Annotated in this window: 52 protein-coding genes, 1 tRNA gene and 1 pseudogene (2 of these 54 running past the window's edge); 23 read left to right on the forward strand and 31 right to left on the reverse strand. The window is 58.2% G+C overall.

What is annotated here, in order from left to right; translation table 11 throughout:
• Positions 1-779: the 3' portion of a DUF262 domain-containing protein gene (locus FIV03_RS07575; protein WP_152509128.1), read on the forward strand. The gene continues 979 nt to the left of window position 1, outside the view; 779 of the gene's 1,758 nt are visible here — the last part of the coding sequence; its start codon lies off the left edge, out of view; the stop codon is at positions 777-779.
• A gap of 354 nt (positions 780-1,133) precedes the next feature.
• Here the strand turns inward: FIV03_RS07575 and FIV03_RS07580 are convergent, their stop codons facing one another.
• The 3 genes from FIV03_RS07580 to FIV03_RS07590 form a co-directional block, all read right to left on the reverse strand.
• On the reverse strand, positions 1,134-2,201 hold the full coding sequence (locus tag FIV03_RS07580; protein WP_152509129.1) for a linear amide C-N hydrolase: 1,068 nt from the start codon (positions 2,199-2,201) through the stop codon (positions 1,134-1,136).
• A gap of 200 nt (positions 2,202-2,401) precedes the next feature.
• Positions 2,402-2,782 (reverse strand): hypothetical protein, encoded by a 381-nt coding sequence (locus FIV03_RS07585; protein ID WP_209009892.1) that lies wholly within the window; start codon positions 2,780-2,782, stop codon positions 2,402-2,404.
• A 139-nt stretch (positions 2,783-2,921) separates the two neighbouring features.
• Positions 2,922-4,085 carry a pyridoxal phosphate-dependent aminotransferase gene (locus tag FIV03_RS07590; protein ID WP_152509130.1) on the reverse strand — a complete coding sequence of 388 codons (1,164 nt, stop codon included), beginning with the start codon at positions 4,083-4,085 and terminating at the stop codon, positions 2,922-2,924.
• 109 nt (positions 4,086-4,194) lie between these two features.
• On the opposite strand from FIV03_RS07590, the gene FIV03_RS07595 reads away from it, so the two are divergent.
• Both FIV03_RS07595 and FIV03_RS07600 read left to right on the forward strand, forming a co-directional pair.
• Positions 4,195-4,860, forward strand: coding sequence for a GntR family transcriptional regulator (locus FIV03_RS07595; protein ID WP_152509131.1), 666 nt, complete (start codon positions 4,195-4,197; stop codon positions 4,858-4,860).
• A 51-nt stretch (positions 4,861-4,911) separates the two neighbouring features.
• On the forward strand, positions 4,912-5,361 hold the full coding sequence (locus FIV03_RS07600) for a GNAT family N-acetyltransferase (RefSeq protein ID WP_152509132.1): 450 nt from the start codon (positions 4,912-4,914) through the stop codon (positions 5,359-5,361).
• A 98-nt stretch (positions 5,362-5,459) separates the two neighbouring features.
• Here FIV03_RS07600 and FIV03_RS07605 read toward each other — a convergent pair whose 3' ends face one another.
• The gene (locus FIV03_RS07605; protein ID WP_209009893.1) at positions 5,460-7,838 is read right to left on the reverse strand and encodes an arylsulfatase; all 2,379 of its coding nucleotides are present in this window, start codon (positions 7,836-7,838) and stop codon (positions 5,460-5,462) included.
• A gap of 242 nt (positions 7,839-8,080) precedes the next feature.
• A complete protein-coding gene (locus FIV03_RS07610; RefSeq protein ID WP_152509133.1) occupies positions 8,081-8,941 on the reverse strand; it encodes a LysR family transcriptional regulator in 861 nt (286 codons plus the stop codon).
• Between the two features lie 111 nt (positions 8,942-9,052).
• Between FIV03_RS07610 and FIV03_RS07615 the strand changes: the two genes are divergently transcribed.
• A complete protein-coding gene (locus FIV03_RS07615; RefSeq protein WP_152509134.1) occupies positions 9,053-10,372 on the forward strand; it encodes an aspartate aminotransferase family protein in 1,320 nt (439 codons plus the stop codon).
• Positions 10,373-10,464: 92 nt separating this feature from the next.
• On the opposite strand, the gene FIV03_RS07620 is transcribed toward FIV03_RS07615, so the two are convergent.
• Together FIV03_RS07620 and FIV03_RS07625 are read right to left on the reverse strand one after the other, a co-directional pair.
• Positions 10,465-11,112, reverse strand: a complete 648-nt coding sequence (locus FIV03_RS07620) for a pyridoxamine 5'-phosphate oxidase family protein (RefSeq protein ID WP_152509135.1) — start codon at positions 11,110-11,112, stop codon at positions 10,465-10,467.
• A gap of 245 nt (positions 11,113-11,357) precedes the next feature.
• Positions 11,358-12,203 (reverse strand): ATP/GTP-binding protein, encoded by an 846-nt coding sequence (locus FIV03_RS07625; protein WP_152509136.1) that lies wholly within the window; start codon positions 12,201-12,203, stop codon positions 11,358-11,360.
• 120 nt (positions 12,204-12,323) lie between these two features.
• Between FIV03_RS07625 and FIV03_RS07630 the strand changes: the two genes are divergently transcribed.
• Positions 12,324-13,064, forward strand: a complete 741-nt coding sequence (locus FIV03_RS07630; protein ID WP_152509137.1) for a helix-turn-helix transcriptional regulator — start codon at positions 12,324-12,326, stop codon at positions 13,062-13,064.
• Positions 13,065-13,070: 6 nt separating this feature from the next.
• On the opposite strand, the gene FIV03_RS07635 is transcribed toward FIV03_RS07630, so the two are convergent.
• Both FIV03_RS07635 and FIV03_RS07640 read right to left on the reverse strand, forming a co-directional pair.
• Positions 13,071-14,636: a CYTH and CHAD domain-containing protein gene (locus FIV03_RS07635; RefSeq protein WP_152509138.1), complete on the reverse strand. Its 1,566-nt coding sequence runs from the start codon at positions 14,634-14,636 to the stop codon at positions 13,071-13,073.
• Positions 14,637-14,780: 144 nt separating this feature from the next.
• Complete coding sequence (locus tag FIV03_RS07640) at positions 14,781-15,275, reverse strand: cupin domain-containing protein (RefSeq protein WP_152509139.1); 495 nt, start codon at positions 15,273-15,275, stop codon at positions 14,781-14,783.
• Positions 15,276-15,531: 256 nt separating this feature from the next.
• Between FIV03_RS07640 and FIV03_RS07645 the strand changes: the two genes are divergently transcribed.
• Together FIV03_RS07645 and FIV03_RS07650 are read left to right on the forward strand one after the other, a co-directional pair.
• A tRNA-Leu gene (locus tag FIV03_RS07645) sits at positions 15,532-15,616 on the forward strand.
• A gap of 61 nt (positions 15,617-15,677) precedes the next feature.
• Positions 15,678-16,859: a DUF6538 domain-containing protein gene (locus tag FIV03_RS07650; RefSeq protein WP_152509140.1), complete on the forward strand. Its 1,182-nt coding sequence runs from the start codon at positions 15,678-15,680 to the stop codon at positions 16,857-16,859.
• 537 nt (positions 16,860-17,396) lie between these two features.
• Here the strand turns inward: FIV03_RS07650 and FIV03_RS07655 are convergent.
• The gene (locus FIV03_RS07655) at positions 17,397-17,696 is read right to left on the reverse strand and encodes a hypothetical protein (protein WP_152509141.1); all 300 of its coding nucleotides are present in this window, start codon (positions 17,694-17,696) and stop codon (positions 17,397-17,399) included.
• A 287-nt stretch (positions 17,697-17,983) separates the two neighbouring features.
• Between FIV03_RS07655 and FIV03_RS07660 the strand changes: the two genes are divergently transcribed.
• Positions 17,984-20,551 (forward strand): toll/interleukin-1 receptor domain-containing protein, encoded by a 2,568-nt coding sequence (locus tag FIV03_RS07660; RefSeq protein WP_152509142.1) that lies wholly within the window; start codon positions 17,984-17,986, stop codon positions 20,549-20,551.
• A gap of 415 nt (positions 20,552-20,966) precedes the next feature.
• The gene (locus FIV03_RS07665; protein ID WP_152509143.1) at positions 20,967-22,304 is read left to right on the forward strand and encodes a hypothetical protein; all 1,338 of its coding nucleotides are present in this window, start codon (positions 20,967-20,969) and stop codon (positions 22,302-22,304) included.
• Positions 22,305-22,781: 477 nt separating this feature from the next.
• On the opposite strand, the pseudogene FIV03_RS07670 reads toward FIV03_RS07665, so the two are convergent.
• The 5 genes and pseudogenes from FIV03_RS07670 to FIV03_RS07690 form a co-directional block, all read right to left on the reverse strand.
• Positions 22,782-23,030: pseudogene (locus FIV03_RS07670) on the reverse strand (transposase); the annotation flags it as partial.
• A gap of 231 nt (positions 23,031-23,261) precedes the next feature.
• The gene (locus tag FIV03_RS07675; protein WP_152509144.1) at positions 23,262-24,335 is read right to left on the reverse strand and encodes a restriction endonuclease; all 1,074 of its coding nucleotides are present in this window, start codon (positions 24,333-24,335) and stop codon (positions 23,262-23,264) included.
• Positions 24,336-24,394: 59 nt separating this feature from the next.
• On the reverse strand, positions 24,395-25,435 hold the full coding sequence (locus FIV03_RS07680; protein WP_209009894.1) for a macro domain-containing protein: 1,041 nt from the start codon (positions 25,433-25,435) through the stop codon (positions 24,395-24,397).
• Positions 25,436-26,146 carry a DUF4433 domain-containing protein gene (locus FIV03_RS07685; RefSeq protein ID WP_152509145.1) on the reverse strand — a complete coding sequence of 237 codons (711 nt, stop codon included), beginning with the start codon at positions 26,144-26,146 and terminating at the stop codon, positions 25,436-25,438. It lies immediately after the preceding gene.
• Between the two features lie 456 nt (positions 26,147-26,602).
• Positions 26,603-27,280: a hypothetical protein gene (locus FIV03_RS07690; RefSeq protein ID WP_152509146.1), complete on the reverse strand. Its 678-nt coding sequence runs from the start codon at positions 27,278-27,280 to the stop codon at positions 26,603-26,605.
• 209 nt (positions 27,281-27,489) lie between these two features.
• On the opposite strand from FIV03_RS07690, the gene FIV03_RS07695 reads away from it, so the two are divergent.
• From FIV03_RS07695 to FIV03_RS07710, 4 genes are read left to right on the forward strand one after another with little or no spacing between them, the layout of a single operon-like run.
• Positions 27,490-28,068: a YqaA family protein gene (locus FIV03_RS07695; RefSeq protein WP_152509147.1), complete on the forward strand. Its 579-nt coding sequence runs from the start codon at positions 27,490-27,492 to the stop codon at positions 28,066-28,068.
• A 15-nt stretch (positions 28,069-28,083) separates the two neighbouring features.
• On the forward strand, positions 28,084-28,608 hold the full coding sequence (locus FIV03_RS07700; protein WP_023002684.1) for a disulfide bond formation protein B: 525 nt from the start codon (positions 28,084-28,086) through the stop codon (positions 28,606-28,608).
• Positions 28,605-28,871: a hypothetical protein gene (locus FIV03_RS07705; RefSeq protein WP_023002685.1), complete on the forward strand. Its 267-nt coding sequence runs from the start codon at positions 28,605-28,607 to the stop codon at positions 28,869-28,871. Before FIV03_RS07700 ends, FIV03_RS07705 begins: the two co-directional genes overlap by 4 nt.
• A 27-nt stretch (positions 28,872-28,898) precedes the next feature.
• Positions 28,899-29,333 (forward strand): metallopeptidase family protein, encoded by a 435-nt coding sequence (locus FIV03_RS07710; protein ID WP_031270101.1) that lies wholly within the window; start codon positions 28,899-28,901, stop codon positions 29,331-29,333.
• An 81-nt stretch (positions 29,334-29,414) separates the two neighbouring features.
• Here FIV03_RS07710 and ppa read toward each other — a convergent pair whose 3' ends face one another.
• Positions 29,415-29,954, reverse strand: coding sequence for an inorganic diphosphatase (ppa, locus tag FIV03_RS07715; RefSeq protein ID WP_152509148.1), 540 nt, complete (start codon positions 29,952-29,954; stop codon positions 29,415-29,417).
• Between the two features lie 134 nt (positions 29,955-30,088).
• Here ppa and FIV03_RS07720 point away from each other — a divergent pair, with 134 nt between their 5' ends.
• Positions 30,089-30,655 carry a hypothetical protein gene (locus FIV03_RS07720; RefSeq protein ID WP_152509149.1) on the forward strand — a complete coding sequence of 189 codons (567 nt, stop codon included), beginning with the start codon at positions 30,089-30,091 and terminating at the stop codon, positions 30,653-30,655.
• 16 nt (positions 30,656-30,671) lie between these two features.
• On the opposite strand, the gene FIV03_RS07725 is transcribed toward FIV03_RS07720, so the two are convergent.
• The 5 genes from FIV03_RS07725 to dctP all read right to left on the reverse strand — a co-directional run bounded on the left by FIV03_RS07725 (position 30,672) and on the right by dctP (position 35,589).
• Positions 30,672-31,208: a GNAT family N-acetyltransferase gene (locus FIV03_RS07725; RefSeq protein WP_209009895.1), complete on the reverse strand. Its 537-nt coding sequence runs from the start codon at positions 31,206-31,208 to the stop codon at positions 30,672-30,674.
• A gap of 148 nt (positions 31,209-31,356) precedes the next feature.
• On the reverse strand, positions 31,357-32,640 hold the full coding sequence (locus FIV03_RS07730) for a hydroxymethylglutaryl-CoA reductase, degradative (protein ID WP_023002690.1): 1,284 nt from the start codon (positions 32,638-32,640) through the stop codon (positions 31,357-31,359).
• A gap of 17 nt (positions 32,641-32,657) precedes the next feature.
• Entirely contained in the window at positions 32,658-33,971 is a 1,314-nt protein-coding gene (locus FIV03_RS07735; RefSeq protein WP_152509150.1) for a TRAP transporter large permease subunit, read from the reverse strand.
• On the reverse strand, positions 33,968-34,474 hold the full coding sequence (locus tag FIV03_RS07740) for a TRAP transporter small permease subunit (RefSeq protein ID WP_209010023.1): 507 nt from the start codon (positions 34,472-34,474) through the stop codon (positions 33,968-33,970). Before FIV03_RS07740 ends, FIV03_RS07735 begins: the two co-directional genes overlap by 4 nt.
• 83 nt (positions 34,475-34,557) lie before the next feature.
• A complete protein-coding gene (gene dctP / locus FIV03_RS07745; protein ID WP_152509152.1) occupies positions 34,558-35,589 on the reverse strand; it encodes a TRAP transporter substrate-binding protein DctP in 1,032 nt (343 codons plus the stop codon).
• 127 nt (positions 35,590-35,716) lie between these two features.
• On the opposite strand from dctP, the gene FIV03_RS07750 reads away from it, so the two are divergent.
• Positions 35,717-37,114: a PLP-dependent aminotransferase family protein gene (locus FIV03_RS07750; protein ID WP_023002694.1), complete on the forward strand. Its 1,398-nt coding sequence runs from the start codon at positions 35,717-35,719 to the stop codon at positions 37,112-37,114.
• Between the two features lie 464 nt (positions 37,115-37,578).
• On the forward strand, positions 37,579-37,968 hold the full coding sequence (locus FIV03_RS07755) for a DUF2794 domain-containing protein (protein ID WP_023002696.1): 390 nt from the start codon (positions 37,579-37,581) through the stop codon (positions 37,966-37,968).
• Positions 37,969-38,283: 315 nt separating this feature from the next.
• On the opposite strand, the gene FIV03_RS07760 is transcribed toward FIV03_RS07755, so the two are convergent.
• From FIV03_RS07760 to FIV03_RS07775, 4 genes are all read right to left on the reverse strand, one after another.
• Positions 38,284-39,066, reverse strand: a complete 783-nt coding sequence (locus FIV03_RS07760; RefSeq protein ID WP_023002698.1) for a Bax inhibitor-1/YccA family protein — start codon at positions 39,064-39,066, stop codon at positions 38,284-38,286.
• A 182-nt stretch (positions 39,067-39,248) separates the two neighbouring features.
• Positions 39,249-40,022: a hypothetical protein gene (locus FIV03_RS07765; RefSeq protein WP_152509153.1), complete on the reverse strand. Its 774-nt coding sequence runs from the start codon at positions 40,020-40,022 to the stop codon at positions 39,249-39,251.
• 328 nt (positions 40,023-40,350) lie between these two features.
• Positions 40,351-42,933, reverse strand: a complete 2,583-nt coding sequence (locus FIV03_RS07770; RefSeq protein ID WP_209009896.1) for an ABC transporter permease — start codon at positions 42,931-42,933, stop codon at positions 40,351-40,353.
• Complete coding sequence (locus tag FIV03_RS07775; RefSeq protein WP_152509154.1) at positions 42,930-43,640, reverse strand: ABC transporter ATP-binding protein; 711 nt, start codon at positions 43,638-43,640, stop codon at positions 42,930-42,932. Before FIV03_RS07775 ends, FIV03_RS07770 begins: the two co-directional genes overlap by 4 nt.
• Positions 43,641-43,763: 123 nt before the next feature.
• Here FIV03_RS07775 and FIV03_RS07780 point away from each other — a divergent pair, with 123 nt between their 5' ends.
• The 4 genes from FIV03_RS07780 (at position 43,764) to FIV03_RS07795 (ending at position 48,653) form a co-directional block, all read left to right on the forward strand.
• Complete coding sequence (locus FIV03_RS07780) at positions 43,764-44,390, forward strand: arylesterase (protein ID WP_031270103.1); 627 nt, start codon at positions 43,764-43,766, stop codon at positions 44,388-44,390.
• Between the two features lie 78 nt (positions 44,391-44,468).
• Positions 44,469-45,521 (forward strand): NADP(H)-dependent aldo-keto reductase, encoded by a 1,053-nt coding sequence (locus FIV03_RS07785; RefSeq protein WP_152509155.1) that lies wholly within the window; start codon positions 44,469-44,471, stop codon positions 45,519-45,521.
• A 200-nt stretch (positions 45,522-45,721) separates the two neighbouring features.
• Complete coding sequence (thpR, locus tag FIV03_RS07790) at positions 45,722-46,258, forward strand: RNA 2',3'-cyclic phosphodiesterase (protein WP_023002705.1); 537 nt, start codon at positions 45,722-45,724, stop codon at positions 46,256-46,258.
• Between the two features lie 430 nt (positions 46,259-46,688).
• A complete protein-coding gene (locus FIV03_RS07795; RefSeq protein ID WP_152509156.1) occupies positions 46,689-48,653 on the forward strand; it encodes a methyl-accepting chemotaxis protein in 1,965 nt (654 codons plus the stop codon).
• A 2-nt stretch (positions 48,654-48,655) separates the two neighbouring features.
• On the opposite strand, the gene FIV03_RS07800 is transcribed toward FIV03_RS07795, so the two are convergent.
• Positions 48,656-49,831, reverse strand: a complete 1,176-nt coding sequence (locus tag FIV03_RS07800) for a glycosyltransferase family 4 protein (RefSeq protein WP_324251986.1) — start codon at positions 49,829-49,831, stop codon at positions 48,656-48,658.
• Positions 49,832-49,875: 44 nt separating this feature from the next.
• Here FIV03_RS07800 and FIV03_RS07805 point away from each other — a divergent pair, with 44 nt between their 5' ends.
• Positions 49,876-50,703: an alpha/beta hydrolase gene (locus FIV03_RS07805; RefSeq protein WP_152509157.1), complete on the forward strand. Its 828-nt coding sequence runs from the start codon at positions 49,876-49,878 to the stop codon at positions 50,701-50,703.
• Between the two features lie 10 nt (positions 50,704-50,713).
• Here FIV03_RS07805 and FIV03_RS07810 read toward each other — a convergent pair whose 3' ends face one another.
• Positions 50,714-51,355 (reverse strand): DNA-3-methyladenine glycosylase, encoded by a 642-nt coding sequence (locus FIV03_RS07810; protein ID WP_152509158.1) that lies wholly within the window; start codon positions 51,353-51,355, stop codon positions 50,714-50,716.
• Between the two features lie 127 nt (positions 51,356-51,482).
• Here FIV03_RS07810 and gluQRS point away from each other — a divergent pair, with 127 nt between their 5' ends.
• Positions 51,483-52,367 carry a tRNA glutamyl-Q(34) synthetase GluQRS gene (gene gluQRS, locus FIV03_RS07815; protein WP_152509159.1) on the forward strand — a complete coding sequence of 295 codons (885 nt, stop codon included), beginning with the start codon at positions 51,483-51,485 and terminating at the stop codon, positions 52,365-52,367.
• Positions 52,368-52,379: 12 nt separating this feature from the next.
• Here the strand turns inward: gluQRS and FIV03_RS07820 are convergent, their stop codons facing one another.
• Positions 52,380-53,354: an AEC family transporter gene (locus tag FIV03_RS07820; RefSeq protein ID WP_152509160.1), complete on the reverse strand. Its 975-nt coding sequence runs from the start codon at positions 53,352-53,354 to the stop codon at positions 52,380-52,382.
• 176 nt (positions 53,355-53,530) lie between these two features.
• On the opposite strand from FIV03_RS07820, the gene FIV03_RS07825 reads away from it, so the two are divergent.
• Complete coding sequence (locus FIV03_RS07825) at positions 53,531-54,694, forward strand: hybrid sensor histidine kinase/response regulator (protein WP_152509161.1); 1,164 nt, start codon at positions 53,531-53,533, stop codon at positions 54,692-54,694.
• 19 nt (positions 54,695-54,713) lie between these two features.
• On the opposite strand, the gene map is transcribed toward FIV03_RS07825, so the two are convergent.
• The 3 genes from map to FIV03_RS07840 all read right to left on the reverse strand — a co-directional run.
• Positions 54,714-55,484 (reverse strand): type I methionyl aminopeptidase, encoded by a 771-nt coding sequence (map, locus tag FIV03_RS07830; protein ID WP_152509162.1) that lies wholly within the window; start codon positions 55,482-55,484, stop codon positions 54,714-54,716.
• 1 nt (position 55,485) lies between these two features.
• A complete protein-coding gene (locus FIV03_RS07835) occupies positions 55,486-55,692 on the reverse strand; it encodes a ParD-like family protein (protein WP_152509163.1) in 207 nt (68 codons plus the stop codon).
• 117 nt (positions 55,693-55,809) lie between these two features.
• Positions 55,810-56,225, reverse strand: partial view of a 2-hydroxychromene-2-carboxylate isomerase gene (locus FIV03_RS07840; RefSeq protein ID WP_265733562.1) — the 3' portion only. Its footprint extends 187 nt past the window's final position; only the last 416 of its 603 coding nucleotides appear in the window; its start codon lies beyond the right edge, outside the window — the gene reads right to left on this strand; it ends in the stop codon at positions 55,810-55,812.

Genomic DNA, 56,225 nt, shown 5'->3' on the forward strand with positions numbered 1-56,225 from the left:
AGAAGTTCCAAGAGCCATATGTGTGCCTCAGTTCCGGATCGAATCTTGAAAAAGCTACCAAGTCCATCAACTTGAGAATACACCGGTTACACTCACTTAATCGCCCGTCATCAGTCTACCCCTTTCTTATGAGGCTGCTTGCGAGTTACACGGCGGGCCAGTTGTCAGAGTCTAAAGTTTTAGAAACGCTTGATGTAGTTGAGTCCTTCCTGGTGCGTCGGGCAATTTGCGGCATCGAACCGACTGGTCTCCATGCCGTATTCAAGGGCCTATGGGACGAAATTTTCGCGACCCCAAACGATCCAAAGGACTCGGAGATTAATGCAGCGACGATTCGAGAAAAAGTAATGTCGAGGTCAACTATTTCATGGCCGAGCGATGCTATGGTGAAAGACGCCATATTGAACGGCCCGCTGTATAGGCGAAAAATTCGCCAGTTTGCGATCCGTGAGTACGAGCTGAGCCTTGATGCCGAATGCCCCGGCGACATTTCTGATATCGAACATATTGCTCCGCAAAAGAAACCTGATGACTGGACCGACGTGCCAAAGGACGAGTACGAAGCGGTTCTTCATACTTGGGGAAATCTCGCCCCGATATCCCCGGGCATGAATAAAAAAGTTTCAGCAGGAACCTTCGATCAAAAGCGAAAAGAATACAAAAATTCGAAATTCCCATCAGTTCGGGAGCTTTCGAATGTCGAGAAATGGACCATTGATGAAATAAAAAGAAGATCTGAAAAAGTTTCGGAGTGGGCGGTGGCGAGGTGGGCTTATTGATGGCGATCCGCCCCCTTTGCGAGTGGGCGGAGCTGATTTGGACGTCCACTCGGGTAAGGGAATTGGACTGAATACTCGTGTATTCAGTCCTCCTGATCAGGTAGATAACGCCTCCGATCCTCGCGTTTCTTGTGATCTGTCGATGATAACCTGCACAGATTAGAGTTGTACCGATCTTCTCGGATGCAAAGTCTGATTCCTGCGCATCGGAGTCATCCTTTCCGTCTGCAGCGAACTACCGCTCCCCGCCCTCTATGAGCCTTCGTGCTTAGCGCAACGAACGGCGGCTTTGCAGATTGGACCGAAAACCAGTGATAGTCCGCCTTGGCGACGCAAAGCAGCCCTTCCCGCGTCCTACCGCCCCAGAAACCGGAACGGTTCTGCTTCCTGGAAGTGCGCGTTGGCCATGCCGGAGTAGATGTTGGTCTGGTTGGGGCCGAGGTCGAGTTTCATGACCTTGCCGGTTTCCGATGAAAAGTCGGCCTGGCTGAAGTCGATCCAGAAGATGTTCGGGGTCACCACGGATTCGAAGAAGTAGAGCTTGCGCTTCTGGTCGGCGACGGTGCGCCAGCGGGTGGAGGAGATGTTCGGCTGGTCGGGCGTGGTGATGCCGAGCGGCACGGAGACATTGCGGATGACGCCGAAGACGCTGGCAATCGTTTCGACCGGGCTTTCGGTTCTCGGGATGGCGTCGACGTAGAACGATGCGCGGGCAAAGCGGTCCGCCGCACGGTTGGTGCCCGGCAGCATGACAGTGCCGCCGATTTCCTTCCAGTACTGGTTCAGGGCCAGCTGCTCTTCGAAGGTGGGCGAGTTGGTCATCACCTGGTAGGCGCGGCTGTGGTGGATCACCTGCTTGCCGCCGATATATTCCACGATGGCGCTGTCGCCGCTTGCATCCGACAGGGACAGGTGCAGGGTGGCGAGGCGTTCTTCGCCTGGAACATTGTCGCTGAAGAGGGTGAAGGGTTCGGCCTCCAGCGCGCGGACGGCCTCTTCAACTGTCGCGAAATTGTCGAGCACATATTGCGCCCAGGCGGCGATTGTCAGGCCGGGTTTGGAGCTGTCGTATTCTGGATACTCGGATTCCACCAGCCACAGCACATTGGCGACAAGCCCGGCTTCGTTCATGCCGTCGGTCGTTGAAATGTCGTAACCGGAGGCAATCACGCTGCCGTATTTCGAGGTCCATTCCAGGGAGTTTTCACCGGCTTCGCCGTTGCGCTTCATGCCGCGCGGGAACAGCCAGAGGTTCGTGCCGACATCGGTTTTCCAGTCCATCGAGCGGGCGGTGATCACCTGCTCGCTGGCACCCAGATAGACCACCCGGGTGCAGGCATCCGCAAGGCGTGGCGCCAGCAGGCCAGACGAGGCGATGGCCAATGCGCAGGCTGCCGTTACCGTGGTCTTGCCGATCTTCATGCGCCGTCTCCTTGCAGTTTGCCGATGGGGTGCCGAGTCGCCCCCGGCACAACTGGTGATATAGGGACGGCCAGGTGTGACGCTGTCAAGACAGGCCGGCGATTGCGTGCCGGTTCGTGCGGCAAACGGAAATGGCCCGCAGTGTTGCGACTGCGGGCCCCGGACACGGAACTTGGGCGAGTTGGGTGAAACCCGTCCGGTCAAAGTGTCCGGAACAGGTTGACCGTGAAAAAGGCAAGCCCGGCGGTAACCGCGATCGCACCAACCGCGATGACGGGTTCCATCGCCGTATGGCCAAGCGCATAGGCGGCCAGCGCCGCCATCATCACCGGCAGACCAAGCGCATGAAGCCAGAAGTGCAGGCGGGCAAACCTGTTGTCCGCCATGGCCGGGATCACCGTGTAGAGAAGCCCGGTCAGGGCTAGGGTTGCCCAGCCGAGAAGGTTGGTGTGCACATGAACCGGCGCGAGCGCGTGGTCATGGCTTGCCGCCATGACGATGCCGAGCACCAGTCCGATCAGCATCCAGAGAGCAGCAAGCCGGAACAGCCAGGCGGCCAGGGTTGGGATGCGGGTGGTCAAGTCTTTCGTCCTTTCGAGGAAGGCTGTGCCTTTGGGCACAAGCGGGGTGAAGAAACCGGTGCGGACCGGCGGTAGAGCGTGAGGGAGGAAGACAGCCCGGGCAGGGCTTTCCTGAGGTGTCGTGGCTGGGGAGGTGCCGTCAGACCTGCCAGGCGAGGCGCAAACGCTCGCGGATATCGCCGAGCCTTTCTGCCGGCTCGTTGGCGAAGACGAAACGCAGGTAGCGTCCGGCGATGTCCTCGCTGCCCCAGCCGGTCATCGGTGTTGCCGCGATCCGCCCCTTTTCGAACAGCAACCGGGAGGCTTCCACAGGGGAAAAACCAAGCTCGGCGGTGTCGATCAGCAGCGACCAGCCGCCATCCGGGCGCACGACGGGCAGGTCCGACAGTGCCTGCAGGATGATGTCCCGGCGGGCTTTCCAGATTGCCGTTGCAGCGGCGATGCCGTCGTCTTTCGCGGTGATGGCGGCCGCAGCGCCGGGCATTGCGATGCCGACCTGGCAGACGACGTTGGTGAGGCTGACAAGGCCGATGTCCGCCATGATCGGGGCGGGGCCGACCGTCCAGCCGACCCGCCAGCCGATCATCCGGTATTCCTTGGAAACGCAGCCCACCGTTATCGTGCGCTCCGCCATGCCATCCAGGCTGGCCGGGTGGATCACCGGCTTGCCGGTGTAAAGGAGACGCTCCATGGCGGCGTCGTGCAGCAGGAACGCGCCGGTGTGCATCACGACTTCCGCAATGGCGTTCCATTCCTCCTTCGTGTGGACGATGCCTGTCGGCATGGACGGGCTCATGGTCAAAACGGCCCGGGTTCTGGCGCTGGCTGCGCGGCGCAGTTCTTCCAGATCAAGACGCCAGCCGCCGTCGACCACCCTTAGCGGAACCAGCTTCGGAACACCGCCGGCCAGGCGGATGCGGTTGAGCAGGCCCGCGTAGGCGGGATCGGTGATGATGACCTCGTCGCCCGGCTCCAGGATTGCCAGAAGGGCATTGAGGATGCCGGACAGGCCGCCCGCCGAAATGACGCATTGGGTTGTCCAGTCGTAGGGCTGGCCGGTGGTGGCCGATATCCGGCTGGTTGCGGCCCTGCGGATGTCATTCGTGCCCAGGAACGGCAAATAGCTGTTGGCGTCATCCCGGCCGATGGCAGCCAGCGTTGCTTCCAAGGCCTCCTCCGGCGGGCGAAGGTCCGTATCCAGGTTCTCCAGCCGAAGCATGTCGGAATGTCCGGCGTCATCGGCGGCCTGTCCCATCTTGTCCACGCCAATTCCCGGAATGTCCTTCAATCGCGAGACGGTCATCTGTAATATCCTTTTTGTATCCAAATTTAAAAACTGGATACATATTTGCCGGATTGCAGTCAAGTCGCTGATTGTCTACGAAGGCGGAAAGACCCAGCCGGACGGACAGATGACAGAGCGGACAAGCGCAAAAAGAACCGGAGATCAGGCCATTCGGGTGGCCGATGCCCTGCGGGAAAAGATCGTCTCGGGCGAGCTGAAACCGGGCGAGGCGCTGCGTCAGGAACGGCTGGCGGTATTGTTCGAGACCAGCCGGATGCCTGTTCGCGATGCGCTGCGCCTGCTGGAGGCCGAAGGACTGGTGCAGATGCCGCCGAACAAGGGCGCCATCGTTGCCCCGCTTGATCCGGAGGAATTCAGGGAAGTTTATGAAATGCGGGCGGCGCTGGAGACACTGGCCTTGCGCCTTGCCATTCCGGAGTTGACCAACAGCCAGATCGACCGGGCCGCAGCCATTCAGGACAAGGCCGAGGCGTCGGACCTGGAAAACTTCGGCGCCTTGAACAAGGCGTTTCATTTCGCTCTTTATGAGCCCTGCGCAAGGCCGCGGCTGCTGGCACAGATTGCCGCGCTCAATGAGGCCGGCGACCGGTACTTGAGGCTTGCGGCGGCGCAGCTCGACTACACCCGGCGCTCTCATCAGGAACACCGGGACCTGCTTGAAGCCTGCCGCCGCCGGGACGGCGCGGAAGCCTGCGAAATCCTGAGGCGTCATATCGAGGCTGCCGGAGAGGCGCTGGTCGAGCGCCTGTCTGCAAGACTGCCCGCGCCGTGAGGGCGATCAGATGCGGCAGGATGCGTCTGTCTCCCGCCGGCGAGGAAACGAATGTCTCGAAAAATCTACCGGATTGAAGCGGCAGCTGCGGCCGATGCGGAAAGGCTTGCCGGTATTCGCGTCGAGGCAATGCGGCCGAGCCTCGAAGCCGTCGGACGGTTTGACCCTCTCCGGGCCAGGGACCGTTTCCTGGGTAGCTTTGTTGCCACAGACACAAGGATCATCCTGGTTGAAGAAGACATTGCCGGCTTTTTTGTCGTGCGCAGGCGCGCCGACCATTTCTATCTCGATCATCTTTATGTCAGCCCCGCCTTTCAGGGCCTTGGGCTTGGCCGAGATATCGTCGAGGGCCTGAAGGCTGAGGCAGAAGCGGCGGGACTGCCGATCCGGCTGATGGCCCTCAACGGCAGTCCCGCCAATGATTTTTACCTCGCCTGCGGGTTCCGGTTCGTCTCGCAGGACGCACTGGACACCATCTACGCCTGGATGCCCGGCGCTTGATCCCCGACACTTGATCCCTGGCGCTTGATCTCGGGCACTTGATCCCCGCCGGCCTGGCATCCGGATGTTGATGACAATCGGTCGGAGCCGCCGAAACGCTATTTCTTCAGGTCCACGACAACCTCTTCAAGCTCTCCCTGAAAATCGAATGGCGCCTGATAGTCGGTCGTGACCGCCGTTCCGGTGTCTGTTCCTACATCCTGGTTTTCCGACAGCGAGTATTTGAACGGAGTGGTCTGTGCGATCTGACCCGAGCCGACAGGGCTGCCGTCGACGGAAAGGGTCAAGGTTCCGCTCTTGCCCATTTCCTCGCCGCCCTCATAGGTGAAGTCCATCTTCAGCTCGCGCTCGCCAGCCGGAACCGTGCCATCGCTTTCAACGGAATAGACCGCGACATCGATATAGTTGTGGGCCGCCTTCAGCTTGCCGTCCTTGAGATAAAACGCCCAGCCTCCGGTGTTCCCGCCCTGGGTGAAGATCATGCCGTTGGCGTTGTCCTCGATGTTGACGCGGGCGGTTACGGAGAAGGATTTGTTCTTCAGGTCTGGCGCCGAGGATTCCGGCAGTCCTGCAAGAACGCCCGCGTAGGTGAAGCTCGTGCGATCGCCGGCAAGGTTCGGCTTGCCGGTTTCCTCCGCGCTGAAGCGTTCAGCCCCGCGCCAGTCCAGTGGCAGAGCCTTGTTGGCGGAAGCTTCCGCCCACCAGAGGGCTTTCAGCTCTTCAAGCTTGTCCGGGTTGTCCGCGGCAATGTCGCGTGCCTGGCTGAAATCTTCATCGAGATTATAAAGCTCCCACTTGGCCTTGAAGGGATCGAACGCGCCGCGCACGGGATCCCAGGGTTCGAACGCCAGGGAAGCGGCCCACCAGCCATCCTTGTAGATGCCCCGGTTCACGAACATTTCGAAATACTGGCTGGTTCGGACTTCTTTGGCCCCGGCATCGTCCAGCGTGCTCAGGAAGCTCTTGCCCTGGATGGGTGTCTGGGTTGTTCCGTTGACGCTGCGCGGCTCTGGAATGCCGGCCGCTTCGAGGATGGTCGGGGCAATGTCGATGACATGCAGGAACTGCGTCCGCGTTTCGCCTTGTCTGGAGAAGCGGGCAGGCCATTTCACGATCATCGGGTTGCGTACACCGCCCAGGTGGCTTGCTACCTGCTTCGTCCACTGGAAGGGCGCATCCACCGCCCAGGCCCAGCCGGCCGGGAAGTGGTTGAAATGAAGTTCCGTTCCAATCTCGTCCATCCGGCTCAGCATGTCGTCGGTGGTCATCAGATAGGCGTTGAAGAAGGCATTCTCGTTCAAGGTGCCGTCAAAGCCGCCTTCCGCGGACGCCCCGTTATCGCCGACGATGTAGATGATCATCGTGTTTTCGGCATCCGGCAAGGTGGCCACATAGTCGAGCACGCGTCCGACTTCCTCGTCGACCTGCTGGCCGTAGGCGGCAAAGACCTCCATCATCCGCGTATAGAGCTTCTTCTGGTCGTCGTTCAGGCTGTCCCAGGCGGGCAGGCTGCCCGGGCGGGAGGTCAGCTCGGTGTTTTCGGGAATGATCCCCATGTCCTTCTGGCGCTGGAAGGTCTGCTCGCGATAGGCGTCCCAGCCCATGTCGAACTTGCCCTTGAAGGTGTCGATCAGCTCCCTGGGGGCCTGGTGCGGGGCATGGGTTGCAGCCGGTGCCAGATAGGCGAACCAGGGTTTGCCTGGTTGAATGGCTTCCAGCGTCTTCAGCCAGTTGATCGTCTGGTCGGCGAGATCGGCGCTGAGGTAATAGTCGTCCCCTTCCGGCGTTCCGATCGGCGTCTGGTTCTCGAAAAGATAAGGACGGACCTGATTGGTGTCGCCAGCCATGAACCCGTAGAAATAGTCGAAGCCAAGGCCGTTCGGCCAACGGTCGAACGGGCCTGCCGCGCTTGTCTCGTAGATCGGCGTGTTGTGGTTCTTGCCGATCCAGGCAGTCGCATAGCCGTTCTGGCGCAGGATCTCGGCAACCGAGGCGGTGTCTTTCGGAATGATGCCGGTATAGCCATCATAGCCTGTGGCAAGCTCGGTGATGACACCGGTGCCGGCAATGTTGTGGTTTCGCCCGGTTAAAAGTGCTGCCCGGGTGGGGGAACAGAGCGCCGTTGTGTGAAAGCGGGTGAAGGTCAGGCCTTCCTCGGCAAGCTTGTCCATTGCCGGTGACGGTACACCGCCACCGGTGACAGTGAACTGCCCGAAACCGACATCATCCAGCAGGATCAGGAGCACGTTGGGAGCGCCTTCGGGAGCTGAAACGGCTGCAGGAAACTCGGCCGGTGCTGCGTTCAGATAGGTCGTGCCCACATCACCGCGAAACTTCTGCTCCGCATAGGGAAGGGTAACCTGTCCATCCTCTGCTCCAATGGGGCCGTCGGCTGCCAGGGCGCTGCCGATTGCAAGACAACCTGCGGCCATCGCGGGAAGCATCAAGAAAGTTGAAAAAATGCCGGGTTTCTTCATCAGACCACTCCATGGGTTCAAGGCCGGTCAATGCAGTGAAATGGCGGGGTACGGACCGCTGCGTAGAGGTTTCGCGACAACGGGCGACCGCAAGGCAATAAGGAACGAAACGGAATGCAATTCCACTCTAGGAAGTATATCTGAAAACCGCACGCCTTTCAGGTGGAATTGGTAAATGCGGGCGACCCGGGCTTGGCATCCGGCCGAATGGACCGGATGTTGCCCGGTCCGGCGTAGTGATGTCAGCTCGTCGCCGGACTGCGCAGCTTGTCCGCCACGAACTCTCCGAATGCCTGCGTTGCAGCCGAGGGATTTGGCGACGCATAAGCCAGCGTGACGCCGATGCCGGGAAGTGGCGGCAGGCCGGCCTCCACGATGTGGAGATCGTGCGGCACCGCGGAGCGGGTCACCACACTGATGGCCTGGCCGGACCGGGCAATCGCCAACAGGCCCGCGAGGCCATTGCTGGCAAAGGCGATGCGATAGGGCTTGCCTGCCTGATCCATGGCGGTGCGGGCGGCGCGATGGTCCAATGTGTCCGGCGCCGAAAGCGCAAGCGGCACAACATCCTTTTGCAGGACCTCCGGATCGGGACGATTGGCCACCCAGACAAAGCTTTCCGGCCTCAGGATGCGGGCGGACGCGTCTTCGCCGGGAACGGAAATCAGGGCAAGATCGACCCGCCTGCGCTGCAGCTGAAGGTGCAATTCCGTTGTCGGAGCACAGACCACCTCGATCTCGACATCGCCATGCCGCGCGCCAAACCCTTTCAGAAGATCGGGAAAGAAGGCGGTCAGATAGTCTTCCGGGCAGCCGAAACTGATGAGGCCATGCAGGCCTGCCCCCGGCAGGGTGGCAAGTGCTTCGTCGTGGACGGCAAGAATGCGTTCCGCCTGGACCAGAAACCTGTCACCTGCTGCCGTCAGTTCCACACCCCCGCGTGTGCGGCGCAGGATCTGCTGACCGACAATCGCCTCCAGCCGGTTCATCTGCATGCTGACGGCGGATTGTGTCCGCCCCACTTGCCGCGCTGCGGTGCTGATCGAGCCGCTGCGGGCGACTTCCATGAAACTGCGCAGCAAGGCGATTTCCAGAACAGGCATGAGATATCAATCCAATTGAATATCATAATCTAAATTATGAATTTTATTGAATGCAAGGCTTCTCCTAAACTTGCTGCAGTCAATTCAGCCGGCCGGATCAGGAGACGCATCATGGCATTGGAAAGCGCCAGCAACAGCACGGATACCGGGTTCTGGTCCGACGTGTCGGATCACGTCCTGCGGTATGGCCCTGTGTTCGAACAACGTGTCATCGAACGTGCCGAAGGCAGTTATGTCTATGACAGCTCAGGCGCACCAATCCTCGATTTCACGTCCGGTCAGATGAGTTCCATCCTGGGGCATTCCCATCCGGATATCGTGCGCACCGTGCGCGAGCAGATCGGCAAGCTCGACCACCTGTTCAGCGGCATGCTGTCCCGCCCGGTCGTCGACCTGTCGAAGCGCCTCGGATCTCTTGTGCCCGGTCTGGAAAAGGTGTTGCTCCTGTCGACCGGGGCGGAATCCAACGAGGCTGCCATCCGTCTGGCAAAGCTGGTTACAGGCAAGCACGAGATCGTGGCCTTTACCAAAAGCTGGCACGGCATGACCGGGGCAGCCGCTTCCGCCACCTACAGTCACAACCGGCGGGGCTACGGGCCGGTCAATCCGGGGTCGTTTGCAATTCCCGCCCCCAATGCGTACCGGCCGCGGTTTACGGATGCGAACGGTAATCTGGACTGGAAGACCGAGCTGGACGATGCCTTCGCGCTGGTCGACAGCCAGTCCACCGGCAATCTTGCCGCGTTCATTGCAGAGCCGATCCTGTCGTCAGGCGGCATCATCGAATTGCCGGTGGGCTATCTCGCTGCATTGCGCCAGAAGTGCGACGAGCGCGGTATGCTGCTGATCCTGGACGAGGCCCAGACCGGTATCGGCCGGACGGGGCATATGTTTGCCTTCCAGCGCGACGGGGTGACACCAGACATCCTGACCTTGTCCAAGACCCTGGGTGCCGGATTGCCGCTTTCCGCCGTGCTGACGAGCCGTGCCATCGAGGAAGAAGCGCACCGGAAAGGGTTCGTGTTCCTGACCACCCACGTGTCCGATCCTCTGCCCGCTGCTGTCGGACTGGCGGTGATGGATGTGGTGGAACGGGATGGACTGATCGGCCGTGCGGTGTCGGCGGGCCAGCGGCTGCAAGCCGGGCTGGAAGGCTTGAAGCAGCGTTTTGAGAGTGTTGGCGATGTGCGCGGCCGTGGGCTGCTGCTCGGGCTGGAGATCGTGACCGACCGGGCCAGCCGCCAGCCGGATCTCGCAATGGCGGACCGGATCGGCACCGAGGCTATGGCACGCGGGCTCAGCATGAACATCGTCAAACTGCCAGCCATGGGCGCGGTCTTCCGCATCGCCCCGCCATTGACGATCTCCGATGCCGAGATCGATCAGGGGCTGGACATCATGGCGTCGGCGATTGAAGCGGCACGGGCCTGAGTTGGCCGCTTAGGGTATGAGGCGATGCAGGGGGGCGTCAGCGCTCCTCTGCGGTCTGTCTCCTGCCGGTGAAATCGCTGCTGGGGATCCGCTCAATAAAGCGTTTTCCGGTAGGTCTCCTCCAGCGCAGCATCCAGCTTCTGCATTTCCGCGTCATCCGGCGCGCCGGTCGTCTGGTCCAGAATGATCTTGGAAAGCGACGGCATTTCGCTGCGGTCCTGCCGGTGTTCGGGGGCCCAGAGGTGTGAGCGCCGGAACGCCTTGGCGCAGTGCAGGAAGACTTCGCTCACCTTCACGACAATGGCGAGCCTGGGCGCACGGTCCTTCACGCTCATGGTTTGAAGAAGATCCGGATCGGTTACAAGCGTTGCCCTGCCGTTGACGCGCAAGGTCTCGTCATATCCGGGAACCAGGAACAGGAGCCCGACATTCGGGTTGGCAACAATATTTGCCAGACTGTCGAGGCGGTTGTTTCCCGGACGGTCCGGAATGGCAAGCGTTTGCGAGTCGAGAACCTTGACGAAGCCGACCGGATCGCCGCGCGGACTGACATCCGCCTTGCCGTCCGTGTTCTGCGTGCCGAGGCACAGAAACGGCGAGCGGGCGATGAAGTCCCGAGCATGCTTGTCCAGTGCGCTCAGGCACTTTTTTGATGCCAGCGGCGATAGCTCGGAATAGTGGCTCCGGAGCGTTTCCTCGTCCGAAATGACGAACTCCGGTTTGATCTTGTAGGCTTCCATCACGCTATCCCTCGACCTTGATCCCTGTGTGGCCCAGCCCTGCCGGTCTTGGCCCGGTGGCTGATCCTGCGTTCGACTTGGCGAACACTGGGCCAATCTGCGTGGAAGGTATCATAAACTGAGGTGCGTACATCAGGTATTGATAGGCCGCTCATCGTAAGGTGGCAAGGGGCGGGTGGGGCACGTGATGCCCAACCCGTTGTTGCCGTCTGACCCGTGCGATGAAGCGTTTGTAGGGGCTGGTGCTAGTCCAGTCTGACCGCTTCGATCCTGCCTTCCAGCATATGCGGCAGGTAAAGGACGTCATTGTGGGCGGAAATATCGGCAAGGCCGGCGGGTTCGCTCATGATCTCGTTCGATGTACCGTCAGCATCAATCTCGAAGACCTTGCCGTTGATCCAGTCGTTGACGACGAGCTTGCCGTTCAGCCGTGCGATGCCATCGATGTTGCCGATGTCCCGCGCCACGACGCTGATAGCCTTGGAGGCAGGATCAATGGCAAGCAGGCTGCCGGGTGCTTCAGTGGTGAAATCGTTCTTGAGGCCCTTGCCCCAGGCGCCGACAAGCAGGCGGCCGTTGTCCCAGTAAAGGCCATTGGGGTGATTGAGCCCAGGGCTTTCCAGCCATTTTTCAAAAGTGCCATCCGCGTAGCGCCAGATGGTGTTCGTCATCATGTCGGAAACGAAGATTTCGTCGCCGCTGGTGGTCACATCGTTCAGGAAGACCGAGCCTTCTGCAGGCAATGACTGCAGCAATTTGCCGGTCTGGGCGTCGACAACCCGCAAACTGGTGAGATCGGCCGCGAAGACCTTGCCGTTCAACAGCGCCAGTCCCTTGGGCGCGTCCATTCCGGTTGACCATTTGGCGTCGATGATTTTCCCGTCTGCGGACAGAAGCGCCAGATGGCCGTTGCCGTCGACCGCATTCGGCGCGCCTTCCATGACACTGACGATGAGCCGGTTGCCCGCAGCGTCAAAGGCTACGGATTCAGGCATGTCGAAGCCGTCCGTTGACCAGAGTGAACCGGCTGATGAGGGGAGCGTTGAAAGGCCGAGCAGCAGCGCGGCGGCCAGGGGTTTGAAGGTCTGCATGGGAAGTCCTTTCGCAAAGTTGAACTGAACCTCTCCTGCAGAAGGCGAACTTTTCTTGCAATTGATGATGATTTGGTATCAAAAAACGATACTCAAACTGTCGAATTCGGGATCAGGAATATGCGCGGTGATACCTTCAAGATCTTGCAGGGTGTGCTGAAGGCACGTGGCATGACCTATGCGGATCTCGCAAGCCGGATGGAAATATCGGAACCGACAGTCAAGCGGATCTTCGCCGGGCACGATTGCAAGCTAAGCCGGTTGCTGGAGATCTGCGAAATTCTGGAGGTGCCGCTGGCGGACGTATTGCACCGGGCAGAGCGGAATTCGGAGGAGGCAAGCGTCCTGCCGGTGGCAACGGAAGCGCGGCTCGCTGCGGATCCGTCGCTGTTCTATCTCTTCATCCTGCTGCGTGAGCCGATCCCGCAACAGGAAATCGAGCGCCGTTTTGCTCTCTCTGGAGAGGACATGTTCCGACTGGGCCGTGTGCTGGAGGCACTGGGGCTGGCAGAGGTGCATCCAGGCAACCGCATCAAGATCACGCGCAAGGAGCCCTTCAGATTCCGTCCGGACGGGCCGCTGATCCCGCTGCTGAAGGAAATCAACATGCGCTTCCTGGGGCAGGTGATTGCCAATCCGGGTGGCAATCAGTCCCTGTTCTTCACGCTATCCCGCCGCATGTTGCCGGACACGGGGGCGTTCATCCTGCGCGAGATCGAAACCCTGAAGGAGACCATCGCCGAGCTGGCCCGTCAGGACCAGCTGGTCTCGCGCGAGGAAGACCTGACCACCTTCAAGCTGACCGGAGCCTTCGCGCCTGTTTCCTTTCCGGACATTCTGACGATTGAACCGGGCCGGTGATAAGCGTCAGGTCCAGAATTTCGGTGTTTCCCGGGTTGCTTCCCAATACCCTTTGGCGTGCTGCCACATGGCCTGGCATTGGGCCTCGTGCCAGCCGATGACAAAACCGATGGCCTGGTTGGTTGCCAGGGCATTTGCCCCGCTGACCTTGCATTTCACCGGCAGTTGTTCGGCCATGGCGACATCGTTGAGATAGCCGAAGATATCCTGCAGCTTCTTCATCCGCTTCAGGAAGGGCTTCACGGTGTCTTTCGAATAGAGGCAGCCGAAAAATTCGATGCCGTAGCGCATCTTCTTCATCGCCTTTCGCATTTCGTGGCGTTCGGGAACGGTAAGTTCTTCCAGTCGCTTGCCGTATTTCAGAACCTTCTTCCACTGCTTGGCAAGAGCTTCGCCGGCATGAGTCTCGACAGGTTGGGCCAGAAGCTGCGTCTGGCCGAAGTTTTCCGGGTCCAGCCAGCCGCGCCCCTCGGTGTAGGCTGCAAGGTCGAGCAGGAAACCGTTGACCTCTTCCGATTTCAGGTGATCCGTCAGCGTGGTGCGGGTGCTTTCGTCCCGGAGGGCATTGAGATTTTCCAGAAGAGCGTCAAAGGACAGGGTTCCGGGCGCCCTGTCGACCAGGGGAATAACGATCTCGTCGACCAGGACGTCGAGATCCCGCAGGGAACCGGCTTCGGTGGCAATGACCTTCGCCGTCCTGTCGAGCGGTGCCATGGTCGCCGGGTTCAGGATTGGCCGGAACAGGCGAAACGCACTGCGCAGGCGGCGCAGGCCCACCCGTAGCTGATGCGGGCCTTCCGGATCGTCCGACGACAGGACTGCAAGCCGGTTTTCGGAAATCTGGGTCAGGCAAGAACGCAGCACGTCGCGAAAGGCGTGCTCGGTGGTGATGCCGCTGTCGAAGGAAACAATCTCGGCAAAATAGGGTGCCCGTTCCGCAGGCGCGGTGCCCTCGGCAAAACGGTACCCGCGCTCGGCCTTGCTATAGGGCGAAAAGCGGAAGGGGATATCTTTCAAAAGAGCCTTGCCCGCCTCGAAAAGGGCAAGGCTCGGGCCGGACTTCAGTTCCATTTCGAGTTCGGTCAGCGGCTGGCTGCCGCTGCCGGCCAGAATATTGCCGTTGTCGAAGGCGAGTTCGATGAAGGTGCCGTCACTGTCCCGGGTCAGATTGCGCACGGTGCGTTTCATCACCGTTTCAAAGCACTCCGACAGGGGGGCGTCACCGATGATTTCCAGAAGACGGTCGTGGACGGCGGGGTCTTCGATGACGGAGAAATCGAGCGCACGGCCCTTGACTGGATGTTCGGCTTCCACCGGCGAGGACAGGCCGCCCATGACGCCCGTGCCGAGCTTGACGGTCTGAACCCAGCTGTTGCCGGACTTGCGTACGCGAAGGGAAATCCTGGCCTTGCGAAGCGCCTGGTCCGGCGTGTCGAAATAGATCGACTGCAACGTCTTGTTCACGGCGCGGCTGGCAGTGAATCCGTCTATGGAACCGGCACGTTTCAAAGCGTCCTGTGCCGTCGTTTCCAGCTCGAGCTTAAGCTCGATTTCACGTCCTGATTTGCTCATGCTGAATTTCTAGCCAAGCCATTTCTGCTTGTCCAGAAAAAGCGCACAATTTGCGCCTTTGTTTGCAGGCTAACAAATTCGCCCGCCGAAAGGCGCAGGGCGCCTTTCTTTCAAGACCTCATTCGGGAACGCGACCCCGATATTTTAGCCGAAAAGTTTCTTCCCGACGCCTTTCAATCTCTCGAGGATGCGGGACTGATAATGCAGATACCAGGGAACCGGCTTCTGATTGAACGCGAGCTTGCGGATGTAGGTCGGCACTTCCCAAACGGCGGAGGTGCCTGCCGGGAAGAACAGGGTCACGCCGGGCTTGCCTTCATAGACATGGCCGGCATCGTCGGTGATCCGGACTTCACCTTCCAGGAACATGACCGACTCATCCCAGCCGTAGTGCCAGCGAAACTTGCCGGCGGTGCACGACCAGTGGCAGGCATCCCCCCAGCCGAACTTGTGCCTGGCCAGGACGGCGCACATGGCTTTCGGGTCGCCTTCAAGCACCCATTCGGGTCGGATCGGCGCTGGCATCAACTGTGATTTGTCGACGAAGGACTGTGTGAAAGCCTGCCCGTGCCGAGCTGCTTCGTTCACAGCAGAAGTTTTCGTGCGTTTCGCCTCTTGAAGGCCGCCGGCCAGTGTCATCCGTTTCTCCCAAACTTGTCTGACTGTCCACTTGCGCGAGCAGCAGTTGCAAACAGCTTAAATATGCGCCGGATTTCACCCTCTGAGGCTGTGTGGCAGGCGAATTCGCAGCCCAGGGTTAAGGGAGCGTAAAGGGAGAAGCTCAAATTCGATCAAATGCAGCGCCAGCCGCAGTTGCTGGCGGAAAGCCGCAGCGCGCTGGAACCGCTTGCATCGGACAAGGCCCCATGATAGGCACCCAATCCGATACCGGATTGCCCCCCTGGCGGAACTGGTAGACGCGCCGGATTCAAAATCCGGTTCTTTCGGGAGTGCCGGTTCGATTCCGGCGGGGGGCACCACTAAAGTTTCCAAGCCATTGTTATGCCTCAGCTTTCTCCAGAGAGAGGGCGACCGTAGCACATGCTGGCACACAAAAACGCACCGGAACACACCTTCCGCAAAGACGGAATCTTCTACTTCCGCCGCCGTGTTCCATCGGATTTGTCTCATCACTACACATCTCGGCAGATAGCTTTTTCACTGCGTACTCGATCTGCACCTGTAGCCGCGGCCCGAGCAAGCCGAGCAGCGCAGCAGCTTGATGAGCATTGGTATCATCTGAGGATCAAGGATCGGGAACTGCCCGGTAAGCATCTGTTGCGTATGCAGCAAGCGACGAACGTACCCATCGGCCACGCACCACCTGTCGTGATGGAAGGCGCGTCTGTAAAGCTCTCCGAGGCTGTTGCGATCTATCTGAGGCTCAAGGGTCGTGACCGTCCGGTGACCTTCAAGCGGGCTGCTGAGCGCTCTTGTGGCTATGTCATCGACATCTGCGGAGACAAGGATTTGCTGAGCTACACCAAAGCCGATGCAACGCGCTTCAGGGACGTGTTGATCGAACGGGAGCTTGCGGGCAGCAGCATCACGCGCATCTTCGGCACGGTAAGATCGGTCATCAACTTCGCTGCGAGCGAGATTGGTGTCACGCTCAACAACCCCTTCACCGGCATTTACTACGACCGCCAATCAGGCGTGACAGATCGGGCGTCTCTCCCTGTCGATGTCATCCGGACAGTGCAGGGTGAATGCGCGAAGCTGAATGATGAGTTGCGCTGGCTGGTGGCTCTTGTGTCGGACACTGGGTTGCGGCTCGCCGAGGCTGCCGGTCTTCAGCTTGAGGACATAAACACTAATGCGGAAATTCCGCATGTCGTGGTGCGAGAGCATCCTTGGAGACGACTGAAGACTTCCACCAGTGCCCGCGAGGTGCCGTTGGTCGGGGCATCGCTCTGGGCGGCGAAGCGTATCCTGTCAGCAGCCACAGACAGCAGCTTCGCTTTTCCGCGCTACAACAAATGCGAACAAACAAACGCTAACTCAGCAAGTGCCGCGCTCAACAAGTGGCTGAAGCCCATGGTCCCAGAGCGCTGTACAATGCACAGCTTCCGTCACTCAATGCGTGACAGGCTACGCGCCGTCGAGTGTCCCGCAGACATCGTCGATCAGATTGGTGGCTGGCAGACCGAAGGGATCGGTCATGGTTATGGCCAAGGCTATCCGCTAACTGTGCTGCAGAAATGGATGAAGGCGGTGGAATAGGCTGTGCCATACCATGTGGTCGCCCTCTCTCTGGAGAAAGCTGAGGCATAACAATGGCTTGGAAACTTTAGTGGTGCCCCCCGCCGGATTTGTTGGGTTCCCGTTACAGGCACAACTGCAGCTCTAAACCTCAGCAAACCCTTGGGTATCAGCACCTTGGAGTCACCGTCAAGAGGCGCGTCTTGTGCTACGGAATGTGCTACGGCGCTTGCTAGGCTACAGGAAGAGCTGAGCGTTGACAGAGGGGGGACCCCACCGCTGCAGCTGCGAATCGACCTCAGCGTCTCCACTATGCTGTCAGCAATGGCCTGTCAGATGGGAGGCGAGGCGCTCCATGGGGGAAAGCGCCAGCACGACCAATAATGGTAGGCCGCTCAGACGTGTGGCCCTCAGAACTTTCTGGTGGGAGGGGGAGGAGGCAGATGACCCTACAGCTTTCCCTTACGGGTCCCTCTATGGGGAGTTACCTGTAGCTACATGCTTAAGGGTCTACTGTTGGATAGTGATCCACCTCCTCCCCCCAATCAAGCTGAAGGCTTAGGCTGCAAGCTGTGGCTCTTCCCGATCCTCGAACTGTTGCTTGGTGAGGATGTCCACCACACCGTTCTGTCCCGTCCGCCTCTTGAACACGTCCAGCATGACCTCCTTGGCTGTAGCGACAGCTGACGCTGGGACGATGATGGCATCGTGGATGGGGAGGGCTATGATGTTCGTCTCCTTGAGGGTGAGGAGAACCTCGACAAGGATTTGGCTCTCCAGAAACTGGCAGCGGTGCCCGATACCTGTAAAGAAGGCATCCGAAATGTCTGGATGGGCAGCCATGATTGAAGCTGTCACGTCGCCAATCTTTGTCGGTTCAAAGTCTCCGTTTCCGAACAGATCTTGTGCTGCGACGCGGTAGCTTCGAACTTGCTAGTCGATCGCCGCGAAGCTCGCCAAGATACCGGACACCGGAACTCCTCGTCCTTCCTTTGGCGCTCGATGCGTTCTTTGGATTGGTGCTAACCCCTCAAAGTTATTTATCGTCAGACTGCTTGTTCCTCGCCTTGAAAAGCGCTTACCTTAACGGGAGCGGACAAAGCACTACACGTCCGAAATTTGAGCGCGAGCCTGAGAGGCAGGTAATGGGTCCAAAAGTATTTCTGTCACTTTCCTTTGTTAACGACGCTTTTGTCGAAGAAGTTTTTCGGAGACTTCCAACAGGGTTGACCTTTTTCTACAAAAAGAGTTTCGGCAATAGCGAATCTCTTGTTTCCGAAATGCAAGAAGGCGTCGCAGAATCGAAAATATTTGTATTATTCGCTTCACCTCAAGCACTTGAGTCGGGTGCTGTTCAATTTGAGATCGCCGAAGCGCATCGCAAGTTGGTTGGCAACCCTCGCTATCGCATATTGGTGTATCCCACCAGCCCCAAGGTTTCGGTAGGCGACCTTCCTGATTGGTTGAAAGCTTTCTGGACGCCGAAAGCTGGATACTCGCCCTCCGACATCGCTCGACACATCACGCAGCTGATCATTGATGATTATCAAGGTGAAATATTCGGTAACCAGCAAGTCATTGGGCGAGGCAAAGCACTGGATGAGCTTTCGTCGCTCTACGCGGAGAATATTGCGGCGAGCGGTTCTTCTCCTCGAGCCATTGTTCTTAGTGGTTTTCGTGGCATTGGCAGGCGAACCCTCGCAAAATACTACTGCAGAACAGCTTTATCTTACATGGGAAACGCGACGTACGGTCCAACTATTCTTCTTCCCGACCAAGCAGATATCGCAGATTTGTACTTGAACCTACTGGTTGAGTTCGGAGGGACTCAAACAAAAGAAGATTTTTCCGCGGACATTATTTCATTTCGTAAACTTGAAGAAGACCGGCAAATTTCTGAAGTGGTAGAAAAGCTGTCTTATTTCCATAACCTTGGACAAGTCCCAATATTGATTTCTGCAGCCGGGTTTTTCGAGGATGATGGAAGCGCTAAGGCATGGGTTTATCGATTATTTTCAAGCTTAGATCAGGATTCAGTTACCTTCATCGTCACCAATAGAATATTTCCTCCTCAGATCATTTCTGGGATGGGTGCTGTTGTCCAATATCGAGTCCCAGAACTATCGGCCTCAGACATCAGGACGTTGATGGTTCTGACCGCGAAAGCAATAAATGTTTCAAACTTCGAGATTTCGGAGGACTTGGTCCGGGCGATTGGGGGGCATGCGGATGTCGCCCGTCAGGCCGTATTGGTCGCTAAAGTCTACGGTTCTGAGTTCTTCGAGAGAGATCCCAGAGTCTTGTTTGATATCCAGCAGAAAGTATTAAGTGGAAGTATCTCAGAGAAAGCGTTGTCTCCAGCCGCCTTTGATTTTCTTTCATTGCTCAGCTGGGTGCCATCCTTGCCTGGCCTTCTTCTATGGGAGGTCATGGAGAAACTCGGACATTCCAGAGATGATTTCTCCACCGCTGTAGAGAGTTGTGTCCTAGCGTGTTTGGTGGTGCCCGCCGGTCGAAATTATTTCATATCGCCCGCAATAAGGATGATGTTCCGTAGGCAATATCCTGCAGCTGAAGCCGTCCTTCACTCATTTTCTGAAGTACTTCGCCAAGAGTGGGAGGAGAGCGAGGCTAAAGGAGAGTTTAGGGCGGATCTTTTCGAGGCATTCGTCTTCATGCACACGCTCGAAGGCTCGGCTATGCCGAAGGAGCTGCAGATGCTGCTCTCGCCCGGTATGCTTCATGACGTGGTGCGGCTAACCTACAATCAGGGCAAAGACAAATACGAACCTGAGACACTGCGAAAAGCGATCTCTTGGGGGGGGGTAGCGGAGAACATGCGAATGAGTCCCGCGACGCTTGAGGAGATATTGTCTATTGTGGCAAGGTCTCAGATTAGGCTCCGTGACTACACGGGTGCGAACACGACTATTGCGAAGATGAAGGCGAAGGGTTTCCGTTCTGTCGCTTTTCTGAATGGTCACAGTCTTCGTCGGCAGGGAAATTTTGGCGAAGCAGTATCATTCCTAAAAGAGGCAGTTCGGGAAAGAAAAGGACTTCGCTCTTCTGTGCATGAATTGGCGCTTTGCTATAAAAGAGAGGGTAGCTTCGATGAATTAAAAGCTCTACTTGATGAGCATGCTAATATTGTATCGGATAGTGCATTCTTTTTGGATTTTCAGATTGGGCTTGATATATCCGCAGGCCGTTTTCCTGAGGCAGATAGCAAGATCGATAAACTGCGTTTAATAAGTGATGACGACGGGAGATCGGGTTTCCGCGCTGCTCAACTACTAGAGCGCCGCCTTCAACATAGGGATGCGAAACTGGCTTGTACAGAGCTACTGAAATCGGGAATTGGTGTTCCGCCACGGATAAGATGCTTGAGAGCCGTTTGCGCTGCTCATGACAGGGATTTCTCTCTTGCGGATGAAGACATCAACTTTCTGTCGAAGTTGCCAGCATGGGAGCAAGCTGCGGAACGATGCAGGACGATCCGACATATTGCGGCGGGAGATCTCGAGTCAGCGGAGAAAGCTCTCGATGACATCGTAGAAAGAACTCCAGAGTATTGGCTGTTGAGAGCTAGGTGGCTTGAGGCAAAGGCGGCGGACAAACGAACCGGTCTCGCGCAAAAAGATGAACTTATTTTCGAAGCGCACCAGCTACGTCTGAGAAATCAGTTCCATGTTGACTATGATTTTGATGACTAACCGATTTCAAGGCATCGTGGATCGAGTAAACGTTCATGCAGGCTTTACAACATCAGATTGTCTTGCAGCCGTTTTTTGAACGCAACGCTAAAGCTAAACCCGCCTTTGTTTCAAATTCCATTGGGCTGAGAAAGCCCCCCTTGGAGTGGCGACGCCTTGGATTGAAGAGCCGTTCGATGAGGTCAAACACAGCCGATGGCTCGGCGCGAGAATTGATTGATGACGGCGGCAACGCAGAGTCTGCCCTTCGTTGTCCAGCAGCTATATTTCCTGCTTTGAATTCATGTGCTCCAATTTCATTGGAAGTACCTTAACCCGTGTCTAGAAACCAGCAGCAGGCGAAATCAAGGCGGATGAACGAGGTTTGAGTTGCACCATCAGAACGATGGAAACTCCCCAACCTTAAAGACTCCCCATGACAATCAACTCCCTTCGAGCTGTCGGCAAGACCGACGGCTCTTTTCCGCATGGCGAACGGCCACTCGACCCATTTCGCGTCCCAATTACAACTGCTAGCGAAGACTTCGTTGCTGAAGTGATCGCAATAATCGAGGCCCACGAAGAAAGTATCGGGTTGCGTCTCCGAAGACGCAGACGCCACGACCAGCTTACGTTTGAGCGTATGGTCACCGCTCTTGTCTCAGATTTGGCCATTAATGTCCTGTGCGAAGAAGCCAAGGGCATCCACCTGACGCGTTCCCATCGCTATTTGGGTTCAACGTCTAGGTACGGTAACCCTGTCACCAGCAAGACTATTTGCGGTCTCCTCGATCAAATGGCCGATCCTCAGCTCGCTTTGGTTCGACAAGACCTTGGCTACAAGGTTCAACAGGGACCGAAGAAGCGCACCGTGTTGTATCCGTCTGCAAGATTGCAGCGAATGATACGCCTACACGGTCTTACGCCATCTGAATTCGGCGAATTGCAGCGAACTGAGCCAATCGAACTGAAGAGCGCTCCCCTCAGCAGAACGAAGCGCGGAGAGTTGGTTGACTATCCGGAGACTGATCTGACCACGTCGCTAAGGACCGACATACGGGATATCAACCGTTTCTTGGCGGGAGCGGACATTGGCTACATCGGCCCCGAGACCGTGGACCTCAACAAACGGCAGCTCCGTCGTTGCTTCACCCGCGAGAGCTTTGGGAGCGGCGGCAGGCTTTATGGCGGCTTCTGGCAGCCCATGAAAAAGCGGGATCGCCTTCGCTACATCAAGATCAATGGCGAGGACGTGGTAGAACTTGACTATGGGCAGATCATGCCTCGTTTGGTGTATTCCCTCAGAGGCGTGGTCCCTAGGATGGCAGACCTCTACGACATACCGGGCTTCGACCTGCAGGATCGCCCAGGCATCAAGAAAGTCATGTCCTCTATGCAGTTTGTTGAGGCTTCCTTGACGCGGTTTCCGAAGGAGACACGAGACCTCTTTCCCACGAAGGTGAAGATTGGCGACGTGACAGCTTCAATCATGGCTGCCCATCCAGACATTTCGGATGCCTTCTTTACAGGTATCGGGCACCGCTGCCAGTTTCTGGAGAGCCAAATCCTTGTCGAGGTTCTCCTCACCCTCAAGGAGACGAACATCATAGCCCTCCCCATCCACGATGCCATCATCGTCCCAGCGTCAGCTGTCGCTACAGCCAAGGAGGTCATGCTGGACGTGTTCAAGAGGCGGACGGGACAGAACGGTGTGGTGGACATCCTCACCAAGCAACAGTTCGAGGATCGGGAAGAGCCACAGCTTGCAGCCTAAGCCTTCAGCTTGATTGGGGGGAGGAGGTGGATCACTATCCAACAGTAGACCCTTAAGCATGTAGCTACAGGTAACTCCCCATAGAGGGACCCGTAAGGGAAAGCTGTAGGGTCATCTGCCTCCTCCCCCTCCCACCAGAAAGTTCTGAGGGCCACACGTCTGAGCGGCCTACCATTATTGGTCGTGCTGGCGCTTTCCCCCATGGAGCGCCTCGCCTCCCATCTGACAGGCCATTGCTGACAGCATAGTGGAGACGCTGAGGTCGATTCGCAGCTGCAGCGGTGGGGTCCCCCCTCTGTCAACGCTCAGCTCTTCCTGTAGCCTAGCAAGCGCCGTAGCACATTCCGTAGCACAAGACGCGCCTCTTGACGGTGACTCCAAGGTGCTGATACCCAAGGGTTTGCTGAGGTTTAGAGCTGCAGTTGTGCCTGTAACGGGAACCCAACAAATCCGGCGGGGGGCACCATTTTTTAAGGCAACGTCTTTCAGCATGGCGTTGTCGAGCATGGTTTCTGCCAGCAGTTTCTTCAGCTTGGTGTTCTCGTCTTCCAGAACCTTCAGCTTGCGGGCATCAGGAACATCCATGCCGCCGAACTTGGCCTTGTACTTGTAGAAGGTCGCTTGTGAAATGCCGTGCCTGCGGCAGAAATCCGCCGTCTTCATCCCGGCCCCCTGCTCCCGCAATATGCCGCTGATCTGTTCCTCCGTGAACCGTGAACGCTTCATTCTGTCCGTCTCTTGATTGGAACGGACTCTACACAAAAATGGAGGAATTTCAGAGGTTCAAGTCACTTGGTGTAACATTTCAGAAGATGATAAGTATGATGCAGCTATGGGAAATCCCTTTAGAATACTTGATAGTCACGGGTTGCTAGATGAATAACTGCAAATGGTACGATCAATTAAAAGAAAGAATAAGGATTTAAGTTATCGATCGAACCGGCATTTTTTTGATTTCTACCTAGGCAGCGTCAATAAAAAGTTGTCGGCTAACTCAAAAGGCCGATCTGATGGGTCGTCGCCATTTTCCTTCATATGCAACATTTCACAAACTAGATCGTCGTTTAGCACTAATATTAATTTGCCATGCTCACGCATTGCGCCTTGTGCCATTTTAGTCGCGTTGGTATCTGAGCCTTTTCTGCTAAATATAATTCCAACTTTCCGCAGCCCTTTTTCAAGTAGATATTTTTCGGTAGTTAATATTTGACCTTGTTTTATTTTTTCACTGTAGTTTTTAAATTCAAATACGATATATCTGCTATCTAAGTGTTGGGTGATAAACTGCCAGAATTCCGTAGATGGTTTTATGCGACAGACAAAATCATAGCGGTTCAACCCATCATCTGTTCGTTTTTGTTTGTGCCAACCATGCAGATCGCCAGGGAAAAGGTACCGAAGTATTTTTTCACAAGTGATCTCATAATTCCGCCAATATTTCTTTCCTCGAGCAATTTCCTTCATTTCGGAGCATAGTTCTGATCCTCTAGTGTCTTCATTTTGAAGCGATTTTTCAGTGTAAGCGTCACTCGATTTTTTTATATTTTGACTTTTGTCTTGGCCAAAACTGCTTGTGTCAGAGAGGTTCCCAGCGTTTTTTATTAGTTCAATCGGTGGTAGGTCGACAAGGCTTTCAAGTTCAGCAAACAGATCAGGCGATTTCGATGCCCAATTTGCAATATCTGATATGTCGAGTAAGAAGATATCAAATTTTGTTGCCAGGCTTTCGCGCAAATTTGGCGGGAGTGAACTGGATACTATCAGCAAGCATCTCCCGATATCCGCTCTTTTTGCTTGATGCTTAAGTCGGAGAATTGCATTTTCGATAAGGGATATTTGAGCGCGTGGGGTTCTGTAGAATTTTACTTCTATAGCCCAGAATTCGTCTTTATATTTAGCTAAGAAGTCAAATCCTCGGTCTGCTCCCGACTCCGGACTAATATTGAGTCCGCTGAATAATATAATTCGACTTACAATATGCTCAAATTCTTTAGCTATTATTTGAGTTGGTCTATTTTGTCTTTCTTGCATAGATATATCTTTTTATATGTAACTGATTGACTTGAATTTTTTGGAAAAATAGGGTCTGTTTAATGTATCAATCCATCAGCTCTCAGGCGAACTAAGGCAGCAGTAACAGCTGCTCTGGGGAAACTGTCCCGCTTATGGTCGTTCCAGGCTTCCAACGCTTCAGACATTTCTGGCTGCGTTGTAATGCCTTCGGATACCGACAAGAAGTGAACGCTCGACAGCAGCTCCATACCGTATGGCGTTTCATAGCCATCGATCAGAAGTGAGAGCTTAGAGACAAGATCGCTAGTATCAATGCCTTTCGATTTCAAAAACTCATCGGCGGCGGCATAAGTCGCTGGTGTTACGACTACGGTTTTTTCCTCGCTGCTATAACCATGGATATAGCGTTTGTTTTCCATCGCTTTGAAAGCGTTGTGCAGTGTTTCTGAGTAAGGTCCGAACTGTTGTTTTGAAAACTTCAGCCCAAAATCGCTCCCAAGAACCTGAAGGAAGTATGCAAGCTTTTGCGCGGTGAGGCGCGTGAGGTGCCCGCCGAAAAATTTCTCAAGTTCAGCAAACGCCACCATCATCGTTGCACGTCCCGCAGTTAAATCATTAGGGACGGACACCTGTTCCGGTTTCATGGTGTCAGACACTGGGGCAAACACAACGAACTTCACCTCAGGTAATTCTGAAAGGCTCTGCTCGATAAGAGGTCTAACCTCCGACCAATCCAAACCACCATTGCCGCACCCCAGCGGCGGCAGTGCGACTGACTGGATTCCAAGCGCCCTGACTTGGCATACAAAATCTTTCAATCCATCCTGAACATATTCAATTTTGGATTTTGCTCGCCAATGCTGTTTGGTTGGAAAATTGATTAGGTATCGATGTTTTCCATCGCCGAGAAAGTCGTTGTTCTCAAAAACAAACATGCGCCCCGGCGAGATTTTGTTTTCGTCGCAGAGCTTTTTGTATGCCTTGAAGTTTTCTGGCCAGCGCCGTTTGAATTCCAACGCTACGCCTTTGCCCATCACACCAACGCAGTTGACTGTGTTCACAATCGCCTCGGTAGGCTCTTCGAACATGTCGCCGTTTTTATATTCGATGGTCATCATTCAAAAATAACATCCGGGTTTGACATACACAGGGATGTTTGCACCTGACTCGTTGATCCAGCCTTGAACGGTTGCAAGGTGTGCGTCATTTTTCAGTATGATGCACAAAACCTCATTCATACTCAAATAGTCCTTCACCATGAATTCTGCCATGCGACGTTTGCTGCGCATCTGGTGCTCAACCGGTTCATCGCGGTCGTGTTGCCATTTGCATACGCCGGTGTAGCCAATCTCTGTGATGATGGCTTTCTTTGGCGTGTCGTCAAAAAGTGCCCACTGGATGTGTGTCGAGAGTTTTTCTGGCTGATTTTCGTAGACCGGTGGGATGCCAGAATTACAGGCGATATCAGTAAACCAGCAGGTGCGTCCCCCTTCAAAAAGAGTCGCAGGTTTCACGACAAGATATGCGACATCTTGCATCTGTGCAGTCCCAAGATTCTCACCTTCGGGGTCTATCAGCCGAACATTTCCAGCGTGGATCGTGTACGCCATTTTTGTGATCGGCGAGAAATAGAAAGGCACAAAATCATTGACGTTCGAATTGCATGGGGTCGTGAACTGAGCAGTTCCGCGACGTTGTACAATGTCGTTGAATGATATCCGAAAGCCGGGCTGCATATCTTTATGATTTTTGGCAAAAGCCCTGCCATCCGCGAGATATCTCTGCAGATTATGAAAATACGTCATTCTAAAAAGAAAACGGTCGGGCACAGTCAATTGTCGCCTTTGATCTTAGACGCTATCCGGTAGCATCAACGAAAAATTGTGTCTACGCTTCCGACTTCCGTTTGACTACTGATGCAGCTGAGTCGCTGAATCATTTGATTTTTACCAAGTTACGCTTAGTTTCAGATAGTATTTGGCAAAAATGAATGATATCAATAGGTTGTATTGTGTTCGGGGTCATGGATGGCAATAAGCTGCTTTGGCGTCATATCACTTTGGCTACGCTGGTAAATTTCCAACGAAATCGTTCAAATCGGTGGGACACTGATCCCAGATAATAGCAGAAATAGCGGGACAATTTGCTGTCCCACTTTGAGCTAAGTCCTTGTACTAATTAAATGCTCGTGGTCCGGCGGGGGGCACCATCTCCAGCGGTTTGAATTGCTGCAGGAATGCGACGGAGTGGTTCGAGGCTTGCCTCCCACCCGCACTGGTAACCAGCTATTTCAGCGTCACCGTGTCGAAGGCCAGGGAAGCGCTGGTCTGGTAGATGTCTTCCACTTTCTTGATGCGGCCCTGGCGCGGGTGGCCGATTGCGATGCCGACGATGCCTCTCTGGCTGTCGGGCTTTGCCAGCGCGACCAGCCGCACGAGGAGCTGGTCACCTTCCTTGTTGATGAAGTTGCCGACGATTTCGGACGCAGGCAGATCGCCCAGTGTGATCTGGCGGCGGACATTCAGCCGTGTATCGTCTGTGGTGCCGAGCTGTTTCAAGAGCTCGATGGCAATATAGTCGCCCACCTCGAGGCGCTTTTGCGGATCATCGGTCTTCATGGTGTAGGTGACGATCTGCAGGGACGAATAGATGCGCTTGGTTTCGTCGTCGGTGGTGAAGTAGATCTTGATCGGACCGCCGCCGGCCGGTTTCGCCTGGGCCAGAATTTGCTGTGCCTCGCGCCGTGGTGCGGCAAGGCTGAACGGTACGGGAACCTCGACATCGTGTTTTGCGGCGAACTCCGCATCCACCGTGTAGATCGTCGACAGGGTTACGCCCTGGGCTTCAAAAGGCGTCAGCTTGACCGATCCTTCCAGTTCGACCTGCTGGGCAACTGCCGCAGCTGGCGTGCTCATCGCGAGAACCAGTGCCAGTCTGGCGATGCTTGAGGCCGTTCCGTTCATGTCCCCCTCCCAACGTCGTGCGAAACCTGGCGAGGTTTCAATGCTACCAGATACGGGCGAAAAGTCTGCCTTGTGTCTTGATGCGCGGTTTTGAGGTGGCCTCACATCAGGCTGGGATCGTATGTGCCAGTGGCTACGCGACAACGTGCTGCTGGCGGCGCGCATTTCCCTAGGTGACTTTTTGCAGCGCAGCGGCTAAGGGAAGCGCCATGATCAGACGCCTCTACGACTGGACCTTGTCCCTTGCCGCCGGACCGCGTGCGCCTGCCGCACTCGGCACCGTATCCTTTGTCGAAAGCTCGGTGTTTCCGATCCCGCCGGACATCCTGCTGATCCCGATGGTGATCGCCCGGCGCGAGAAAGCCTGGTGGTACGCGCTGCTGTGCACGCTGACGTCGGTCGCAGGTGGTATACTTGGGTATCTGATCGGTCTGTTCCTGTTCGAACAGGTGGCGGTGCCTATCCTGACCTTCTACGGCAAGATGGGGTTCGTCGAAGAGTTCAAGGACATCTATCATCAGTACGGCTGGTGGTTCGTCTTTATCGCCGGGCTGACGCCGTTTCCCTACAAGGTGATCACCATTGCCTCCGGTGCGCTGGGGCTCAGCCTGCCGGTGTTCATTGCCGCGAGCATCATTTCTCGGGGCATCCGGTTCTTTGTCGTCGCCGGATTGCTCTATCTGTTCGGCCCGCCGATCCGCGATTTCATCGAAAAGCGGCTTGGTCTCATGTTCACCATATTTGTGGTGCTGCTGGTCGGCGGATTTGTTGTGCTTAGGTATATCTGACAGTAAGAGGGTGAGATGACAGCCGACCGGATTTCGCGCAATCTGACGGGGCTCTTGCTGGTGGGCGGCCTGGCGGCGATCGCGACCGCCTGGGGTTTTCAGCTGATTGGTGGCTATGTGCCCTGCAAGCTGTGCCTCGAGCAGCGCATTCCCTATTACGTCGGCCTTCCCCTGGCTCTCTTGGCGCTTTTTCTGATGCAGGCAAGGCGGACCGGGTTGGCGTTGGCACTGCTTCTGGTTGTTGCGGCCGTGTTTGCCTATGGTTCCGGCCTCGGTATCTACCAGTCCGGCGCCGAGTGGCAGTTCTGGGACGGTCCGAGCGATTGCGGTGGCGGTACCTCGACGCCAACGTCTGCGGCCAACATGCTGCAGGCGTTGAAATCGACGCGCGTCGTCAGCTGCACCGAGGCTAGCTGGCGCATGTTCGGCCTGTCCTTTGCCGGCTGGAACGCGGTTGCGTCCGGCGGGCTTGCCCTTCTGGCGCTTTTGGCCGCTTTCGGGTTGAAACGCCGTGGCAACACGGCCAGTGTAGGTGCATGAGCGAGAACAAGCACCCGAAGGAAAAACTGCGCGATGAAGCGCTCCGCACACTCGACCGGGTGAATGCGGAGAGCGAGACCGTTGCCGGTTCAACCTTCGTCCGCATGGCCGACCGGGCAAAGGATCACCTGAGCGCCGCCGACAAGGACGAAGACGACCGGATCGAGGTTTGGGGCAGCCGGATCGGCCGAGGTCTCGGGCTTGTGTTCGCAATCGGACTGGCGATTTATCTACTGGTCACCTACGTACTGCCCAACACCTGAATGAACCGATCCGTCAAAGGAACCGATATGGCATCCGTCCGGCCGGTCAGCCACAGCAGCTGGACCGAACGCAAAGCACCTGACCTGGAAGACTTCGAGGCGATGGCGAGCGAGATCCTCTCCGGGCTTCCGGATGATCTTCTGCTGCGCTGTGGTCATCTGCAGATCAGCCTTGCGGACTATGCGCCCGACGACGTTCTGGATGAACTTCGCATCGAGGATCCGCACGACCTTCTGGGCCTGTTCGAGGGCCAGGGGCTGAGCGAAGGCGAAGAAACCGTGATGACCGGGCAGATGCCCAACCGCATCTGGCTCTTCCGCCGGCCGATCCTCGACTACTGGGCCGCGATGGACGAGACGCTGGGCGATGTGGTTGCCCATGTGTTGATCCACGAGATCGGGCATCATTTCGGCCTGTCCGACCAGGATATGGAGCGTATCGAGGCGGCAGCGGAACGCTAATTCTGACCCTTGCAATGAAAAAGGCCTCCCGCGTCTTGCAACACTCGGGAGGCCTTTTTGTTTTCGTCCGTTCGGAAACGCTTATTCAGCGGCTTCCTTCTGGGCGCGTGCGATCGATTCAACGATCAGCCGCTTTGCGGATTCGACACCTTCAACACCGGTGATCTTCACCCACTTGCCCGGCTCCAGATCCTTGTAGTGTTCAAAGAAATGCTTCACCTGGGCAACGGTGATTTCCGGAAGGTCGGTCACATCGTTGACGTTGTCGTAGCGCTTGCTGAGCTTGTGGGACGGAACCGCGAGGATCTTTTCGTCCTGGCCGGATTCGTCTTCCATCAGCAGAACGCCGATCGGACGGCAGCTCATGATGGCGCCCGGAACGATCGGGCGCTGGTTGACCACGATCACGTCGATCGGATCGCCATCACCACACAGGGTGTGGGGAACGAAGCCGTAGTTGCCCGGGTACCGCATCGGAGTGTACAGGAAGCGGTCGACGTACATCGCACCGGCTTCTTTATCCATCTCGTATTTGATCGGCTCGCCGCCAACGGAGACCTCGATAATGACGTTGATGTCTTCCGGCGGATTCTTGCCAATCGGCACAGCGTCGATACGCATTTAGGAAACTCCTGTTATTCGTTGCTGCGTCTATCGCAATCCCGCCGAAGAAGTTCAAGTCCTTTATTTTTGCATTGCACCTAATTGATTAACATGCGTCTATTCGCGCGGCAGGCTCCGGAGGAGATAGATTTATGAAACGGCTTACTGTTTCCCTTTTGACGCTCGGCGGATTGCTTGTGTCTCTGCAGGCTGCAGGGGCGGCGTCGGTCGACAGTGCCTATACCAAGATCCTGCTGGACAGCTGCCCGCTGATCGAGGCCGGGGACGAGGAAGAAGGCACCTTCGGCGGTGCCTGGCAGTGCACCGGCTACAAGGGAGCGGGTGTCTATGTTGCCGAGGGCGACCTGCGCATGTTCGTCTCCTTCGGTCCCGACGCCGCCAACGAGCCTGCGGCAGGCCAGACCCTACCAAATTTCAACACGGTCAACGAAACGCTGGAATGGCGCCTCAGGGGCGGTGTTCCGTTTGCGACCATCCTGCGCTGGTTTCCGAGCCTCGACGAGGGGTCCAGGACTGGCAGCGTGCTGATCGTGACCCAGCTGCAGCCCGGTGGCGGCACCTGCCAGATTGCCCGGATCGATGCCCAGGCCAACAAGAACGCCAACGATTTGGCACGCCAGGCCGCCGATACCATGGCCGGTTCTTTCGACTGCACGCAGCCGCCGCAGATCCTCGGCAATCCCGGAATTCTCTATTAGGCAAGCGCCCTGCGGCTCAGGTGCTGATTTGGGGCCAGGCGTAGATGCTGAGCTCCAGCCTTCGGCCGCCGATCCTGTACCAGGACTTTGCCGCAAGCTTGCCACCGACGGCCTTGTAGAAAGCGCGCGCGGGCTCGTTGGCGCTCAGGACCTGCACCGCGACACCGGGCATGCTCTTCGCCGACAGCGTTTCCCGCACATTCTGGAAAAGGGCCCGGCCGAACCCGAGGCCCTGATATTCCGGCTTCAGATAAAGCTCGTAGATTTCGCCATCCATGCCGGTATCCCGCAGTCGGCACGGCCCATAGGTCGCGTAACCGGCGGGAATTTCAGCAATGCTGAGGATCTTGATGTCGACACCCCTGGCAAGGGCACCACGCCACCAGCTGCTGCCTCGGCGCGAAATCATCTTCTGAAGATCGACACCGTGCAAGACGCCGCGATAGGCGCCCAGCCAGGCTTCGCTATGGATGCTGGCGAGTGCCTCACAATCGGCGGTCCGGGCCGCGCGCAGATCTATCAGGTCGGTTGTCATGCTTTTAGAAAGATACAACAAGCAATCCGACGGAAAAGAGGCAATCGCGTCGTAGAAACGCCAATTATGCCGATTTCATTGCCTTCGGCATCCGGGAGTTGATCGGCCAGAGGGGCAACACGGTAATAGTGCCGAGACCCCTCCGGTCGAACCTTGTCAAAAGGCCTCAGGCGTTGGCGCCCTGCCGCAGCCGGGCGAGAATTTCCTCGGCCAGATCCTGCCGCACCTTGCCAAGCGATTTCAGCTCGTTGGCCACCAGGTCGATTTCCTCGCCGGTCGCGCCCACCATCAGAGCAACGTTCTGGGCGTGCAGGGCCATGTGGCCTTTCTGGATGCCGGTGGTGGCAAGGGCGCGCAATGCGCCGAAATTCTGCGCCAGGCCGACGGCAACGATGATCCGGGCCAGTTCGTCTGCCGTGGTCACGCCGAGAATTTTCAGGTTGGCCTGCGCGGTGGGGTGGATCTTTGTTGCGCCACCGACCAGTCCGACAGCCATCGGCAGTTCCAGGATGCCCACAAGATTGCCGTCGCCGTCCTTTTCCCAGCGGGACATAGAGCGGTAGCGGCCGTCTTTCGACGCGAAGGCATGGGCGCCTGCCTCCACGGCTCTGGTATCGTTGCCGGTTGCCAGAACCACCGCGCTGATGCCGTTCATGATGCCCTTGTTATGGGTGGCTGCCCGATAGGGGTCGGCATCGGCAAAGTGATAGGCCGACAGCATGTCGTCCCGAACCTTTTCACCTCCGATTTCCTCCAGCGGCCAGACAGCCCGCACGCGTGCCACGCGGCGGTCGGCCAGGTTGGTCAGGATGCGCAGGAGACTGCGGGCGCCGGTCCATTCTTCCAGCTTGGGTGCAAGGGCCTCGGCCATGCTGTTGACGGCGTTGGCGCCCATCGCGTCGCGCGTGTCGACGATGATGTGAACGATGGTCATCGGCCCTTCGGCAGTGTCGATGACCCTTATGTCGAGGTCACGGAAGCCGCCGCCGAGCTTCACCAGAAGCGGATCGATCTCTTCGCAGATGGTGCGGATGTCGTCGATGCGTTCAAAAACCTGGAGACGGACGTTTTCAGGGTCGCTGGCACCCAGAAGCTGGATCTGGGCTGCCATCAGCGGGCCGCTTGTGGAGGTCTTGAAGCCACCGGTCGGCCGGCAGCGCTTGGCCGAGTTGCACACGGCGGCGATGACGGAGGATTCCTCGCTGGCCATCGGCACCAGGACGTCCCGTCCGTCCACGGTCATGTTGGTCGCGATACCGACAGGAATGGACATGGAAGAAATGGCGTTTTCGACAAGGCGGTCGGCCAGTTCGATGTTTCCGGATGCCGCTTCCACAAGGTCGGAGACGGACTTGTTGTCGAGATTCGCCTGGCGCTGGACTGCCTGGAGCCGGCCGGCCGGGTCCAGCTTGTGAAAACCTTCAATACGGGACGAAGTGACGTCACTCATCGGGGGAAACCTGTCTGTCAATTGATCATGGATTGCGGCAGCCACAACACCAGCTCCGGAAACATGGCGCAGATGAAGATACCGATGGCTTGCAGCAGGATGAAGGGAACGATGGCACGGTAGACCGTGCCCATGCCGATGCCGGCGGGCAGGACACCCTTCATGTAGAAGAGCGTGTAGCCGAAGGGCGGGGAGATGTAGGCCATCTGCGCCGAAACGAGGAACAGGATGCCGAACCAGAGCCGGTCGAACTCGAGGAAGTCGATCACCGGCAGGAAGACGGGCACGCACAAGAGGATGATGCCCATTTCGTCCAGGAACATGCCGAGGAAGAACAGAATGCCCAGCATGATGGCGAGCACGATCCAGCGGTTGGCATCGAGATCCTGAATGAAGGACAGGAGGAAGTCCGCGCCGCCGGTGCCGGTGAAGATTGCCACAAAGGCCCGCGCACCGATGGTGATCCAGAGGATCATGGCGGTCACCTTGACCACGTCGAGGGCAACGCCGGATATGAGCTCCCAGCCGAACCGGCGCTCGATAAGCGAAGACAGGAACGCCAGGAAGACGCCGACGGCGGCTGCTTCCGTGGGTGTTGCGATACCCATGTAGATCGTGCCAAGGACGCCGACGATGATCAGCAGCGGCAGGATGAGGGATTTCAGCGAGGCAATGCGCTCTTCCCAGGTGGCCGGGGCGTCGTTGTCCGGACGCGGGGCGATGGACGGGTTGAGCGCGGACCGCAGAACGATATAGCCGATATAGAGCGAGGCGAGCAGCAGGCCCGGCACCACGCCGGCGATGAACATCTGGCCGATAGAGGCCTGTGCGGTCACGGCATAGACGATGGTGATCACCGAGGGCGGGATCAGGATGCCGAGCGTTCCGCCGGCACAGATCGTCCCGATCGCGAGCTCCGGACTATATTTGCGCTTCAGCATGGAGGGCAGGGCCAGCATGCCCATGGCGGCAACCGCGGCACCGACGATGCCCGTCATGGCGGCGATGATCGTGCAGATGGCGATGGTGCCCACCGCCAGGCCACCCGGTAACCGCCGCGACCAGAGCTCCATGGCCCGGTAAAGGCTTTCGATAACACCGGAACGCTGAAGGATGCTGGCCATCATCACATAAAGCGGGATCGCGAGGAGCGATTCCGACGTCATGGTGGAGTAGAGGTTGAGGACGGTAACGGAGAGGGCGGCGGGGCCCCACAGCGTTAGCGTGAAAACGAGCGCAAGTGCGCCGAGCGTGAAGGCAAGCGGCAGGCCGGTGAGCAGCAGGCCCACAAGGCTGGCGAACATGATGGCAAGAACGAATTCGGAGCTCATGCGCTTGCTCCCGTCTGTTCCTGCGCCGGGCGCGTTGCGTTGCAGGCTTCAACAAGGGCCTGCAAAAACAGGAGCGCAAAGGAAAGCGGCACGACGAATTTCAGCCACCAGACAGGTGGGTTCCAGGCGGAAAAGCTGGTTTCGCCGAGGGAGTAGGCGTTGATTGCAAGCGGCCAGCTGACCCAGGCAAAAACGCCTGCAAACACAGCAATGACGGCATAGGAGAACACGTCGAGAGCCACTTTCGGCAATCCCGTCAGTTTTTCGCTGAAGATGTCGACGGCGACGTGGCCCTTCAGGTGCAGAAGGTAAGGTCCGGCCAGCATGAAATGCGGACCGAAGATCAACGTGCTGGCTTCCATGGCCCACACCGTCGGCGCATCGAACAGGTATCTTGCGACCACTTCGAACAGCAGGATCGGCACCACCGCGAAGATGAGCGCCGCCGCAAGGAGGAAGAACAACCGGTTGACGCCGGTGACGATGGAACTGACGGATTTCATGAAGCTGAGCATTTGCCGATCGAAAGGACGACCGGACGGCAGACGGCAGGGAGGTGCCGTCTACCGTCCGGTGGGAGGAAGGGTCAGATCAGCCCGAGGGCTGTCATGAACTCAATCTGGCTCGCGAGCACGCGATTCGCCAGATCGTCTTCCTTGGTAGCCTTTTTCCAGGACTCGACAGCCTTGGACCGGTTGGCCGCGACATCGGCCGGGTCGAGCTGGATGATCTCGACGCCTTGTTCGCCGTATTTCTTCAGGACGTCGACATTCTGCACCATGATGTGCTGGCGCAGCGATCCGGAGATCTCCCGAGCCGCAACGGCAAGCGCCGCCTTGTAGTCGTCCGGCAGGGCGTCATAGGCGCCCTGGTTGGCGACATAGCTGGTGGCGGTGGTCGGCTGGTGCACGCCCGGCAGGATGATGAACTTGGCGACTTCGCCAAGGCCTGCTTCGTAGTTGGCGGTGAGATCGCCGCGGTCGGCAAAATCGATCAGGCCTTTTTCAAGCGCCGTATAGACTTCCGCCGTCGGCAGCGGGGTCACGGAAACGCCCTGGTCGGCCATGACCGCGGAAGCGAGCCCGACAAAGCGGCCCTTCTTGCCGGCCATGTCGGCGATGGTTTCCATCTTGACGGTCGAGTGGATCGGCTCTTCGCCATAGACGGTGGGGGCAATGTAGAAGAGGCCGGCCTTTGCATAGGCTTCGCGGGCGAGATCCAGACCGCCCTTTTCGTAGAACCAGGCTTCATACTGGTCGGACTCGGGGAAGCCGAACGGGATGGTGGACGTGAAGGCAAATGCCGGGATCTTGCCGGCTTCGTAGCCGTCGAAGGTCTTCATCAGCTGGAATGCACCGGCGCGAACGGCATCGAATGCCTGGTTGGCAGGCACGAGCTGGCCGGCGGAGAACAGTGTGATCTTGAAATTGCCGTCGGTCAGTTCGCTGACGCGCTCGACAAACTTCTTCTCGAATTCGAAAGGTGTGGTGCCGGCGTCCCAGAGAGCCTGCATGCGCCACTCAACCGCATCCTGTGCCTTGGCCGCAATCGGTGCTGCGAGGGCGGTGCCGCCAACGGCTGCACCTGCAAGAAGGCTGCGTCTACTTACTTTGGTCATTTTTCCCTCCCAAGGAAATTGCCATTTGCTGGCGTAATGGGGCAAACTGTCATAAAAATGATTGGGACAATCAAGGGACAGTTGTCGGATTTATGGGCAGCACTGTCCCAGTAAATTTTGAGGGACAATGAGGGTTACGGGTAGCGGGCGGAAACTGTCTCGCGTCGATCAGATCGTCGAGAAAGTCGCGCTGATGCTGGAGGCAGGGGCGTACAAGACGTTTGAGCGGTTGCCTTCCATTCGTCAGGCCGCGCGGGAGAACGGCGTTTCGAAAAACACGATGGCGGAAGCTTACGACCGGCTGGTCGCCCGAGGGCTACTGGAAGCGCGGGCCGGCTCCGGATACTACATGTCACAGGTCGGACCAGCTTCCAAGACCCCGCCTGCGCCACATGTCACGGCCGCGGTCGACGGCATGTCGTTGCTGCGGGAGCAGCTGGAACAGCATTATGAAGTGCGTCCGGGAGACGGACGCCCGCCGCCGTCGTGGATGGAGGGGGCGGAGCTGCGCCGCCATTTCGCCAACGCCAAGACGCCCTTTCCCGAAGCGATCGAATTCGGCTACGGCAGTTCGTGGGGATATGGTCCGCTGAGGGACCGGCTGCGGATGCAGTTGCTGGAGCGGTCGATCCCGGCCGATCCGCAAGGGCTTCTTTTGACCCATGGCGTCAACCATGGCCTGGATCTGATCATCCGGCATCTGACGGAGCCTGGTGATACGGTTTTTGTCGATGAGCCGGGCTATTATCCGCTCTTTTCCAAGCTGACCTTCGCCAAGGTGCAGATTGTCGGTATCCGGCGGGACAGGGACGGTCCGGACCTGGAAGACCTGACCGCCAAACTCGCTCTTTACCGGCCGAAGATGTTTGTCACCCAGTCCCACGGCCACAATCCGACCGGCGGTTCCCTGTCCCCTTCGCGGTCATTCGGGTTGATGCAGCTTGCCGAGCGCTGGGGATTTCTCCTGGTTGAAAACGATGCGCTTGCCGACATTCTTCCGGCCACGTTGCCAAGGCTGGCGGCGCTGGACCAGCTGGAGCGGGTGCTTTATCTCGGCACCTTTTCCAAGACACTGTCGGCCAGTCTCAGATGCGGCTACGTGGCTGGAAATCCGGACATCATCCGCCAGCTTGCCGATATCAAGATGCTGACGGTGGTCAATTCATCCGACCACGTCGAACGCTTCGTGTTCAATCTGATGCAGGCCGGCCATTATCTGAGACATCTGCGGCGTCTCAGGAGCCGGGTGGAAGATGCCTACAAGGCATCCTTCGGGACACTGGAGGCGATCGGGTTGTCTGTGCGGGAGTGCTCCATTCCCGGGTTCTATCTCTGGGTGGAGTTTCCCGATGATGTGGATGAACGGGAACTGTGCGCTGCTGCCAGCAAGCAAAGCATCTTCATTGCACCGGGCGCCGTCTTCTATCCGAACCGGGAGACCCGGCAGAAGCCGGCAATGCGGGTCAATGTGGCCTATGGAACGGATGCGCGGTTCCTGTCGTTCCTCAGGGATTTTCTGAAGTAGTTTGAAAGCAGAGGAACAGGCAGGTCCACAAATGAAAAGGGCCGGCATAATGCCGGCCCTTCAGTTGCCCTGATGTTTGACTCACTAAATCTGGTTGGCCAGTAAAAACCCCGGGGGGCTGGGGGGCTAATGCATTCCGCGGCTTCTACGGGCCATACCCATCAGGGTATGATCTTAATATGGGTGTCTAAAATGGCTGGCCAAGGGCTGGAATGCGGCAAAATCAAGGAAATTTATGCATTCTTTCTTGGCAAAGTGCCGTTGCGTTCGTTTTTGCACTTCTTCCCGTAAAACTTATTGGCAAAATTACTCTGGTTTCGGACCTCTGTCAGTCAATATGACGTTGCGGGCTTGCCAGAATGGCTAAAGAAGACGCATCATGACAGCCAGGTGACAGGCGTCTCCCGACGATTCTCTTGTCGGTTACCTGTCAGCAGCGAAACCGCGAACGGAATGGAGGCGGAATGAGCGAAGCCGACGACAGCGCGTTTCAGCGTGGTGCGGGTGCAAGCCCGTCGCCACAACATCAACCGGCTCCCCCTCCCAAACCCATTGTTGCATTCAACAGGCGCGAACTCGATGTCATTCTGAGGCTCTACGGGCGCATGGTCGCCGACGGCGAGTGGCGGGACTATGCCATCGACCTCCTGAAGGACCGGGCAATCTTCTCCGTGTTTCGCAGATCTTCCGAAATGCCGCTTTACAGGATCGAGAAGGACCCGAAGCTGGCCCGCCGCCAGGGCGCTTATTCGGTCGTGGCGACCGGGGGCATGATCCTGAAGCGTGGCCACGATCTGGCGCAGGTGCTGAGGGTTCTGGAGAAGAAAAAACATCTTCGGGTGGTCGACGCCTGACCAGGTATCCGGTCAGTCTGCTGATGGCCGGGTGAGGTTCATTTCCCCTGCGCTGATCCGCTCACGTGCATTTCCTTGAAGGTGGCGTCAATGACCGGCTAATGCTGGTCGGTTACCTTCTGGCCGAGGACCAGACGATTGGTTCGGCCAAGTCTGGCAGCGCAGTGTTCTGCCGCTTCATTCCATTGATTTGCGCAAGGCTTGCGTTGACGCCCATTGGCGCAAGTGTCGGCGTGCGATGTGTCGGACAGTCGTGCGGTCACAAAAAAGCCCGGCACAAGGCCGGGCTTTTCCGTTTGTTCAGTTTGGCTGCGCTTAGTCGCGGTTGCCGAACAGCTGCAGCAGCATGATGAACAGGTTGATGAAGTCGAGGTACAGACGCAGCGCGCCCATGACGGACTTCTTCGTAGCGACTTCACCGCTGTCGCCTTCGTAGTACATTTCCTTGATCTGCTGGGTGTCGTAGGCGGTCAGGCCGGCGAACACCAGAACACCGATCACGGAGATGGCGAACTGCAGGGCGGAAGATGCCATGAAGATGTTGACCAGCGACGCGATCACGATACCGATCAGGCCGATGAACAGGAACGAGCCCCAGCCGGAGAGGTCCTTCTTCGTGGTGTAGCCGAACAGGCTCAGCGCGCCGAAGGTACCGGCGGTGATGAAGAAGACCTGAGCGATCGAGCCCGGGGTGTAAACCAGGAAGATCGAGGACAGGGAGATACCCATTACGGATGCGTAGACCAGGAAAAGGGTCCGCGCTGCGCCGGCACTCATGGACTGAATGCGGAAGGACAGCCAGAACACCATTCCGAGCGGTGCGAGCATGACAACCCATTTCAGCGGGCTGCCGTAGATGGCAACACCCAGCTGTGTGAGCATGCGGCCGTTGCCAAGGCTGGCGACAGCGGAGTTCGGATCGGTGGTCGTTGCAAGCATGACCGTTGCCAGCGCAAGAAAGCCGGTCAGCGCAAGGCCGATGGTCATGTAGTTATAGACGCCCAGCATGTAGGAGCGCAGGCCCTGATCGATGCCGGCCTCGGCGCGTGCGCCGGCGACGGTATACGCGCCTTGAGATTGACGGTCATAGGTCGACATGGTCGTATGAATCCCCTTCTAGATAGACGTGCGCATGCAATCGCGCATGCAACACAACTCCCTCAACATATGGGAAAAGCCTATCCCGAGCACAAGTCGAATTCGATGAAAAATTCGTAATCTTTGCGCTCAGGACAGATTATTTGAACCTATCCTTAAAAACAGGCTCAGATTCAGTCGTATTATTTCATGGCTTTCAGTCGGGATTCGATCTGCCGGTCGCAGGTGCCGCCGGGGTTGCGAACGATTTCTTCCGACGCGAAATCGAGGATTTCCTTTTCCGGATCCTGCATCTGCTCGACGGTCACACCGGGCTTGAACCACTGCAGAACCGCATAGTCGCCGCCGGCATCGGTGAGGAAAGCGATCGGCTTGCCGTTTTCGGTGATGCCCATGCGGCCGACGCGGACTTCCGCGATCGATACCTTGCGCGCTTCGCCGTCGATGGTCAGCCGGTTTTTCGACACGTTCAGTTTCTTCAGCCTGGAGCCTTCAGTGCCGACCCAGTTACCGTAGAAGCGCTTGCCTTTTTTCTCGACGGAAAGGCAGGAATTCTCGAAATTCGGGATGGAAAGACGGACGGCGGAAACCTCGATCGGGTCCTCGCCCTTGGGCGCCAGCGTGTATTTCATCGCATTGTCGCCGGTGCGGTACACCCGGATACCGACCGGCGTGTAGCCGGAATCGTTCATCGAACGGGTGAAGAAATCGAACTGGTTGGCGTCGTTGGTGCCGGCCCGGCGATAGAGCCAGCGCTTCGGCAAACCGTTTTCGAAGACCAGCCAGTCACTGACGACGAGGCCGCGCGGGCCTTCCGGCGTGTTCAACTGCCAGACCCCGGTATGAAACGGGCTTTCCGCCGACGCGGCAGGGGCGAATGCCATGGCGGCAACTGCGGACAGGGCTGCAGCCCCGGCAATGGTCTTCAAACGAATTTTCGGGAGAAACTTGAACATGGAATGGCCCCTTCTTAACAAACTGCCCGGACCTGAACCGGATAGCCAAGATCAATTCAGTATGCAAGTTGTGTGGAGCTGAAGTTTGTCGCGATTTGGTTGTATTTCAGGATTTTTTCCTGAACGAAGTTTGCCAAGAGCTGTGGACGCCGGATCGAAATAGATCAGCGCACGGCAAGAATTCGTTCGATCTTGTTTTCGGAAGTCTACCGGTCTGCCGGAAATAGCCTTGCTGATCAAAGGAGGCTCGACCGAAGCCGGCAAACGTCCTTTGATCAGTTTATCCTGTGCGCACGTTCGCCGCTACAGCAGCTGACCGCTCTTTGCGCTAGAGGTTTCGCAGGACAGGTGCGGGCTTTTCACCCAGCACTCGCCATGTGCCGACGAGGCCGAAACCCACCGTCAGCACCAGCGCGATCAGCGCGGCACCTGCTGCGGTTACCGGCATCATCACGAACGATCCGTCCATGATCTGCGTTATCACGTACCAGGCGGCGACCCCTCCGGCCAGCAAAGCGAACACCGCCGTTGCAAGGCCCAGAATGGCGTATTCAAGTGCATAGGCGAAGATCAGGCGGGCCCGTGTCGCACCGATGGTTTTCAGAATGACCGCATCGTAGATCCGGCTGCGATGACCGGCGGCAAGTGCACCTGCCAGAACCAGAACGCTGGCGATCAGCGTGATCGAGCTTGCGCCGCGGATGGCCCAGGCAAGCTGTGCCACCAGATCGTTGACCTGAGAGATCGCGTCCTTCACCCGGATTGCCGTCACTGTCGGAAAGGCGTTCGAGACAGTTTTCAATAAGGCAAGTTCCGTCTCTTCCGGCACATCGTCGTCCCAGCCAAGGGTCATCAGATGGGCATGCGGGGCACCGGCAAAAGTGTTCGGCGAAAACACCATTACGAAATTGATCGCAAGGGACTGCCATTCCACCGTACGTGTGTTGGCAATTTCCGCCGTGATTTCCCGGCCGAGCACGTTGACCGTGATCCGGTCACCGATCTTGAGGCCGAGATCGGTGGCGGCCTCCTCATCGAAGGACACCAGAGGAATGCCGGTGTAATCCTCCGGCCACCAGGAGCCTTCTTCCAGCTTCGAGTTCTTGGGCAGGCTTGCGTCATAGGTAATGCCGCGGTCACCGCGCAGCACCCAGCCGGAGCCTTCCTGGGCAGGGACGAACTTGTCGGCCGCAATACCGTTCAGCGAGACAATGCGGCCGCGCAGCATCGGGACGCTTTGCAGGTTGGCGTCGGATGCTTCAGCATTCAGCAAGGCCTCGAAGGCATCGCGTTCATGGCTCTGGATATCGATGAAGAAGAAGCTTGGAGCCTTGTCGGCAATGGTTGCGGTCAACTCGCGCCGCAGGTTTCCGTCGATGAGGGCAAGCGCCACCAGCAGCGACAGGCCAAGTCCCAGCGACAGCACGACTGACGGGGTCAGCGCTCCGGGGCGGTGAATGTTTGCAATCGCCAGCCTGAGCTCGGTCGAGCGGACACTGGGCAGGCGCCTGGCTATGGCCATGATCCCGCGTGCGACCAGCACCAGCAAAACGAACGCACCGGCGGACGCGGCGATGTAGGTGCCGGCCATGCGCTGGTCGTGGGCAAGCAGAATGGCGATGGCGGCAAGGGCAAGCACTGTTGCCGCGGTGGCAAACAGATAGCGTTTGCGCGGCAGCTTGGCGCCGCCGGTCACGATATCCCGGAAAAGGGCCGTCGGCGGTACGTCATGAGCCCGCCCCAACGGCCAGATTGCAAAGGCGAGAGCGGTCAGGAGGCCGTAGACGAGGCCAAGGGCAAGCTCGGTCGGATAGATGCTGGCCGCGAGCTTGACCGGCAGAACCGGCGCCAGTGCGGCAGCTGCGGCAAAGGGGATCAGGGCACCCAGCACAAGGCCGACGACGATGCCGAGAAGCGCAAGCACCAGCATTTGAACCAGATAGATCTTGAAGACGAAGCCGCCCGTCGAGCCCAGGCACTTGAAGCTGGCGATAACCTCACGCTTGGTTTCCAGATAGGCGCGGATGGCATTGGCCACACCAACACCGCCAACCACCAGCGCGGTGAGGCCAACCAGTGTCAGGAATTGTGCGAAGCGATCAATGCTGCGTTGAAGGCCCGGGGACGCATTGGCGCGGGAGCGGATACGCCATCCCGCGTCCGGCTGGGCGGATTTGGCCTCTTCGACGATCCCTTCCATTGCTTCCAGGTTGGGAGCCGGGGCCATTCGAACGCGGTAATGCCAGCGGACCAGGCTGCCGGGCTGGATCAAGCCGGTTTCAGGCAGGGCGGCATCGGATATCAGAAGGCGTGGACCGAATTCCATGCCCCCGGCCAGTTTGTCAGGTTCGTTGGCAATGGTGTCGGCAATTCGGATAGTGGCGCGCCCGAGGGAGAGCGTATCTCCGACATTCGCGCCAAGCCGCGCCAGAAGGGAAGGGTCCACAACGGCGCCCCAGGTCCCGTCTTTCCGGGCCAGGGCCGTTTCCAGGGCCTCTCCGGAGGCAAGTTCAAATGTGCCGTAAAGGGGATAGGGACCGTCGACGGCTTTCAGCTCTACCAATGCCTGATCGCCGGTCTCCGGTCTTCTTGCCATTGCCCGCGTGGTCGCAACGCGGGACAGGTCACCAAGGCCGTTCAGATAGGCAAGTTGATCGGCGTCGGCCTGCCGGTGGATCAGGGAAAAATCGAGATCACCGCCCAGGATGGACTGACCTTCGCGCGAAATCCCTTCTGTAAGAGCCCGTGAGACAGACGTGACGCCTGCGATTGCCGCCACGCCGAGCGCGATACAGGCAATGAAAATGTAAAAACCCTTGAGGCCACCGCGCAGTTCACGAAAGGCAAACCGGGCAGCAAGGCGCATCGTCTGGTGGTTTGCCGGTGCGTTGCCCGGGACAAACGCGCTCATGCAGACACCTCGCGGCGGGCGCGGTCAGACGTTTCTTCTTCGATTTCTCCGGAGCGAACGCGGATCATGCGGTCGCAGCGGGCGGCAAGGCTCGGGTCGTGGGTGACCAGAACCAGCGTCGTGCCCCGGTTCTTCTGGGCGGTGAACATCAGGTCGACAATCTGTGCGCCGGTGCTTTCATCGAGGTTGCCAGTCGGTTCGTCTGCGATCAGGATCGCGGGTTCGACGACCAGCGCCCTTGCCACGGCGACACGCTGCTGTTCGCCGCCGGACAGTTGCGCCGGGTAGTGGTGCATGCGGTGCCCGAGACCAACGGCATCCAGTTCCGCCTTGGCCTTGTCGAAGGCGGCGGCATCCCCAGCAAGTTCCAGCGGCACGGCCACGTTTTCCAAAGCGGTCATGTTGGGAACAAGGTGAAACGACTGGAAAATGATACCGACATTGCGGCCGCGAAACCGGGCCAGTTGGTCTTCAGACAGGGGGCCGAGTTCGGATCCGGCCACGTTGACCGAGCCTTCATCGGCGCGTTCCAGCCCCGCCATGACCATCAGCAATGTCGATTTTCCGGACCCTGACGGGCCGACAAGGCCGACGGAGGCCCCCTTCTCGATTTGAAGGTCGATCCCCTTCAGGATATGCACCCGCCCGGCGCCTTCGCCGAGGGTCAGGTGGACGTCTTTCAGGGCGATCGCGGGCGAATTTGTCATTCTCTGGCCTTTACAATGGGCGTGTGATCGTCTTCCTGACAGTCACAAGCCCTCGACAATTGGACGCTCTGCGACCATATGGGCCTGTTGAAGAGCGTCTTCCAGTCCCAAAAGAGTGTTCACGTGAACCGGTTTATTGCCTGCCTGACGATAATCATCCTGTCTTTCCTGCCAATGGCCGCCCAGTCGGCCGATCTGAAACTGGTGGTGCTGGGGGACAGTCTGTCCGCCGGCTATCAGCTGTCGGCAGGAGAGGGCTTCACGGATCAGCTCCAGAAAGCGCTTGATGCGAAGGGGCAATCGGTCGAGGTCGTCAACGCCGGTGTCTCTGGCGACACGTCAAGCGGCGGGCTGTCGCGGCTGGACTGGTCGGTGGGACCGGACACCAGTGCCGTCATCGTGGAGCTTGGGGCAAACGACGCGTTGCGGGGGATCTCTCCGGAGCTGACGCGCAAGAATATCGACGAAATCGTCCGGCGCCTGACGGAACGCGGTGTTGCCGTGCTTGTTGCGGGCATGCTGGCTCCGCGCAATCTTGGGCCGGAATATGCCGAGGCATTCGATCCGATCTACTCCGATGTTGCCAAGGCGCACGATGCGTTGTTTTATCCCTTCTTCCTCGAGGGTGCCGCCCTCAATCCCGATCTCAACCTTTCCGACGGTATGCATCCCAACGCCAAAGGGGTGGAAGTCATCGTCGAAAACATTCTGCCGAAAGTGGAAGAGCTTTTGGCCAAAGCCCGATCCTAAGGGCTTTGCTCTGGACCTGGGGTGGAAGCCGATCCGGCTTCCGGGACGCCCCGTTTTCAAAATTTGAAGGATAGTCTTATGGAAAAGCGCCGTCTTGGCCGCACGGATATACAGGTCAGCGCCCTTTGCCTCGGTACCATGACCTTCGGAGAGCAGAACTCCGAAGCGGAAGGTCACGCCCAGATGGACCGCGCCGTGGAAAAGGGCATCAATTTCTTCGACGCGGCAGAGCTCTATCCGATCCCGCCGAAGAAAGAGACCCAGGGCCGGACCGAGCGCATCGTTGGCACGTGGTTCAAGAAAACCGGCATGCGGGACAAGATCGTCATGGCCACCAAGGTGGTCGGGCGGACCGACATGGACTGGTTCCGTGAAAACGGTGCGAAGGCGAAACTGGTTCGCGAAGAGATTGAATTTGCGGTCGACCGCAGCCTGAAGAACCTGGAAACAGACTATATCGACCTCTACCAGATCCATTGGCCGGACCGGAACGTCGGCGGCTTCGGTTCAAACCCGACGCGCTGGGCGGATGTCGAACCGGCTCCGGACGAAAACAGCATCCAGTCGACGCTGGAAATCCTTGGGGATCTGGTCAAGGCCGGCAAAATCCGTCACGTCGGTGTCTCCAACGAAAGTGCCTGGGGCACGATGCGCTACGTTGCGGCGTCCGAGATGTATGACGTGCCGCGAGTGGTCTCGATCCAGAACGCCTATTCCCTGGTCAACCGGACCTTCGAAACCGGCCTTGCGGAAGTTGCCCGCCGGGAAGATGTCGGTCTTCTGGGATATTCGGCACTGGCCCAGGGATATCTGACGGGCAAATACCGCAATGGCGCCCTTCCGGCAGGTGCCCGCAAGACGCTATTCAACCGCCTGCAGCGCTATGAGCATCCGCGCACCATCGAGGCGGTCGATGCCTATCTGGACCTGGCGCAGGAGGCGGGGCTTGATCCGTCGCAGATGGCACTTGCCTTTGCCATGTCGCGGTCTTTCATGACCTCGGTCATCCTGGGTGCGACGACCATTGAGCAGCTGGATACCGACATCGGAGCTGCGGACGTTACGCTGAGTGCCGATGTTCTGGAGAAAATCGATGCGCTGCATCAGGAATTCGGCAATCCGGCGCCGTAACTGGCGTAACTTCCTGATCGATAAATCTTTTTAGAGAATCATCTGCAGATCGGAGGCCGGGCTGGTTATGAACCAGCCCGGTTTTCATTTGAGTGCGGCGCTGAATTTTTGAACGCGCTCAAAAACTTAGCTTTTTGTCTTGCGATTTTCATGAAGTTGATTCCTCATGGGATTCATCAGCGACAGCGGAGGGAACACCCATGCCGCGCCTATTTACAGGCCTTGAGATTCCGTCCCAGACGGCACTCATGCTTTCGATGCTCCGGGGAGGCCTTCGGGGCGCCCGCTGGATTGATCCGGAGAACTACCACATCACCTTGCGCTTCATTGGCGACATCGACGACCGTACGGCCGACGAGATCGCCGCCGCGCTCGATCGTGTCCGCAGGGATCCGGTGGAAATCCGCCTCAACGGATTGGGCTCCTTCGGCAACGGCAAGCCGCATGCGGTCTGGGCCCGGGTTGAGCCGACCGCTCAACTTGCCGAATTGCAGGCCGAGCAGGAACGCATCATCCAGCGTTTGCATCTGCCGGCCGAGCGACGCAAGTATGTTCCGCATGTGACCCTTGCCCGTTGCAGGACCTCGACCAACGAGGACGTGGCCAAGTGGCTGAGCGAGCGCGGCAACTTCCAGGCGCAGCCCTTCATTGCCGGACGGTTCGTGCTGTTCTCGGCGAAATCGAGTGTCGGTGGCGGCCCCTACCTGGTGGAAGAGGCGTATCCGCTGGCGGCGTGACACCCTCGTTCTGATGGCGTGCACGGAACCAGAGGGTTTGCGTATCGGCTGCACGAACCCAAGCCTTTGCCGGTTTTGGCTCGCTTTTGGCTGAAACCCTGAAAAAGATTCCACCGACCCGACGCGAAAAAATGACGCACGCTGGCGTCTGTGCTCCATTTGTGATGGTCAAAAGTGACAGGAAGGCCCCGCGAATCTGTGCGGTTTTTGGGCAGGCCGGTATTCAGGAGCAGTGAAAAAGGCTGTTTTGCCTAAATAATAAGTTGAATGAATTCTCTGAATGGTTGAGTGACTTCAAGTATAAACCTATGGTTTGGAAGTTTAGTTGGCTCAGTATTCAAGTTGCGTAAAGGAAAATTAATGGCTTGAGCGTTTTGTGGGCGCACTGTGCAAGGCTCGACATGAGCTGCCCCAAAAAAACGAGACCATTATGAAGTTCTTTGCAGATCTGCCCATCGCGGTGCGTGTCGGAGCGCTGTCCGCGATCGCCGTGGTTGCCATTGGCGTATTGCTTGGTACGGCGCTTTACAGCCAGCAAATCGTGTCGCACGAAATCGACAATCTGGCTGAATACTCGCAAATGGACTTCAAGGTGTCGCAGGTTCAGGCTCATGCCCAGAACATGCAACGCAGCCAGAAGGACTTTCTTCTGAATAAGGACCTTGCCTTCGTGGAGGAATACAAGGCCGAGTTCGAGAAAGCCCAGAGCAACCTGAATGATGTCGATACGAAGCCGCAATCGGCTTCCATCACGGGCAACATCGCGACGCTTCGCAGCGTGCTGGATCAGCACAAGGCCAAGTTCGATGTTCTGACCGAAGAGCTTACCCGTATGGGGCTCGACGAAAGCACTGGTTTGCAGGGTTCCTTGCGCACCGCCGTGCATGACGTGGAAAGCAAGCTGGATGCCGCCAATCTGGACTCATTGACCGTCAAGATGCTGATGATGCGCCGTCATGAAAAAGATTTCATGCTGCGCGGTGACGAGAAATATATTGGCAGGATCGACGAACGGCGGGCCGAATTCGCCGATCTGCTGCCGAAAAGCGGGTTGTCCGACGCAGAGCAGGCTGAAATCGGCAAGCTGCTGGACACTTACCAGGCTTCCTTCAAGGCTTATGCCGAATTGTCCCTGAAGATCGCTGCCGACCTGGTCGAGATCGAAGCAATCTATGCCCAGGTCGCTCCGGAATGGGCGGTGATGTCTGAAGCGGCCTATGCGGGCAAGCTGGCTGCCGGGGAAGCGCTGGACACTGCCCAGGCCTTCTCCAAAACAACATTCCTGACCGTTTCCGCCATCGCATTGGTGCTGTCTATCGGGCTTGGCTGGCTGATCGGCCGCAGCATTACCAGGCCGGTGAAAACGCTTACCGGAACCATGGGAACGCTCGCTGGCGGATCCATCGACATCGACGTCCAGTACACCGACCGCAAGAGCGAGATCGGCAGCATGGCCCGCGCCGTGGAGGTTTTCCGCGCCAATGCCGTCCGGACCCGCGAACTGGAAGCGGAGCAGAAGGAACAGGCAGCAAGAACCGCCGCCGAGCAGAAGCGGATGATGATGGAGCTTGCCGACAGTTTCGAAAGTTCTGTTGGCGAAATCGTCCAGGCGGTATCGTCCTCGTCGTCCCAGCTGGAATCGAGCGCAAGTTCCATGAGCGCCACCGCCGAGCAGACCCAGCAACAATCCTCGAACGTTGCCGCGGCTGCCGAGCAGGCATCTGCCAACGTTCAGACCGTTGCCTCCGCAGCCGAAGAGCTGTCGTCGACGGTTTCGGAAATTTCCCGACAGGTCGCCCAGTCTTCAAATGTTGCTGCCACGGCAACGGCGGAAGCCAAGAAAACCAACGACCAGGTTCAGGGGCTCGCCGAAGCCGCTTCGCGCATCGGTGAAGTGGTGAAGCTCATTTCCGATATCGCCGAGCAGACAAATCTTCTGGCGCTCAATGCCACAATCGAAGCGGCCCGTGCGGGTGAGGCCGGCAAGGGATTTGCCGTCGTTGCGTCCGAAGTGAAGGAACTGGCCAGCCAGACGACCAAGGCGACCGAGGAAATCTCCCAGCAGATTTCCGGTGTCCAGTCGGCGACCCGTGACGCGGTTTCGGCTATCGACGGCATCACCAAGACGATCTTCGAGATCAACGAGATTGCCGGCGGGATCGCGGCGGCTGTCGAAGAGCAGGGCGCGGCAACCACCGAGATCGCGCGCAATGTACACGAAGCTTCCACCGGCACACGCGACGTGACACGCAACATCAGCAGCGTCAGCGAAGCAGCGACCCAGTCGGGGCATGCGGCGGAAGAACTGCAGGCGGCGTCCGGCACGCTTGCGAGCAATGCCCGGGCGCTTCAGGCGGAGGTCGACGGCTTCCTGGCACGCGTACGCGCCGGCTGAGATCAGGTGCCCAGCAGGCCGGCATAAACACCGAGCGTGCGGGCGCACATGGTTTCGACCGAGAAATTCTGGCGGACATGGGCGAGAGCCCGGTCCGCCATTTTGTTTTTCTCGTCCACGTCCTGGCCCAACACACGGACAATGGCATCCGCCAGAGCCTGAGGGTCGCCCGGTGCCACCCGCCAGCCGGTGCGTTCGCTTTCGGCCGTATCGGGCGGGGAGAGGACGGTTTCAGGTACCGCCCCGAGGTTGGAGACGATTACAGGCACCCTTGCGGCCTGTGCTTCAACTGCCGCCCGGCCGAAGGCTTCCGGTTCGACAGAAGCAACAATCGCAATATCGGCCAATGCCATGGCGGCGGGAACGTCGGCACAGTGACCGACGATCCGGACCTTGTCCTGCAGGCCGTTGTCGGCAATCAGCTTCTTCAACTCCGCCAGATATCCGTCACGACCCTGGGCATCGCCCGCCAGAATGGCGATCGGGTCGGACGGCAGCCTGTCTTGCAGAAGCGCCATCGCCTCGATCACGACACGCTGTCCCTTCCAGGCGGTCAGCCGGGCCATGTTGAGGAGTATCGGCCGTCCCATCGGGATGCCCCACTGGTCCTTCAATGCCTGCAGCCGCAGGGCGCTGACATTGTCGGGTAGCAGGCCTTTCAGATCGGATCCGCGCTGGATGACGGTGATCTTGCCTTTTGCGAACGGGTGCCGGTCTTCGATCAGACCGGATATGAAATGCGAATTGGCAATCACCGCATCCCCCCGTGCCATGACCGAATTGTACCAGCCCTTCAGCGCATTCGACTGGTTATAGGTGCCGTGGTAGGTGGTCACGAAAGGGGTTCTGGTGCGCCGTGCGGCCCAAAGGCACGACCATGCCGGAGCCCGGCTGCGAGCGTGAAGCAGACTGACCTTGCGTGTGGTCACGATCTCCGCCAGCCTGGCTGCATTCTTCCAGAGGGTCGCCGGGTTCTTCGACTTGACGGGCAGGACGATGTGTTCCGCGCCAAGGGCTTCCAGTTCCGGCACCATCTGGCCGCCCTGGCTTGCAACGAGAGCCTTTCCGCCGGCTTCCACCACCGCTTTGGCAACGTCCAGCGTCGTGCGCTCGGCGCCACCGGAGTTGAGATCCGGGATCACTTGCAAAATCGTGGTCTCAGAAGGCAGATGAACCAAATCGGATCTCCGGTGAACTGGTCAAGGCGGGGCGTCTGTGCCAAATGGCATGGACAGAAAACATCTATCAGAACGAGAGCCTTAATATGGGTGATTCCGAACCGCAATTCATCCAGATCGGAAAAAACGACGTGAAACGCCGGATTGCCGTGCGGAACGCGCCGGGTTCCGGGGCAAGTTCGTTACCCGGCATCTTGTGGTTGTCCGGGTTCAAGTCGGACATGTCCGGGACAAAAGCCGAGGCATTGGCCGAGGAAGGGGCACGAAACGGGCAGGGTGTGGTGCGGTTCGACTATTCCGGCCATGGCCTGTCGGGCGGCGATTTCGAAGATGCCTGTGTTTCCGACTGGCTGGAGGAGGCGCTTGCCGTTTTCGATGCTTGTTGCCCGGGCGAAACCGTATTGGTCGGGTCCTCCATGGGCGGGTGGCTCGCCTTGTTGCTGGCGCTCGCCCGCAAGAACTCTGGCCGTATCAAGGGGCTGGTTCTGATCGCCCCGGCGGTTGATTTTACCGAAGAGCTGATGTGGAAGCAGCGCTTCAGCGATGAGATCCGTGCCGCCATTCTTGCCGATGGCCGCTGGGAGCAGCCTTCCGCCTATAGCGACGCGCCCTATGTGATCACGCGCAAGCTGATCGAAGATGGCCGCAATCACCTACTTTTCGGGACGCCGCTTCATCTTGGTGCTCCCGTTACGATCCTGCAGGGCGCGCAGGACCCGGATGTGCCGGAAAGTCATGCACGCCGCCTGGTTGAGGCCTTGCCGCTGGACGATGTCACCTTTTCGCTGGTGCCGGATGGCGATCATCGTCTGTCCCGGCCGGAGGACATTGATCTTCTGTTGCGGGCCGTTGCGGACATGTCGGCCCGATAGGGACCACACCCTAGACCGGCAGGGTTTCCCGGCCCTGTTTTTTCACCTTGTACCAAGCCCAGAAGAGACGGGCGGCAACGGCGCGGTGCGGTGTCCAGGCCTCGGCGATGACGTCGAGTTCTTTTGGTGCCGGACGTTCTGCGAGGCCGAGGGACTCCTGAACCGCGACTTGCAAGGCCAGGTCGCCGCTCGGGAAGACATCAGGATGTCCCGCGCAGAACAGCAGGAAGATATCCGCGGTCCAGCGGCCGATGCCCTTTATCTCGCATAATGCGCGGTGGGCTTCATCCGCCGGGGCCTGTGCCAGATGAGCAAGGTCGAGACCGTTGCCGCAAGCTTCTGTCAGCGCGCGTAAGGTCCGGATTTTCGGTCGGGACAGGCCGGCGCCTGCCAGTTCCCCGTCGGTGAAGGTTGCGAGGTTTTCTGCCGTCAGCGGCGCAATCAGCACCTGAAGGCGCGCGAAGATGGCAGCCGCGCTGGCAACCGACACCTGCTGTCCGGTGACAATCTGTGCAAGACCTTCAAAATCGGCCGCGCGGCGGCGCAAGGGGATCGGACCTGCTGTTCCTGCAATTTCCTGCAGGCGCGGGTCGAGACGGATCAGTGCCTTGAGACCGGCTTCGATGTCTTCTTTTGTGGCAATCGGGGTCATGTCGGCGGGGCTTGTCCGGAGATGTCTTGAACTGCCGGGCGATACTGTCTCTTGCGCGGCGGCTGGGGAATGATAGGTAGGACTTCACTCATCAGCCCGCTCCGCGTCAACAGCCTTTGCCGATCTCATGACCCATCCCGTATTCCGCTTTGCTCCTTCACCCAATGGGCACTTGCATCTGGGGCATGCGCTTTCGGCTCTCCTGAACGCGCGTGCAGCTGTTGCGCTCAGTGGCCGGTTTCTCGTGCGGGTGGAAGACATCGACCAGACCCGGTGCACGCCGGACCTGGAACGGGAGATGTTCGAGGATCTCGCCTGGTTGGGCGTGCCGCTCGATGAGCCCGTGTTGCGCCAATCGGAAAATTTTCCGCAATACCGGGCAGCCCTGGAAAAGTTGCAGGACATGGGCCTGGTTTATCCCGCCTATCTGACCCGTGCTGAAATCAAGGCGTTCGTTTCTGCCAAGGAAGCTAATGGAGAAAGCTGGCTGCGGGATCCCGACGGTGCGCCGCTTTATCCTGGCGATGCCGCAGTTCTTTCGCCGGAAGAGCACAGGAGCCGGGCGGCCAGCGATGCACCGTTCTCACTGCGTCTCGACATGCAGCGCGCCCTCGCGCAGATCGGAAGGGCACTGTCGTGGCAGGAAACGGGGGCGGAAGGCGAAAGTCTGTTTGCCGAACCTGTCGCGGTGCCTGTCGAGGCGGCAGCGTGGGGTGATGTGATCCTTGCCCGCAAGGACACGCCTACGAGCTATCATCTGTCGGTGGTGGTCGATGATGCCAGGCAGGGCATCACCGATGTGCTGCGCGGACAGGACCTTTATCACGCGACCAGCGTGCACAGGGTCCTGCAGGAACTGCTCGGCCTGCCGTCACCGGTCTACCGGCATCATAGGCTCGTCCTGGGGGCGGACGGGCGCAAGCTCTCGAAGTCCAGCAAGGACACCAGTCTCCGGTCGTTGCGTGAGGCCGGCATGACCCATGCCGAATTGCGCAAGAGGATCGGGCTTTAGCGCATTCAAGGCTTAGCGCAGGCTCATGCCGAACCAATGGTCCAGGAACCAGATCCACAAGCTGGCTGTAACGATGGCGCAGAGCGTGGTCATGGTGATCGCATTTGCGGACATGGAATGGCCGGTGCCGTAGCGGTTGGCGAAAATATAGGCGTTCACACCTGTCGGGCAGCTGGCCGTCAAGGTCGCAACGGCTGTCCACAGAGGCGGCAGATGGAACACGAAAGCCCCGAAACAAAAAACGACGATCGGCATCAGCAGCATCTTGATGATGCTGAGGATCAGTCCTGGCACGATATTGCCGCGCATGCCGTATTGCACGAGGCTCATGCCAAGTGACAGCAGTGACAGAGGCAGCGCCGTGGCGGCGATGCGGCTGATAACGTCGAGACCGATCTCCGGCAGCTCCAGGCCTGTCTGCCGCCAAACAAAGGCGGCGACGATGGTGACGACGAGGGGGTTCTTTACCAGGCTTTTCCCGGCTCCCATCAACAGTTGGGAAATGGGAGGGGAGGCCGTGCCGTTGTCGATCGCAGCTGCCCGCTCCATCATCACCGCCATCAGCACCGTCATCGTGGCCAGGTGGATCGAGATGATCAGCAGCAGCGGGGCCAGGCCTTCGTCGCCGTATACCGAGGCGACCAGCGGCAGACCGACCAGAATCGTGTTGGCGAAGGCGGCGGATATCCCGCCGATCGCGCTTGCCCGGGCATCACGGCCGAAACCCTTGCGAATGATCAGCGATCCGAGCAGCCAGGCAAAGCCGACGCCGATGAAGTAGGTTGCCCAGAGCGCCAGCGGAACACCCGCGCTCAGGTCAGCGCCGATCAGCGATCGGAAGATCAGCACCGGGATCGCCACGATATAGACGAACTGCCCGAGTGCTTCGCTGATGCTCTGGTTCAGAATGCGGGTTTTGGCGAGGCAGTAGCCAATGCCGATCAGCAGGAAAACCGGGGCGACGATCGTAAGTGTTTGAGCAAGCATCTATGCGGCAACCCGAAGGCTGTTTCCGGTTGATTTGGGACTGGGTGCAGGTGGATGCCGGTCTGGATGGACAGCGGCCACACGGCAAGGTAAGCAGAATTTCGACCAACTTGGCTTTTTGGCGCGTGTCTGGCAAGCCCGGTTGAGACCCATTCAGGCGAAGGATCTCCGGCCGCATGGCAAATCATGACGAGGACAGCGTCAAACTTGCGCTTCTGGCCCACGATCTCAGAACGCCGCTTGCCGCTATGCGCCTGACGGCGGAGCTGATCGGCACCGGTCCGCTGAACGGGACACAGAAGGATCAACTGTCGATCCTCATTCGCTCCATCGATGCACTTACGCAGATGACGGGCGAGCTTGTCACGGCTGCCGAACCGGGATCGCAAGCGGAAACAAGACCCAGTCGGATCGCCGATGTTGTTTCGGAAATCGCCGACCTCTTTCAGGTCGCGGCCGAAGCAAAAAAACTGACCTTGACCCTAAAAATAGATGACGAGGCCCGCGAGGCGGTGACATCAAGTGGCGGGACACTGCGCCGTGTGATCACGACATTGCTGGACAATGCCGTCAAATACACTGCTGAGGGCGGGGTCACGGTTGAGGTTCGCGCAGCCGGCCACAAATCGGAGGATGCATCCGGTCAGGGCAATCCTTCCTCCATCCTGATTTCCGTTGCAGACAGCGGCCCCGGCATCGAGCCTGAAGAAGGTGCACGGCTGTTCCGGCCCTTCGTCCGGGGCCGGCACGGCCGGGAAACCGCGCCTGGAACGGGTCTTGGTCTGTGGGGGACGGCGCAGTTCGTCCGGGACATGAATGGCCGGTTGACACTGGCGCGTTCCGAGACCGGCGGCAGCCGGTTCAATGTGGAAATTCCGCTCGGCGAGGGCGATGACGGCCTGTTGCTGGCCGAGGCAGACCAGCATGGAACGTCGGCAACGTCCGACGATGCGTCAGTCACCGGGCCTTTGTCAGCGCATGTGCTAATTGTCGATGACAACGAGACCAATTGCCGTCTGCTGGCAGCGCTGCTGGAGTCCTTCGGCATTTCGTCGGAAGCCGCCAGATCGGGCGAGCAGGCTGTCGGTCTCGTTCAAAAGAGCGACTTCGATGCCGCGTTGCTCGATCTGCACATGCCCGGCATGAGCGGTGTCGAAACGGCCGAGGCACTCGGATCTCTGCGCCCTGACCTGCCGCTGATTGCCGTGACAGCGGCTCTGGAGTCTGTTGGCGACACGCGTTTGCGGGATGCGGGGTTCCGGGAAATCCTGACAAAACCCCTGTCACCTGCCGCCCTTTTCGAGGCGATGAAACAGGCGAGCGGACGCAGGGCGGGCTGAGGGCCACACCTTGCAGCCTCTATCCTGTCAGGGCCGTTTCATCTCGGCGCAGGGTCAGAACCTCGACACCGTCGGCGGTAACGGCGACCGTGTGTTCGAACTGCGCGGACAGCTTGCCGTCTTTGGTCACGACCTTCCAGCCGTCCTCTTCGGTTGAAACCCGGCTGGTGCCCTGGTTGATCATCGGCTCGACGGTGAAGACCATGCCTTCGCGCAATCTCATACCCGTTCCGCGCCGTCCGAAATTCAGCACGTTGGGCTCCTCGTGCATTTCACGGCCGATGCCGTGCCCGCAATAGTCGCGCACCACCGAGTAACCGTTCTTCTTGGCGTGTTTTTCGATTGCGTAGCCGATATCGCCCAGACAGGCGCCCGGCTTTACCTGCTCGATCCCTTTCCACATCGCTTTCTGGGCAACACGCACCAGCCGCCTTGCGGCCGCACTGGCGTTTCCGACAACATAGGTCTTGCTGGAATCGGCAATGAAGCCGTCCTTTTCGAGCGTGATATCCAGATTGATGATGTCGCCGTCGCGGATGATCTCGTTCCGGTCCGGAATGCCGTGGCAGACGACCTGGTTGATCGAGCAATTCAGCACAAATTCAAAGCCGTATTGCCCCTTGCTGGCCGGACGGGCGGCAAGGTCCTCGGTTATGAAACGCTCCACCATGTCGTTGACAGCGAGTGTCGACATTCCGGCAAGGTCAACGCCATCGAGCATTTCGAAGACGGAGGCAAGCAACCTGCCCGAGTTGCGCATGAGTTCCAGTTCTTCCGGGGTCTTGACCATGTCAGGCAACCGCCGCCTCTGTTGAGGGAGCCTGCGCTGCGTCGAGCTGCATCTTGATGATGTCGCTGAAGGACAGGGTCGGGTTGGCCTCGGCCAGCATGCCGATCTTCATCCAGAATTCGGCCTGCGCATTGATGGAGCGGCACATGACGGTGCTGGCCCGGCGGATTTCCTCGTGCAGACCCTCGTCGATCTTGACGATGCCCATGACTGTCTCCCGAAATGGATGGTTATATGAAACGTATATGTTTCGTATATAGCCTTCGATCTCGGATCCCGCAAGCCGGGTTTTGAGTTGGGATATCGGATGAATGCGATGCGGTCTTCAGGCGTCCGTTTCAACCAGGTTTCCGGCTGCCTCGAGGGCCTGTTCCAGCCGGTCGTCGCCCCAGTAGAGGTCTCCGCCTGGAATGACGAAACTCGGTGCGCCGAAGATGCCGAGTTTCTCGGCTTCGGTAACGGCCGCGCGCAGGCTTATCTTGTTTTCCCGGCTTTGGGCGGTTGACAGGGCCGTCCGGGCCGGGGCACCGATTTCCAGCAGCAGTTCGGCCATCAGGCTTTCGTCGGCGATGTTCAGCCCCTGTCCGAATTCAGCGATAAAGACCGCACGGGTAAAGGCCCCTATCCAGGGCTGGTTCTGTGCTGCGTGTGCGATCCTGGCGGCCAGCAGCGCGTCCTGGGGAAAGGGAGACGGCAAAGTGAACGGCAGGCCGTATTGTCTGCAGAGCCGTTCCATGTCGC

The organism is Labrenzia sp. THAF187b, assembly GCF_009363375.1.
In the GTDB taxonomy this organism is placed as follows: Bacteria; Pseudomonadota; Alphaproteobacteria; order Rhizobiales; family Stappiaceae; genus Roseibium; species Roseibium algicola.

Excerpts from the sequence above, each read along its gene's own strand:
- FIV03_RS07750 (WP_023002694.1), top strand. The coding sequence starts at position 35,717 with ATGAGGGTTACGGGTAGCGGGCGGAAACTGTCTCGCGTCGATCAGATC.
- FIV03_RS07615 (WP_152509134.1), top strand. The coding sequence starts at position 9,053 with ATGGCATTGGAAAGCGCCAGCAACAGCACGGATACCGGGTTCTGGTCC.
- FIV03_RS07755 (WP_023002696.1), top strand. The coding sequence starts at position 37,579 with ATGAGCGAAGCCGACGACAGCGCGTTTCAGCGTGGTGCGGGTGCAAGC.
- FIV03_RS07795 (WP_152509156.1), top strand. The coding sequence starts at position 46,689 with ATGAAGTTCTTTGCAGATCTGCCCATCGCGGTGCGTGTCGGAGCGCTG.
- FIV03_RS07705 (WP_023002685.1), top strand. The coding sequence starts at position 28,605 with ATGAGCGAGAACAAGCACCCGAAGGAAAAACTGCGCGATGAAGCGCTC.
- ppa (WP_152509148.1), bottom strand. The coding sequence starts at position 29,954 with ATGCGTATCGACGCTGTGCCGATTGGCAAGAATCCGCCGGAAGACATC.
- FIV03_RS07695 (WP_152509147.1), top strand. The coding sequence starts at position 27,490 with ATGATCAGACGCCTCTACGACTGGACCTTGTCCCTTGCCGCCGGACCG.
- FIV03_RS07620 (WP_152509135.1), bottom strand. The coding sequence starts at position 11,112 with ATGGAAGCCTACAAGATCAAACCGGAGTTCGTCATTTCGGACGAGGAA.
- FIV03_RS07635 (WP_152509138.1), bottom strand. The coding sequence starts at position 14,636 with ATGAGCAAATCAGGACGTGAAATCGAGCTTAAGCTCGAGCTGGAAACG.
- FIV03_RS07625 (WP_152509136.1), bottom strand. The coding sequence starts at position 12,203 with ATGCAGACCTTCAAACCCCTGGCCGCCGCGCTGCTGCTCGGCCTTTCA.
- FIV03_RS07680 (WP_209009894.1), bottom strand. The coding sequence starts at position 25,435 with ATGATGACCATCGAATATAAAAACGGCGACATGTTCGAAGAGCCTACC.
- FIV03_RS07590 (WP_152509130.1), bottom strand. The coding sequence starts at position 4,085 with ATGACCGTCTCGCGATTGAAGGACATTCCGGGAATTGGCGTGGACAAG.
- FIV03_RS07760 (WP_023002698.1), bottom strand. The coding sequence starts at position 39,066 with ATGTCGACCTATGACCGTCAATCTCAAGGCGCGTATACCGTCGCCGGC.
- FIV03_RS07805 (WP_152509157.1), top strand. The coding sequence starts at position 49,876 with ATGGCATGGACAGAAAACATCTATCAGAACGAGAGCCTTAATATGGGT.
- FIV03_RS07810 (WP_152509158.1), bottom strand. The coding sequence starts at position 51,355 with ATGACCCCGATTGCCACAAAAGAAGACATCGAAGCCGGTCTCAAGGCA.
- FIV03_RS07730 (WP_023002690.1), bottom strand. The coding sequence starts at position 32,640 with ATGAGTGACGTCACTTCGTCCCGTATTGAAGGTTTTCACAAGCTGGAC.
- FIV03_RS07640 (WP_152509139.1), bottom strand. The coding sequence starts at position 15,275 with ATGACACTGGCCGGCGGCCTTCAAGAGGCGAAACGCACGAAAACTTCT.
- map (WP_152509162.1), bottom strand. The coding sequence starts at position 55,484 with ATGGTCAAGACCCCGGAAGAACTGGAACTCATGCGCAACTCGGGCAGG.
- FIV03_RS07675 (WP_152509144.1), bottom strand. The coding sequence starts at position 24,335 with ATGCAAGAAAGACAAAATAGACCAACTCAAATAATAGCTAAAGAATTT.
- FIV03_RS07835 (WP_152509163.1), bottom strand. The coding sequence starts at position 55,692 with ATGGGCATCGTCAAGATCGACGAGGGTCTGCACGAGGAAATCCGCCGG.
- FIV03_RS07710 (WP_031270101.1), top strand. The coding sequence starts at position 28,899 with ATGGCATCCGTCCGGCCGGTCAGCCACAGCAGCTGGACCGAACGCAAA.
- FIV03_RS07605 (WP_209009893.1), bottom strand. The coding sequence starts at position 7,838 with ATGAAGAAACCCGGCATTTTTTCAACTTTCTTGATGCTTCCCGCGATG.
- FIV03_RS07660 (WP_152509142.1), top strand. The coding sequence starts at position 17,984 with ATGGGTCCAAAAGTATTTCTGTCACTTTCCTTTGTTAACGACGCTTTT.
- FIV03_RS07825 (WP_152509161.1), top strand. The coding sequence starts at position 53,531 with ATGGCAAATCATGACGAGGACAGCGTCAAACTTGCGCTTCTGGCCCAC.
- FIV03_RS07630 (WP_152509137.1), top strand. The coding sequence starts at position 12,324 with ATGCGCGGTGATACCTTCAAGATCTTGCAGGGTGTGCTGAAGGCACGT.
- FIV03_RS07650 (WP_152509140.1), top strand. The coding sequence starts at position 15,678 with ATGCTGGCACACAAAAACGCACCGGAACACACCTTCCGCAAAGACGGA.
- FIV03_RS07720 (WP_152509149.1), top strand. The coding sequence starts at position 30,089 with ATGAAACGGCTTACTGTTTCCCTTTTGACGCTCGGCGGATTGCTTGTG.
- dctP (WP_152509152.1), bottom strand. The coding sequence starts at position 35,589 with ATGACCAAAGTAAGTAGACGCAGCCTTCTTGCAGGTGCAGCCGTTGGC.
- gluQRS (WP_152509159.1), top strand. The coding sequence starts at position 51,483 with ATGACCCATCCCGTATTCCGCTTTGCTCCTTCACCCAATGGGCACTTG.
- FIV03_RS07580 (WP_152509129.1), bottom strand. The coding sequence starts at position 2,201 with ATGAAGATCGGCAAGACCACGGTAACGGCAGCCTGCGCATTGGCCATC.
- FIV03_RS07770 (WP_209009896.1), bottom strand. The coding sequence starts at position 42,933 with ATGAGCGCGTTTGTCCCGGGCAACGCACCGGCAAACCACCAGACGATG.
- FIV03_RS07665 (WP_152509143.1), top strand. The coding sequence starts at position 20,967 with ATGACAATCAACTCCCTTCGAGCTGTCGGCAAGACCGACGGCTCTTTT.
- FIV03_RS07735 (WP_152509150.1), bottom strand. The coding sequence starts at position 33,971 with ATGAGCTCCGAATTCGTTCTTGCCATCATGTTCGCCAGCCTTGTGGGC.
- FIV03_RS07775 (WP_152509154.1), bottom strand. The coding sequence starts at position 43,640 with ATGACAAATTCGCCCGCGATCGCCCTGAAAGACGTCCACCTGACCCTC.
- FIV03_RS07765 (WP_152509153.1), bottom strand. The coding sequence starts at position 40,022 with ATGTTCAAGTTTCTCCCGAAAATTCGTTTGAAGACCATTGCCGGGGCT.
- FIV03_RS07610 (WP_152509133.1), bottom strand. The coding sequence starts at position 8,941 with ATGCCTGTTCTGGAAATCGCCTTGCTGCGCAGTTTCATGGAAGTCGCC.
- FIV03_RS07820 (WP_152509160.1), bottom strand. The coding sequence starts at position 53,354 with ATGCTTGCTCAAACACTTACGATCGTCGCCCCGGTTTTCCTGCTGATC.
- FIV03_RS07600 (WP_152509132.1), top strand. The coding sequence starts at position 4,912 with ATGTCTCGAAAAATCTACCGGATTGAAGCGGCAGCTGCGGCCGATGCG.
- FIV03_RS07700 (WP_023002684.1), top strand. The coding sequence starts at position 28,084 with ATGACAGCCGACCGGATTTCGCGCAATCTGACGGGGCTCTTGCTGGTG.
- thpR (WP_023002705.1), top strand. The coding sequence starts at position 45,722 with ATGCCGCGCCTATTTACAGGCCTTGAGATTCCGTCCCAGACGGCACTC.
- FIV03_RS07740 (WP_209010023.1), bottom strand. The coding sequence starts at position 34,474 with ATGAAATCCGTCAGTTCCATCGTCACCGGCGTCAACCGGTTGTTCTTC.
- FIV03_RS07690 (WP_152509146.1), bottom strand. The coding sequence starts at position 27,280 with ATGAACGGAACGGCCTCAAGCATCGCCAGACTGGCACTGGTTCTCGCG.
- FIV03_RS07785 (WP_152509155.1), top strand. The coding sequence starts at position 44,469 with ATGGAAAAGCGCCGTCTTGGCCGCACGGATATACAGGTCAGCGCCCTT.
- FIV03_RS07595 (WP_152509131.1), top strand. The coding sequence starts at position 4,195 with ATGACAGAGCGGACAAGCGCAAAAAGAACCGGAGATCAGGCCATTCGG.